38 protein-coding genes (1 of these 38 running past the window's edge) are annotated in these 57671 nt (G+C 53.1%); 21 read left to right on the top strand and 17 right to left on the bottom strand.

Annotation, left to right across the window (positions count from 1 at the left end; genetic code table 11):
* On the top strand, positions 1-434 hold the 3' end of the coding sequence (locus AC5DDB_RS22115) for a hypothetical protein (protein ID WP_491741950.1). 1078 nt of this gene lie to the left of the window's left edge; the window shows 434 of its 1512 coding nt (coding positions 1079-1512); the start codon falls outside the window, past its left edge; its stop codon occupies positions 432-434.
* 710 nt (positions 435-1144) lie between these two features.
* Here the strand turns inward: AC5DDB_RS22115 and AC5DDB_RS22110 are convergent.
* Positions 1145-1846 (bottom strand): tyrosine-type recombinase/integrase, encoded by a 702-nt coding sequence (locus AC5DDB_RS22110; RefSeq protein WP_491741949.1) that lies wholly within the window; start codon positions 1844-1846, stop codon positions 1145-1147.
* 874 nt (positions 1847-2720) lie between these two features.
* Here AC5DDB_RS22110 and AC5DDB_RS22105 point away from each other — a divergent pair.
* The 3 genes from AC5DDB_RS22105 to AC5DDB_RS22095 all read left to right on the top strand — a co-directional run bounded on the left by AC5DDB_RS22105 (position 2721) and on the right by AC5DDB_RS22095 (position 8753).
* Complete coding sequence (locus AC5DDB_RS22105; RefSeq protein WP_491741948.1) at positions 2721-4277, top strand: TolC family protein; 1557 nt, start codon at positions 2721-2723, stop codon at positions 4275-4277.
* Positions 4278-4365: 88 nt separating this feature from the next.
* Positions 4366-5664 carry an efflux RND transporter periplasmic adaptor subunit gene (locus AC5DDB_RS22100; RefSeq protein WP_491741947.1) on the top strand — a complete coding sequence of 433 codons (1299 nt, stop codon included), beginning with the start codon at positions 4366-4368 and terminating at the stop codon, positions 5662-5664.
* The gene (locus AC5DDB_RS22095; RefSeq protein WP_491741946.1) at positions 5661-8753 is read left to right on the top strand and encodes an efflux RND transporter permease subunit; all 3093 of its coding nucleotides are present in this window, start codon (positions 5661-5663) and stop codon (positions 8751-8753) included. Before AC5DDB_RS22100 ends, AC5DDB_RS22095 begins: the two co-directional genes overlap by 4 nt.
* Before the next feature lie 617 nt (positions 8754-9370).
* Here AC5DDB_RS22095 and yciA read toward each other — a convergent pair.
* The 5 genes from yciA to AC5DDB_RS22070 form a co-directional block, all read right to left on the bottom strand.
* Positions 9371-9802 (bottom strand): acyl-CoA thioester hydrolase YciA, encoded by a 432-nt coding sequence (gene yciA / locus AC5DDB_RS22090; protein WP_491741945.1) that lies wholly within the window; start codon positions 9800-9802, stop codon positions 9371-9373.
* A 241-nt stretch (positions 9803-10043) separates the two neighbouring features.
* Entirely contained in the window at positions 10044-11537 is a 1494-nt protein-coding gene (locus tag AC5DDB_RS22085) for a sulfatase family protein (RefSeq protein WP_491741944.1), read from the bottom strand.
* A gap of 307 nt (positions 11538-11844) precedes the next feature.
* On the bottom strand, positions 11845-12543 hold the full coding sequence (locus AC5DDB_RS22080) for an iron-containing redox enzyme family protein (RefSeq protein ID WP_491741943.1): 699 nt from the start codon (positions 12541-12543) through the stop codon (positions 11845-11847).
* Positions 12544-12546: 3 nt separating this feature from the next.
* Positions 12547-13509, bottom strand: a complete 963-nt coding sequence (locus AC5DDB_RS22075) for a GNAT family N-acetyltransferase (RefSeq protein WP_491741942.1) — start codon at positions 13507-13509, stop codon at positions 12547-12549.
* A complete protein-coding gene (locus AC5DDB_RS22070) occupies positions 13506-14684 on the bottom strand; it encodes a DUF3419 family protein (RefSeq protein WP_491741941.1) in 1179 nt (392 codons plus the stop codon). The genes AC5DDB_RS22075 and AC5DDB_RS22070 overlap by 4 nt, the downstream gene beginning before the upstream one ends.
* Before the next feature lie 210 nt (positions 14685-14894).
* Between AC5DDB_RS22070 and AC5DDB_RS22065 the strand changes: the two genes are divergently transcribed.
* Both AC5DDB_RS22065 and AC5DDB_RS22060 read left to right on the top strand, forming a co-directional pair.
* Positions 14895-16466: a sigma 54-interacting transcriptional regulator gene (locus AC5DDB_RS22065; RefSeq protein WP_491741940.1), complete on the top strand. Its 1572-nt coding sequence runs from the start codon at positions 14895-14897 to the stop codon at positions 16464-16466.
* A 793-nt stretch (positions 16467-17259) separates the two neighbouring features.
* Positions 17260-22635 carry a DUF1583 domain-containing protein gene (locus tag AC5DDB_RS22060; RefSeq protein WP_491741939.1) on the top strand — a complete coding sequence of 1792 codons (5376 nt, stop codon included), beginning with the start codon at positions 17260-17262 and terminating at the stop codon, positions 22633-22635.
* 93 nt (positions 22636-22728) lie between these two features.
* Here the strand turns inward: AC5DDB_RS22060 and AC5DDB_RS22055 are convergent, their stop codons facing one another.
* From AC5DDB_RS22055 to AC5DDB_RS22035, 5 genes are all read right to left on the bottom strand, one after another.
* On the bottom strand, positions 22729-23196 hold the full coding sequence (locus AC5DDB_RS22055; protein ID WP_491741938.1) for a hypothetical protein: 468 nt from the start codon (positions 23194-23196) through the stop codon (positions 22729-22731).
* A 35-nt stretch (positions 23197-23231) separates the two neighbouring features.
* The gene (locus tag AC5DDB_RS22050) at positions 23232-23678 is read right to left on the bottom strand and encodes a hypothetical protein (protein WP_491741937.1); all 447 of its coding nucleotides are present in this window, start codon (positions 23676-23678) and stop codon (positions 23232-23234) included.
* A gap of 142 nt (positions 23679-23820) precedes the next feature.
* Positions 23821-24288, bottom strand: a complete 468-nt coding sequence (locus tag AC5DDB_RS22045) for a hypothetical protein (protein ID WP_491741936.1) — start codon at positions 24286-24288, stop codon at positions 23821-23823.
* A 127-nt stretch (positions 24289-24415) separates the two neighbouring features.
* On the bottom strand, positions 24416-27949 hold the full coding sequence (locus AC5DDB_RS22040; RefSeq protein ID WP_491741935.1) for a protein kinase domain-containing protein: 3534 nt from the start codon (positions 27947-27949) through the stop codon (positions 24416-24418).
* A 154-nt stretch (positions 27950-28103) separates the two neighbouring features.
* Complete coding sequence (locus tag AC5DDB_RS22035; RefSeq protein WP_491741934.1) at positions 28104-28706, bottom strand: RNA polymerase sigma factor; 603 nt, start codon at positions 28704-28706, stop codon at positions 28104-28106.
* 462 nt (positions 28707-29168) lie between these two features.
* Between AC5DDB_RS22035 and AC5DDB_RS22030 the strand changes: the two genes are divergently transcribed.
* A complete protein-coding gene (locus tag AC5DDB_RS22030) occupies positions 29169-30209 on the top strand; it encodes a DUF1559 domain-containing protein (protein WP_491741933.1) in 1041 nt (346 codons plus the stop codon).
* Between the two features lie 58 nt (positions 30210-30267).
* Positions 30268-34374 (top strand): protein kinase domain-containing protein, encoded by a 4107-nt coding sequence (locus tag AC5DDB_RS22025; protein WP_491741932.1) that lies wholly within the window; start codon positions 30268-30270, stop codon positions 34372-34374.
* A 106-nt stretch (positions 34375-34480) separates the two neighbouring features.
* On the opposite strand, the gene AC5DDB_RS22020 is transcribed toward AC5DDB_RS22025, so the two are convergent.
* Positions 34481-35890 (bottom strand): sulfatase family protein, encoded by a 1410-nt coding sequence (locus AC5DDB_RS22020; RefSeq protein ID WP_491741931.1) that lies wholly within the window; start codon positions 35888-35890, stop codon positions 34481-34483.
* 108 nt (positions 35891-35998) lie between these two features.
* Here AC5DDB_RS22020 and AC5DDB_RS22015 point away from each other — a divergent pair, with 108 nt between their 5' ends.
* Together AC5DDB_RS22015 and AC5DDB_RS22010 are read left to right on the top strand one after the other, a co-directional pair.
* Positions 35999-38611, top strand: coding sequence for a PSD1 and planctomycete cytochrome C domain-containing protein (locus tag AC5DDB_RS22015; RefSeq protein WP_491741930.1), 2613 nt, complete (start codon positions 35999-36001; stop codon positions 38609-38611).
* 249 nt (positions 38612-38860) lie between these two features.
* The gene (locus AC5DDB_RS22010) at positions 38861-39922 is read left to right on the top strand and encodes a potassium channel family protein (protein WP_491741929.1); all 1062 of its coding nucleotides are present in this window, start codon (positions 38861-38863) and stop codon (positions 39920-39922) included.
* 8 nt (positions 39923-39930) lie between these two features.
* Here AC5DDB_RS22010 and AC5DDB_RS22005 read toward each other — a convergent pair whose 3' ends face one another.
* Positions 39931-41781 carry a hypothetical protein gene (locus AC5DDB_RS22005; RefSeq protein ID WP_491741928.1) on the bottom strand — a complete coding sequence of 617 codons (1851 nt, stop codon included), beginning with the start codon at positions 41779-41781 and terminating at the stop codon, positions 39931-39933.
* 236 nt (positions 41782-42017) lie between these two features.
* Between AC5DDB_RS22005 and AC5DDB_RS22000 the strand changes: the two genes are divergently transcribed.
* From AC5DDB_RS22000 to mch, 6 genes are all read left to right on the top strand, one after another.
* Positions 42018-43334: an MFS transporter gene (locus tag AC5DDB_RS22000; RefSeq protein WP_491741927.1), complete on the top strand. Its 1317-nt coding sequence runs from the start codon at positions 42018-42020 to the stop codon at positions 43332-43334.
* A gap of 112 nt (positions 43335-43446) precedes the next feature.
* Positions 43447-44829: an MFS transporter gene (locus tag AC5DDB_RS21995; protein ID WP_491741926.1), complete on the top strand. Its 1383-nt coding sequence runs from the start codon at positions 43447-43449 to the stop codon at positions 44827-44829.
* Positions 44830-45027: 198 nt separating this feature from the next.
* Complete coding sequence (locus tag AC5DDB_RS21990; protein ID WP_491741925.1) at positions 45028-45711, top strand: hypothetical protein; 684 nt, start codon at positions 45028-45030, stop codon at positions 45709-45711.
* A gap of 22 nt (positions 45712-45733) precedes the next feature.
* Positions 45734-46261 carry a DUF7691 family protein gene (locus tag AC5DDB_RS21985; protein WP_491741924.1) on the top strand — a complete coding sequence of 176 codons (528 nt, stop codon included), beginning with the start codon at positions 45734-45736 and terminating at the stop codon, positions 46259-46261.
* A 24-nt stretch (positions 46262-46285) separates the two neighbouring features.
* Positions 46286-46792: a hypothetical protein gene (locus tag AC5DDB_RS21980; protein WP_491741923.1), complete on the top strand. Its 507-nt coding sequence runs from the start codon at positions 46286-46288 to the stop codon at positions 46790-46792.
* Positions 46793-46900: 108 nt separating this feature from the next.
* Complete coding sequence (gene mch / locus AC5DDB_RS21975) at positions 46901-47851, top strand: methenyltetrahydromethanopterin cyclohydrolase (protein WP_491741922.1); 951 nt, start codon at positions 46901-46903, stop codon at positions 47849-47851.
* A 110-nt stretch (positions 47852-47961) separates the two neighbouring features.
* On the opposite strand, the gene AC5DDB_RS21970 is transcribed toward mch, so the two are convergent.
* Entirely contained in the window at positions 47962-48930 is a 969-nt protein-coding gene (locus tag AC5DDB_RS21970; RefSeq protein ID WP_491741921.1) for a hypothetical protein, read from the bottom strand.
* A gap of 380 nt (positions 48931-49310) precedes the next feature.
* On the opposite strand from AC5DDB_RS21970, the gene AC5DDB_RS21965 reads away from it, so the two are divergent.
* On the top strand, positions 49311-50057 hold the full coding sequence (locus AC5DDB_RS21965; protein WP_491741920.1) for an endonuclease/exonuclease/phosphatase family protein: 747 nt from the start codon (positions 49311-49313) through the stop codon (positions 50055-50057).
* A 125-nt stretch (positions 50058-50182) separates the two neighbouring features.
* Positions 50183-50671, top strand: a complete 489-nt coding sequence (locus AC5DDB_RS21960) for a hypothetical protein (RefSeq protein WP_491741919.1) — start codon at positions 50183-50185, stop codon at positions 50669-50671.
* A gap of 111 nt (positions 50672-50782) precedes the next feature.
* Here the strand turns inward: AC5DDB_RS21960 and AC5DDB_RS21955 are convergent, their stop codons facing one another.
* Together AC5DDB_RS21955 and guaB are read right to left on the bottom strand one after the other, a co-directional pair.
* A complete protein-coding gene (locus tag AC5DDB_RS21955) occupies positions 50783-51544 on the bottom strand; it encodes a hypothetical protein (protein ID WP_491741918.1) in 762 nt (253 codons plus the stop codon).
* On the bottom strand, positions 51477-52961 hold the full coding sequence (gene guaB / locus AC5DDB_RS21950; protein WP_491741917.1) for an IMP dehydrogenase: 1485 nt from the start codon (positions 52959-52961) through the stop codon (positions 51477-51479). Before guaB ends, AC5DDB_RS21955 begins: the two co-directional genes overlap by 68 nt.
* Positions 52962-53243: 282 nt before the next feature.
* Here guaB and ypfJ point away from each other — a divergent pair, with 282 nt between their 5' ends.
* The 3 genes from ypfJ (at position 53244) to AC5DDB_RS21935 (ending at position 56430) form a co-directional block, all read left to right on the top strand.
* Positions 53244-54098: a KPN_02809 family neutral zinc metallopeptidase gene (gene ypfJ / locus AC5DDB_RS21945; RefSeq protein WP_491741916.1), complete on the top strand. Its 855-nt coding sequence runs from the start codon at positions 53244-53246 to the stop codon at positions 54096-54098.
* A gap of 104 nt (positions 54099-54202) precedes the next feature.
* Complete coding sequence (locus AC5DDB_RS21940; protein WP_491741915.1) at positions 54203-54457, top strand: hypothetical protein; 255 nt, start codon at positions 54203-54205, stop codon at positions 54455-54457.
* 83 nt (positions 54458-54540) lie between these two features.
* Positions 54541-56430, top strand: a complete 1890-nt coding sequence (locus AC5DDB_RS21935; protein ID WP_491741914.1) for a sulfatase-like hydrolase/transferase — start codon at positions 54541-54543, stop codon at positions 56428-56430.
* Between the two features lie 20 nt (positions 56431-56450).
* Here AC5DDB_RS21935 and AC5DDB_RS21930 read toward each other — a convergent pair.
* A partial coding sequence (locus tag AC5DDB_RS21930) for a hypothetical protein (protein ID WP_491741913.1) occupies positions 56451-57671 on the bottom strand: 1221 nt, incomplete at its 5' end.

Below are 57671 nucleotides of genomic sequence, written 5' to 3'. Positions count from 1 at the left end.
TCAACTTGGGTCGGTTGGTCCTACTCTGCACCCAAGCCCTTGGATACAGCCCTGCCGCGAGCAGCGACCAGTCCCACCGAAAGGTGGGTGAGTTCGAGAAGCTCGTGACCGCGATCGCGGCTCTCCGGAACCCGCAGGTCCAACCCTCGGTCGACCCTCGGTACATCAACCATCTGAGTTTCAGCGTGGTCGTCATTGCCGGTGACCTCGATCTCCAAGACATCTGCGAACTCTGCTCGGAGATGACCATCACGACGCCAGACACGGTCGCCCGTGGCATTCGTCTGGCGTTCATCACCGGGACCGTGGGTAAGTGGCGAGATGCCATTGTCGGTGGATGCCAACCGGGAACCGAACTGTCGGTGGCGTCACGTTCTCATCCCGGTTCTAAACCCAAATTTTTGGAGGTCTGCTCGTTCCCAGACACCCTTTGAGAGCAACGCTTCAACTATAGGGCAAATAGAAAATCTAATGAATCGAAAAACAGGTGAGCAACATTGGGAATGGCTGTACTCAAATCCAACATCGTCTAGAGAAATCTTAGAAAGGTTCTGGTCTAAGGTGAAAGTTGGATCGGAAGATGAGTGTTGGATGTGGACTGTAGGGAAAAGCACGTACGTGAACTTCTCGGTTGGACCAAGGAAAACTTGTAAGCAGTTTTCTGCACACGTATTCTCGTACAAGGTGGCCCAAGGTTTGAGAGCGTCGCCTTGCTGCAAAGACGGTAGTCGGGTGATCGGGCATCTTTGTGACACGCCAAGGTGTGCGAATCCAGGTCATCTAGTACTTCAGACTTAGGCGGAGAAAATTAAGCGAAGGGACATGCATTGGAAATGCGTGTCGAGGTTCTCGAAACGCGAGTGCTAAGCTAAATGAGGAGGATGTCGATAAGATTCTCAAGTCATTCAATCAGGGGCAACGTCCTGTTGAAATGGCAAAAGCGTTTGGCGTGCGTCGAACAGCAATCGATAGTATAGTCAAAGGTCGAACGTGGAAGCACCTTAATCTTCAGACGCTTTCTATATGATTGGCAAAGTGCTGACGAATGCGTAGCATGAATAGGCAGCGTTAGTGTGATCGCGCCAACAAGTTAGTTGAACCAAGAAACGCCCCGGCCAGGATTCCTTGGCCGGGGCGTTTTCGTTTACGACGTGGCTTGTTCCAGCGCTGCCCGCATTTCGGGTGATTCCAATTTCACTTGCTTGTAGACCTTCATCACCATTTGCAGGTCTTTGTGTCCCATCAGGTCTGCCACTTTTACGGGGTCCAATCCTTTACGAAGTGCGTCGGTGCAAAACGTGAAACGGATCGTGTAGGCTGAGAAATCAAGGCCTGTTTTCCTCTGCAAACGGCTAAAGCGATTGCAAATCGAATACGTCTTCCAGGGTTTTTTTTGCGAGTTCCGAAGCAGAGGGCCAGTCGGATACTGATCAATCAACCGCTCAACGATTTCTTTTGCGGTACTATTGAGAAGGATTCGACGATTCTTGAACTTTCCCTTCTCGCGATTTCCCCAGAATATCAAGCCGTTGACCCGGTCGTAATTCTTTGCGGTCATCCAACGAGCTTCTACCGGTCGGCAGCCGGTATTCTTCATAAACACCACGAAGTCCAGAAAAGTATCGTCTTTGGCTATATGCCTGAAGATAACTTCCCAATTCTCCGGTTCAATATATGTCTGTCGCGGTTCGTAGGTCGGCCGCTCTACTCCCTTGCATGGGTTAGTAATTTGGATACGGCCGCCCTTTATTCCCCAGTTGAACATTCGGGAGATGGCTCGGATCGCCCCATTCTTCGTGTTGGGTGAAGCTTTCGGGAAATCTCTACGAATCCAATCGGTAATCATATGCGGTTTGACTTCGGCTACTCGCAGCGTTCGTTTGTCGGCAATAAACTTCTCAACGTATCGCTCGTAGAACTCATGGGTTCGAATCTCAGCATGCTCATATGATTCGAGAAATATTCTTGCAAGGTATCCAACCGTGATTTCACAGTCGGGAGTGGACGATGCCTCTGCCTCTGCCATTAGTAGGTGGTATGTGCGATTTGCCTCAGATTCTTCCTGTCCAAGGTTATGCCGCTTTCCGTGAATTGTGACCATGAACGCGTTCTTGCTGGGATACCATTTTACTTGTGGTGGTCGCCCCATTGCCATTTCGTGCTTCTCCCGTCTACAAAAAGTCGTTTGTTCTGAGCTTCTATTTAAAGTGCGAATCGATAAGTGGAAATCTCGACGTCAGTGTCTGTGAATTCTGTACCCGATTCTGTACTTCTTAAAAGAGCACTGTCCGGTCACCTCGGCACAAGTTGTTACCAGGGAATGATTTGCGAAGTGTCCAAAGTTGTCCAAGAAACGTGCTCATAATCCGTTGGTTGCCAGTTCGAGTCTGGCCGGCCCTATTTTCATTTTCACTGGGGACTTGCGGTCCAAACCCTTGTTGTTCTTGGGTTTGGGCCGTTTTTCGTGTGATTGTTCAGACGGCGGATTCTTGGCTGTTTCAGACGCGGGAGGACGTGGCCGGGGCTTGGCACCTTCTTGTTGTGATTGTTTGGGCGTTGAGTTTGGTGTGTCTTTTTGCTTGCATGGCAATCGGCATGCTTTTCCTAAACTTCTCGCAACTAGGGTTCGATAGAGGTATTGGAGGATTGCGCCGGTCGTGAGGGCTGTAGCGATTTCAACCCTTCCTGTCGGGGAGTCGCCCTGGTTTTGAGGTCCATTTATGTCCAAGAGCTACGGCCAAGCGACCCGGCAGACTGCTGAAGCTGCCCGTTTCGGCGTGTCGTGGGGAAGGACGAGCATCCTCTGCAGTGTGATCGTGGCTGCGATTGTCGCATCATTGGGCTGCCAAATGCCGGAAGTCTGTTCACGACGGCATGTTGTGGATGCGGAATTAGCGATGCGGAATGGTACTGGGCTTGGTCCGGTGACGGCTCCCGGCACATCGGTGATTCCCGAAACGGTCACCATTTCCGATGGCGTGACTGCGGATGAAGCTGTAACGGTGGCTTTGTGGAATAACGCTGCATTTCAGGAGTCGCTAGCAGCACTCGGAGTTTCGCGCGCTCAATTGCTGGCGGCGGGATTGCTACCCGATCCCCAAGTTCAGATCTTCTTCCCGGTCGGGCCGAAACAGTTTGAGTTGACGGGATATCAGGCGATCGACGCTCTTTGGCTGCGTCCGATACGCGAGCGAGCCGCCGAACTCGATCTCATGCGAGTTGCAGATCAGATGGTGCAAAACGGGTTAAACGTGATTCGCGATGTGCGTGTGGCTCATGCCAATCTCCTGATGGCCCAGCAACAACTGGTTTTTGCGGAAGAGACGTTGGAACTGCGTCGAGAAATCGACCGTTTGGCTGGGAAGCGTTCTGATGCGGGGGCGATCAGTGAATTGGAAGCTGCCGCCCCGCATATTGATGCACTGCAAGCCGAAGCCGATCGGACTCGGGCCGTCGGGGAAGTCGCGATTGCTCAGGCGCAGTTGTTGGTGCTGATGGGGATTCAAGGCTCGGCCAGCGAAATCGTTGCCGTCGGGCTACCTCTTGGGTCACTGCAAGTACCGGCTGCCGAGGAAATGTTAGCCGAAGCATTTGCCGTTCGACCGGATCTTCGAGCGGCGGAACTGAATGTTCAAGCGGCCCAGGAACGTTTGGAATTGGCGAAATGTCAGTGGTTCACGTTCGACGGCATCCTCGACATGAATAGTCAGGGATTCGAAGGCTACGAGGCAGGACCCGGGACGCGGTTCACGATTCCGATCTTCAATCGCAACCGAGGAAACATTGCGATCGCCGAGGCGGATCTGAACACCGCTCAACGACAATACGTGACCGTGCGAGACCAAATCCGTAACGACGTTCTGACGTCACACGCCAGATTAATGCAAGCCGCCCGCAATCTGTCGGACGTGCAAACAAAGATCCTACCGGCTACGCAGGATGCATCGGACTTAGCGCGTAAGAACTATGAGCGCGGAGGGACGTCCTACCTGTTGACGCTGCAGACGTTGGGACAGTATCTGACCGCACGTGGGCAAGAAATCGTGTTGGCTGGCGATGTTCGCCGGGCTCTTGCGGAGTTGGAACGAAGCGTGGGCCACCAAGTGGAATGCGTCGGCAGCGTGGAACTCGATCTCCCTTACTTGCCGTCTCCCGAAGAGTTGGCTCCGCTTCCCGCGCAAGATAGTATTAGCCCGCAGACCACTCTCCGCAAACTACCCGCGTGTCGACCGGTTTCGTGTCAAGCTCCTGTCCCATCCGGCGATTGCAAACCTTGACTGGCTGACTTCGACACGTTTTCATGCGGACCGACACTGACGACCTGCTTCCGCTCAACTCTTGCCACACGATGGAGGTCCGATTCTGATGTCCAATTGCATTTTTCAATGGATCGGTGGACTGACTCTCATCGGGTGTATTTGTGGTTGCGGCGGGAATCCGTCGGGCTCGTCGACGAAGTCAAAGTCGCCTGCGAAGATCGAAGCGCACCCTGATGAGCGGGATATCTATCGCATCACGCTGACCGAACAAGCGGAGTCGCGACTGGGGATCAAAACGGTTCCCGTTGCTCGCAAAACAATCGGTCGGCAACGGACAATCGGTGGCGAAGTGATGCTTCCCGACGGAGCCGCTTTGATTGTGACAGCACCAGTCGCGGGCACTGTGGAATTGAGATCACGTGACTCGGAACACAACGCCCCTCGACCTGGCACGTGGATTGAAACCGGCGAGTCCGTTGTAAGCATCAAGCCGCTGCTTTCTCCCGAACGTGACGTTCTTACACCGGCTGAACGAGTGCAAGTGGCGAATGCCCAAGTTGCGTTGATCTCGGCCAAGGTCGCGGCTCAGGGGGATATGAAGACGGCCGAAGCTGAGGTCGAGGCCGCCAAAATCGCGTTGCGACGGGCCCAACAACTCCTGCAAGACCGCGCTGGCAGCGCTAAGGAAGTCGATGATGCCTTGGCACGCGTTGCGGTGGCGGAGGAATCGTTGAAAGCGGCCAAGCAGCGGGTGGATTCACTCAGCGGCATCAGCTTGCAAAATGGAACGAGTCCAAAAAACTCAGCGGCCGACAGAAACGCCCAGCCAATTCCTATTCGAGTTCCGCATGCTGGTGTCTTGCGGAACTTAGCAGTTGCGGACGGTCAATATGTAACCGCGGGCACGACGCTTTTCGAAATCATCGACTTGGAAACACTGTGGGTTCGCGTGCCGGTTTATGTCGGGCTGTTGGATCAGATTTCCCCTGATACGTCGATTCGAATTCGTTCGGTCGATCAATCTGCCTCTAAGGAATCGGTGTCTGCCAAGTCTGTGATGGCTCCGCCCTCTGCCGACCCGATTGCCGCCACTGCCGACTTGTACTTTTCTGTGAACAACGCCGGTCAGCGGTTTCGTCCCGGCGAACGCGTGCTTGCAAGTTTGCCGTTGGGGACTGAGGAGTCTCGGTTGGTTGTGCCTCGAACCGCGGTGCTGCGTGATATCCAGGGAACGACTTGGGTCTACGTCCGCTCGGGGCCACAACAATTTCGCCGCGAGCGGATTTTGGTTGACTTCACAACCGAGACCGAAGCGGTCTTGGAGTACGGTCCGGCTGTTGGCACGGAAGTTGTCACAGACGGAACGGCCGAACTGTTCGGTACTGAATTCGGAGCGAAAAAATGACATGGTTGGTCTCGACTTCGCTCAGACTTCGTGTACTGGTGCTCGCGGCGGCCGTTGTGCTGATTGTCGTCGGCATTCGGACCGCCGATGAAATCCCGCTCGACGTGTTCCCTGAGTTCGCTCCACCATTGGTGGAAATTCAAACGGAAGCGCCGGGTCTCTCCACGACGGAAGTCGAAAGCCTCGTCACTGTGCCGATCGAGAACTCCCTGAACGGGATTCCGTACGTGCAAACGGTGCGTTCGAATTCGGTGTTGGGGTTGTCGTCGGTTCGGTTGATCTTCGCTCAAGGCACTGATCTTCTGACGGCTCGTCAATTGGTTCAGGAACGGTTGGCCCTTAGCGCTCCGCGTCTGCCATCGGTCGTCAAACCCCCCGTCATTCTGCCGCCGCTCTCTTCGTTGAGTCGGGCGATGAAGATCGGGTTGTCATCGGAGACCGTCCCCCAGATGGATTTGACGGTCCTTTCGAAATGGACGATTCGCCCACGATTGATGTCAATTGAAGGCGTGGCGAATGTCGCAATCTGGGGCGACTACGATCGGCAGTTCCAAGTGCTGGTCGATCCCGATCGGCTGAGGTCGAACAATCTCACGCTGGATACCGTCGTGCAATCGGTGCAGCGATCGACGGCGGTGGGTTCCGGTGGTTTTGTCGATACACCCAACCAACGGCTGGCGATTCGACACGTCGCTCCGATTACGGACACCGATGATCTCTCGGACACAGTTGTCGCCCATCGCAACAATGCCCCGGTGTTACTTGGTGAGGTGGCGGATGTTCGCATCGGCTCGCCGCCGCCGATTGGGGACGCGATTATCAACGACGGTCCCGGCATCATGCTGATCGTCGAAAAGCAACCATGGGCGAACACGTTAGACGTCACGCGGAACGTCGAAGCGGCGATGAAGGCTCTCGGACCGGCGCTGACCGATGTGGAAGTCGACACCACGATCTTCCGACCGGCCACGTTTATCGAACGGGCATTGGAGAATCTCTCCCAGTCGCTGCTAATCGGCTGCGTCTTGGTGATTGTCGTTCTCACACTGTTCCTGTTTGATTGGCGAGCTGCATTGATTAGCAGCTTGGCGATTCCGCTTTCACTCACTGCTGCTGCGTTGATTCTGTATTACCGTGGCCAAACGATTAACACGATGGTGTTAGCCGGATTGATTATCGCACTCGGTGAGGTGGTGGATGATGCCATCATCGATGTAGAAAACATCCTGCGTCGGTTGCGATTGAACGCCGAGTTGCCTCAACCGAAATCTGCATTTCGCGTAGTGTTCGATGCCTCCCTCGAAGTCCGCAGCGCAGTCGTGTACGCCACCATGATTGTGGTGCTCACGTTATTGCCGGTGTTTTTTCTGGAGGGTTTGGCTGGTTCGTTCTTCCGCCCGCTCGCCGGAGCGTATGTCTTGGCGATTCTAGCGTCGCTGGGCGTTGCGTTGACGGTTACGCCGGCCCTTTCACTGATGTTGCTGCCCAAGGCCGCTCGTCGCGATCGTGAATCGCCACTAACCAGACTGCTCAAAGGTGGCTACCGACGTATCCTCCCATTGTTGATCGGCCAACCGTGGTTGGTGCTAGGTGCGTCGACGGTATTGTTTGTCGCAGCCGGATTCGGAGTCACGCAGTTGGGCGAAGAGTTGATGCCCAAGTTCAAAGAGACCGACTTCCTAATGCACTGGGTCGAAAAACCCGGAATCGGCATTGATGCCATGAATCGGATCACAATCCGAGCCAGCGAAGAATTGCGATCCATCAAAGGAGTTCGCAACTTCGGTGCACACATCGGTCGGGCGGAAGTTGCGGATGAGGTGGTCGGTCCTAACTTCACCGAACTTTGGATCAGCATCGACGAAGACGTGCCTTACGAGGAAACCGTTGCGGAGGTGCAGGAAGTCGTCGATGGATATCCCGGTTTATACCGTGACCTGTTGACCTACCTGACCGAGCGGATCAAAGAAGTACTGACCGGTGCCAGCGGTGCGATTGTCGTGCGGATCTACGGTCCGGATTTGGAGACGCTCCGCGAGAAAGCCGACGAAGTGGAAGCAGTGATGAAGACGGTCGAAGGCGTGACGAACCTCAAAGTCGAGCAGCAAGTGCTGGTCCCGCAAGTTCAAGTGAGATTCCGCCCGGAAGCCGCCGCTGTGTTCGGGCTGACCCCTGGCGATGTCATCAGTGCCACGTCCACCCTAGTCAACGGCACTCGCGTGGGCGAAGTCTACGAGGAACAAAAAATCTACGGTGTGGTTGTGTGGGGGACCGAGTCGGTCCGACGGGACATTGACGCGCTCAGGGAATTGCTCATTGATACACCTTCGGGAGCACAAGTTCCTTTAAGCGATGTCGCCGACATCTCGATACGGCCGGCACCCAACTCGATCAAACGCGAAGGTGCATCCCGGCGGATTGATGTGATCTGCAATGTCGACGGTCGCGATTTGGGCAGCGTAGCGGAAGACGTCGAAAAGACGGTCGTCAGCCAAGTCCAATTCGGCCAGGGCTACCATCCGGAGTTCCTCGGCGAATACGCGGAAGCCCAGGCGTCTCGACAACGATTGCTCATTCTTTCGATCGGCTCACTAATTGGAATTCTGTTGTTGCTCTATGTGGATTTCCAAAGCGTGCGGTTGGTCATGCTAATTTTTATGGCGCTCCCGTTTGCGCTCATTGGTGGCGTCGGAGGGGCGTTCATCGCGGGTGGAGTAATCTCGCTGGGTTCGCTGATCGGCTTCGTGACCGTATTGGGAGTGGCAGCTCGCAACGGCATTATGCTCATCGAACACTATCGACACTTGCGTTGGCAAGAAGGTATGCCGTTCGGTCGGGAGTTGGTGCTACGAGGGGCCGAAGAACGGCTCCCGCCGATTCTGATGACCGCTCTCACCACCGGCTTGGCACTCATACCGTTGATCATCAGTGGCAATCTGCCTGGTCATGAAATTGAGTACCCGATGGCCTTCGTGATTCTCGGCGGCCTGACGACGTCGACGCTGCTCAATCTGCTCGTCATCCCGCCCTTGTTCCTACGCTTCGCCGGTCCCGCCATGCAAAAACCGCCGGAATCGATCGACGTTTAAGACAAATCGCTAACAACGAATCATCGCAGCCATCAATCGCAACATGGCGTGCTACTCAAGGGTTCGAAGCGCCGTGCAAATGACTCGCGATGCGAAGATCCACCCGCTAGATCGGCACAAGTGATTGTCATCTCACGAAATGCGAGATAGAGGTCATGGATCTCGTTTGACAACACGGACGAGTCCCAGTGCAAGATGTCGTTGGTGGACTCTAACGCCCATCGACTTACACGACTGCGATGACGACTCTCCGGATACTGAAGTCCAACAGGCCAGCTAGTCTTCGAACTTTGAGCAATCAGGAAGACTCCACTACTCGTTCGAATTCTGATCCATAGGTTCAAAGTGTAATGGTTCTCAAGAAGCTATGAAACACTTTGAGATGATGGAGATCAAGAGTGGTTGCATATCGATTTGAGTCAACAATCTTAGTCGATACCGTCGCCTCAATTTCTGATGAGCCGACGACTACTAAGTCCATCCTGTCGGCGACGATCCCCTAGTGATTAGAACTCACGGCTAGTATGTTAGCAAGGCGTTTGGCCACGACTTGGGAGAGTTTCGTTGGGGCTTCGAACGTTCTAAACTTGTGTGTCAACGATGATCGCTCGATTCATTTAGGCAGTTGATGGATCGACCCTGCGAATCTTCGTTTTGTTTCCGAAAGCGTCGATGGCGACATAGGTAAAGTCGGCTTCGGTGACCATGAACCGTGGGCAAACGAACTCTTCCTGTCTGAGGACGGGCTTTACCCAGACTTCCAAATGAATTGTGATTGAGGTATTGCCGACCCGTTGGACAGCACCGTAACAACAAACGACATCGCCAATTTTGACGGGTTTGTGAAAACGCATCGCCTCGACTGCCACTGTCACCATTCGTGGATGGTTGGCAGCTTCCTTGGAAAGAATGCCTCCCGCAATATCCATCTGCGACATGATCCAGCCGCCGAAGATGTCGCCGTTGGGATTGGTATCAGCAGGCATGGCAAGCGTTCTCAGTACGAGTTCCCCACTCGGAACGAGACAGTCTTCAACATTGTCGGTCATGATACGACTCTACTCTCCGATGACAGGTAATGTCGGTGGCGACTCACGACCGATCGTAAGACAATCAGAACGCCTTATCAATGGTCCAGCCGATGTCAATTCCTCATCGTGTTGCTCGGACCCGCTGTCATTCAATCCATTTTGAAATCTGTCTGTATCAGAATGGATTCTAAACTAGGCAGATCAGCGACTAAATGCATACGAGAGCTTAGCCATTAACGTCGAATCACAAGCCGGTGTTTTACTTCGTTGATCTGTTCAAAATTTCGTCGAGCGAAGCGGCAATCTTCGGATGTTTTAAGTAAGGATCTTGATTAACCTTTCCGTATTTGAGCAAAGCTTGTGCAAGACGTTTTGAGATGGGTTTAGATGCCGGCTTGCTATAAAAGTTCTGTAGTTCGTCGGGGTCTTGCTGGGCATCAAATAGCCAGGGGGAATCGTTGACGGAGATGATCAGCTTATACTGTGCGTCCACGGCGGCTACCCACTGAGCACTTTGCCCGGCATTACGCAGAATTGTCACTCGTGGTCCTTCGCTATTGTTGCGCACTTCTGTTGAATGACTTAGCTCGACCGACAGATTCCGGCCTTGATCTTTAGGGTCGCTAGGCAAGTTCAACAGTCCTATGACTGTTGGAGTCAAATCGACAGTGCCAACTGGTTGTGTATAGACTTGCCCTTTCTCGATTCGTTCGGGGTACCGCAGAATCATTGGCACCCGGGCTGATCCCTCATAGGGGTTTCCTTTGTTTTGCCGATCGTGTTCATAACATAGGTCCCCATGATCACTCGTCATGATGACGAGTGTTTCGTCGAGTTGGTCCGTTTCTTCCAGCTGACTAAGCAACCGACCGATATTGTCGTCAAGACACTTCACCATGCCGAAGTATCTTGACATGTCATCGCCCCGAAACTTCGGGTGGTTCTTCGGGCCGCCTAGCCACTTGGGTTTAGGACTGCCGCTGAGGTAGGTTCTCGGGGGCATGAAAGGAAGCTCGTCAAATTGATGATCGTAAGGCGGGCGTACTGTGTTCGGGCCATGTGGGTCTGGATAGCTGATCACCGCGAAAAATGGACTCTTCTCATCCTGATTCGTGATGTAGTCAATCGCTCGATCAGTCAGCCAGTCCGTTGCGAACGATTTGCTGTCGGCCCCATCCAACGCATATGTCGGATTGCCATTCTTTCTTGCTCCTACCATCGGTTGCCCATCTTCCATGATGAACTTCTTCCAATGCCCACGGTTAAACATGAATTTCGTGAACTGAAATCCGCCGTCAACTTTAGGTTGCCATTCGGGTTTACCATTCCCGCCGAGATGCCATTTCCCGAAGAAGGCTGTTCGATAACCTGCATCGTTTAAACGATCTGCCAGTGTTGGCACTGAGCGATCGAGGACTCGGTTGTTCGTCGGAACGCCGACGGTATGAGGATATCTCCCGGTAATCATGGCAGCCCGGCAGGGAGAACAAACTGGCGAGGTGGCATAGGCTCGCGTGCACAAGACACCTTCCTTGGCGAGTCGGTCGAGATGAGGTGTCGAGACGACGGCTCCTAGTCCCCACATTTCCGCTTGCTCGCGTGGCATCCACTCACGATAGCATCCCAACGTCCGAAAATTATGCTCGTCCGTAATAATTAGAAGGACATTCGGGGTATCAGCTGTCACTGTGGGAGGTGATAGATTGACTAGCAAAGTGAGGAAAACAATAAGAATGAGCTTGCGGAAAAGCATGCGATGCTCCGGAATCGGGTGATATGCCTTCGAGATCTTGATTGAGAACGACGGTCAGTTCGCAGTGAGGAGAAACAGTCGCGATCTCGTCGCAGACTATCATAGGCTACTCGGTATTGCCAGTATGTTTGATGCCGCGAAGGTTGCCAAAGTACCTCCCTAGCGTTTTGGGAAGGATACAAAACCTCAATTGCCCTGTTAGCGACTGTGTTTGAAAAGCTAGTCAAATTCGATTGCGGAATCCTATGTTCTTGATGTGCGAGACAACTTGAGTCAAACCTAGTAAGAGTTGCATGGGGCATCGAACTTAATACTCATCGATTCCAGCTTTCAGCAGGTCGCGATAGAGGCGGTCAAAAATATAGGCTCCAAGTTCCAGGCCTTGTTCGATGTACCGGCGTCGCTTCTGGTCATACCATGTTGTCTCGATGACTGCAAAGAACTCTTCCGCGTGTCTGGCATCAATCTCTGCATGGAGTTTGTAGTGAACGAGGTCGTTCTCAGAAACCCAATCGCGTTGTACGACTACAGAACCGATGGTGGCAGAAACATCTGAGAATGAGTACTCGATGATTCCCATGCAGGCAATTCCGACTTCCAATTCGTCGAGCATACAAGCGGCGTTCAAAGTGTTGTTGAATGCATGCACGGCCGGCTCGATCGTGGAGTGACCGACGAGTTCGACGTCGCTGCCAATCGTACTGAGAAACTCACGAAAGGTTGTTTGGTGGAACGCGCTTTCATTAAAGTCGCCATGCTCTTCAACTAAGTTGTGAAGAATCTCGAGTCGCTGTTGTGGTTCAGGAATTCGGGCGACTAACGCCGCCATTGGCCGCGGAAAGAATTGCACTGCAAACTGAAACTGTTCCTGCGTCCTTCGGAAGAGGTCGAGCGACATGTCTTCATTCAAGAGTGTTTCGAAGTAAGGGTTTTCGAGCAATCGAGTGTTACGTAGAACGGCGTCTGCACGAGCGGTGACTTGTGGAGCACGAGTTGTTGTCATCATGGTTTAGATCTCCGAAGTGTTAAGGTACCAACGTTTATCGGGTTCTAAAGCCACGCCAAAGACGGTGGCTGAGGTGATAGTCGCTTCGTTTTTCTCTAGCATCTGTTGAAAGTACGTAGCATCTTCGTACGGAATAGCTGCGAATAATCCCGTTGCGTGGTCGTCGGTTGAGTAGGTGGCGGCTTGTCGGAATAGCTCGACGCCCTCACGAGGCGATTGATAGGCGAAGTAAGAGAGATGTGCGCTTCGGAGTTCGAGTCCGTCGCTAGTTATTAATCGTTTGGCTCTTCGGGTGTCTTCTAAGCATCCGCATGCTAGGCCGTTAGGCTTCATTAGCCAGGTTGGCGGTGTTTCTGATCGTTCTTCGATACGACCGTCAGAACAAAAGTACCCGTCAGCGCTCAGGTTTTTATAACAGCTAATTGCTTGTTCTGGCGTTGCTATCCATTCGCAATTGGGGGAATTGTTTTGTTGCGAGGCAAGTCGTCGCAGGATTGCGATACTTCCAAATTTTGAGAATCGAGGAATACCCAGCCGGCCGGTATAAGACGCGGGTGTGTATGCAGTTCCGTCCATGACCACTGCGTATGCCGCCGTTACAGGCGAATGAGCACGATAGTGATCAGTCCAGCAACGAACGGCATCTGCTAGACGTAGCAAGATCTTGCCTCGTCTCATAGCCGGGTCGATCTTCAAGTCACCGAAGTATACGGCCGTGTGTTGATCTCCTGTGGGCGTTGTTAGTTGGCGAATGCTTGCAGCTAGTACGCCAGCGATTCGACCGTTCGACTCTGCGACGAAACAGACTCCGTTGCCCATCGCCCGGAAGAATCGTGGATAGTCCTCGCCGTGTGAGATGCGAAAGGTCTGTCCTTCCCCGAGCGAGTAGGTGAATTGTTCTTCGAATCGTGTCAATGCATCTGATATAGGTTCTGAAGGCGGATCACAAAGCTGGTGGACGATCATCGTTTCGTCCCCCAGTGGAGTTGGCGATAAAAGAAACTCCGGTCAGTTGCGTGCAGCTTACTCGCCTTTGATGTGTGCCATTCAAAGGGGCTATCGAGATCGCGAATTCTCAGTGCGGAATTCAACTGGCGAATGAGCACCGAACCACCTGGTCGTAACGCGTGCCAGGCTGCCTCCAGTGTCAGCTTGGCCTCGGTCGCCGGTAGCCAATCGAGAATGTTCGAAAGATGGACGAAGTCGTATTCATTTGCCGTTCTAAACAATGCTTGGGTCATTGAACTATTGCACCATGTAACTTCTGGCAAGGCAGTCGGAATAGTTTTTTGGTGCCAAGGAACTTCATGGCCAACAGGATAAAGTCCGGCTAACATTTGCCAGAGATAGGGATTGCTGGCGGCCGGTAATTTGGACAGCACATGTCGAAGTCGTTTCAAGAAATGCTGTGAGAACGGTACAAGAGTGTTTTGAGTGGCTTCTAAACCAAATAGTTTGACCAGATTTTCTCGAGCGAAGACCGTGTGGAAAGCCATTTCAATCCGTTGCCAAAGAGGTGACGATCTCACGATTCGATCGGCTTGGTCGGCTGGGTTGTTCAGTCGAAGTATCGTCTCAATCTCGTGGCTGTCGTCGCTTAGTTCGTCGCGCAAAGCTGCGAAGACGCATTCGTATCGACCGGCATAGTCTGGTCCGATACGGGCAACTAGTGACAACGGACCGAGCGTGTCGGTTGGTAGTTCGAGATCCGATAATGTCCGTTCCAGCCATGTTCGCCGATCTTTCGGTGTCATCGGCTTGTGGCCGAGTATCTCTAGTCGTGTAGTCGGATCGACCGTTGCTAAGAGCTGAAGTTTGAGTCGTGATAAAGCCAGTTGCGACGGATTCGGGTCGACCAAATGGATTCGCCTGACGTTCGGTGTTGCAGCCAAGTGAGCCGCGGTGCAGCCCCCGGAAGCGACCATCACCACATCGACCGGTCGCTTGGTTTGTTCGACAACCCATGAATCGATTCGAGAATCTTCACGAACCTGAGCGAACGTGACAGGGAGCGTCGCGGCTTCGATCGCCCATGGTGCAACTGGGACTTTCTCTTTGTGAGCGGAAATCGGCCAAGCATTCATTTGTATGTTCCCCGTGGTCGTCAGGATTGGCGATGGTTTGAAACGAGTAGCGGTCATGGTGCGAATTCGGAGGCTCCAATACGGTTTCCGGACAGGCAGCCCTTAGGCGATTTGCGTGCCAAAATTTGTGTCGATTTGCAAAGTATGTGACTGCAAAGGGTTAGATTGCGTTGCATTGGTGAGAGCGAAGTTTGCTTGGTGTTGGGGCGACATTTTTTGTAGGGTGTCCTCCAATAAAAGTCGCATGAGTTGTATCTTGGGGCGATGATGAACGGTTTGTCGCACAAAGAACGCCGCCAGGCAGAAGCCATTGCGGGGATCGGTTACTGCAATCCGTTTCTGCCGGAACGCATCGAGTTAGAACGGATCGCGCTTGGCGACGAGCATGCGGCTGGCAGAGTAGTTTTGAGTCAGCAGCCGGGTGTCTCACTCGAAGAGATATTCCCCAATCAGAGACGGCTTCGCTCGCTGGCGAAGCAGTTGACCGATCAGTTCCGCAATGCAATCGTGTCTCAAGACTCGGTCAACGAACGGGAACTACTGCTCTATCAGGACTTGGCTCTTTATCATCTCTATTCCGAATACCTGAACCCAATCGATCAGCTAACGCATCGACGCGATTTTGCGGGACCACAACCATTTCCCTTGTGGGAACAGTTTCGGCAGGATTTCGCGTATTACCTGCGTTTGCCGGATGTGAGTCTTCCGGATTCGTTTGAGCCTCAGCATGCCCTTGCCTGTTTCTTCCAGATCGAGCGAGCCTTTCATCTGATTTTCGATTTCCTGATCGGCACGTCGGTCCCGATGACTCGTCTTCGAGCGGCAGTCTGGCAGTCGATTTTTACGCACGATATGCGGCGTTACACCCGCGGTCTTTATCAGCAGATGCATACCGTTTCTACGCTGATCACCGGCCCCTCCGGCACAGGCAAGGAACTCGTCGCCCGGGCAATCGGTCTGGCGAGGTACATTGATTTCGATCCGAAATCGAAATCGTTTTCGGCTTCGAACGAATGGAATTTTCGGGCAGTCAATTTGGCAGCACTTGCGCCGACCCTCATCGAGTCCGAACTTTTCGGGCATGTCAAAGGAGCTTTTAGCGGCGCTGTCAAAGATCGATCCGGGCGACTGGAAAGTAACGATCATCGAACCACCGTGTTCCTTGATGAAGTTGGGGAACTGACCACGGAAATCCAGGTCAAGTTGCTTCGCGTTTTGCAGACGCGAGAATTCCATCGCGTCGGCGATTTTGGTAATCCGCGACAATTCCGAGGGCGACTGGTCGCTGCCACGAATCGAGACCTTGTCGCCGAGATGCAAGCAGGCAGGTTTCGAGAAGACTTCTATTTTCGAATGTGTGCCGACACCATCCACACGCCAAGTCTACGAGAGCAACTCGCCGGTCAACCGAGTGATTTAGCCCGTATCGTCCGTCATATTGTGGACGAAGTGGTTGGCGACCTGTCGGCTGAGATCGATCAACTGACGACGGAAGTCGTCGAGTGGGTGGAGTCGCACCTTGGGGCAGACTACCCCTGGCCTGGCAACATTCGTGAGTTGGAACAATGCGTTCGAAGTGTAATGATTCGAAAACACTATCAACCGCCAATTAATCGCCGGCCGACTCAGTCCACAGTTTACGAACGGTTTCTTGAAGCTTTGATGACAGGGCAATTGACCGATGAGGAACTTCAGCGTCACTACCATTCGCTAGTTTATGCCCGAACGGGAACATATCAGGCTGCCGGAAGACGACTCGGCGTCGACTGGAAGACGGTGCGAAAAAAGGTCGATCCGCAATTGGTCGCACTTTTTCAGGAAATGGATGATTCTCTCTGATCAGCCCGCCTTTGTCGAGGCAATGGTCGTAGTCCCTGAGAAACTCTTGATTGGATTAGCAGACTCATTGTGTCCACGAATAAGCTAAAAGACGATGGCTTTCATCCCCTCGGAATGGTTTTGTCTTCGCATTGAACCACGAACGCAAGGGAGTGGCGAAATTCATAGGGTATTCAATTCGTGTTCATGTTGTGATCGGTTCCTCAGCTGAAATCCAATGACCGGTGCCAATCGTTTCGCTAAAACCGATCCGCGAGAACAGACATCGCCCTCCTTCGCGGACAATGCAATCACTCCCACCTTGGCCAAAGGCAATAGCTTCGATCAATTCAGCCGCCTTATAAAAGTCGCATTGACCTCGGGAGAAAGTGAAGACCTTGGCTTCTGGGATCCCAGCACAGGTATTAACTGCCGAGGGACGTTTGAGAGCAAACTATAACAATGGGTGAACGATCCGCAGGTCTTCGCACTTCGAGTCTCCAACTGCGATGCGGGTATCCGATCCGATTTGCAGGTTTAGGACGTGAGTGCACTATCAAATCCGACGAGTATCTTGTCGCTTCCTCAAACTAACGGCAAAACTTTTATCGTGGTCTTCGCCGGGCCAATTCGGTTGTCAATGCGAAAGCCAGAGGGTTACTGTCCGAATCGACTTCTAAATTTCGCAACGGATTTTCTTAGGTCGCTTGATTTTCCTATTGAGGCCGTGGAACCTAGGAGTATCCGTCCGAAAAGCCCGTGTGACACAAGTTCTGTGTTCGCCTAGTACCTGCCAGCTTGGAAGGCAATTCCGATGCTTCATATGTCAAAGTCCCGCTTGTTCGCGATGCTGATCGCGAGCTCCGCATTTTTGCAATCGTCGATGGTTGAGAGTGCCAGCCCACAGCATCCTGTCGGCACGCGTGTTTTAGCCGAGCTTTCTACCAACGGAGTGAGCGAAGCCTTGGAGCTGATTGGCCAGGAGGTCGATCTTGATGAGAACTGGCTCGACAAAGTCGACAGCGGATTTCCCGCAGCGGCCGGTGGTTTGGCACGACTGCTAAGAAAAATGGACGTTGCCGAACGGTATGACTTGCTTCACCAGTGGACCATGCCAACGGAGTCTCGCAAAACGATCCGCATCTTCGCATCGCCTGTGCCACGTAGTTCCCCACCGGAAGTTTTCGCCCGAGCGTTGCGTGAACGTCCGCGAGAAGATGTTTTTGCAATTGCGAGAATCGGGAGTGTTCGTGGGGTGTATTGCACCGGTTGGCAACTTGTGCAAGCCGCCTATGAACTCGGTCGTCTTTCAAACCTAATGAGCGAACTTGAGTCTCTGAACTCACAGAATATTCGAAACGCCGATGTCTTGTTGATGTTCGCGAAACTAGCCGACGAACAAGGGCAACACCAGGAACTAATACAACCTCTGCGACAGCTTGTCACTAAGCTTAACAGGCGTGTGCCGAAAGCGAAATCGTCGTATTCGGGAGTCCATGCATTAAGCATTGCACTCGGGGCGGCCGCTTTGAATCGTAAAGACTTGCAGACGACTAGCTCGTCCATCTTCCAAGACTTGTCCGAACTAGCGATGGATTCGACGAACTATTCCTTGCGGTCAATTCTGAGATCGCTGCATGGCGAGGCTGTACAGCAGACATACGCGAAGACGGTAGCCGCAAATTTGCATGCGAATTATCTCAAATATTGGGTGCCGGTCACCGAAGGGTACTACCGTCAAAACGCAGCAGGAGCACCAGAACCGGTTTGGTTGTCGCACGAAGAACATCTGCTTCACCTCGCAGGCGATCACAATGACATCTTGTTTTTTCGGTACCCGCTAGCAGGCGAGTTTGAGTTTTCATGTGAGGCGCAAGAGGGCGGGCGTGTGGTGACGGATGGCGGACTCGTTTACGGAGGCTTGCAGTTTTTTGCAAACTCGCGAAACCATACTTTGACGATCTGGGATGCGAACTTTACACATCGGATCGAAAAAGCGTGTCCGTACTTGTATCCACCAGGACAACCGGAATTTAATACTTGTGTCATCCGGTCGGAGAACGGCGAAGTCTCTTATCAAGTCAATCGTCACCTCATGTGGTCCGATCAATCGGATGCATCTGCCAGTCCTTGGATTGGCCTGCGAGCCTATGGCAACCATCGCCCCCTCTTTCGAAACATTCGCTTATCGGGATCGCCGGTGATACCCCGATCAGTCAACCTGATCGGCAGCGAGAATATTCGGGGATGGACTGCCAGGCTGTTTGCGGAGCGAATCACACGCTTTCACGATTCCCTACCTGAAGAAGATGCCATCTGGAAGTTTCACAATGGTGAAATTCAAAGCTCTAAACTGGAATCATCACCGGATCGAGTCGTCCAAAGTTTGTTGCGATATCAACGACCTATCCTGGCGAACGAGACTGTTCAATTCGATTTCTATTATCAGCCCGGCGAGATGCTAGTTCATCCTGCCTTTGATCGACTAGCATTTTTGATGGAACCTGAGGGCGTTCGGATCCATTGGATTACTGATAACGAAGCCGAGTGGACAACGCTTCCAACCGACAATGCGATTACCGAACCGTTCAATCGAAGAGGGCCCCGGCCACTGCCTCTGAATGCGAACGACTGGAACGCTGTGCGGTTGATAAGGTCGGGAACTCAAATCAGCTTGGAGCTAAATGGGGAAACTATCTATGTCCACCCGCTCGACAAAGACGCGATTGGTCAATTCGGTTTTTATCGAGATCGGGCGAAGTCGAGTGTTCGCGTTCGTAATGTCGTTTTAACTGGCGATTGGCCAGAAACGGTTCCTCGAGAATTCTTACAAGATCCAACAACGACTTTCGAAGACCATCTAGCAAGCTCAAACGTGCGAGCGAAAGCAACACTTTGCGGTGAAGAGTTTCTTGCTGAAAATGTTCGTCGGATTCGACGGCATGCAGCTAGCCTGCCAGACAATCAAGCGTACCAGTTCTTAGCCGATTGGGTCTGTCCAAGTGCAAGCCATACAGCCATTCGATTGACGGGTGAATTCACACCGACCGATCCCTCGCCATTAGCTTTCCACTTAGAACCGCAACGTTATCGCTCAAAATCCGGAGGTGAATTTGTCAGTCCCGTTGCAGATCTGTTGGTCTTGGCTCGCAAGCTCAATAAACTGAATCAACTGATTGAACGTGTTAAAGCGGTCTCTGACAAACAGGGTGAGAATCAACGCCGGGCAAGACTAGCATTGCTAAGCATGCTCGCCTTAGAGTCGAACGACTCCGCCCAAGCAGAGGATTACATGTTTCGCTTGCTGGCTTTTGTGAACGAAGCTTTCGAGACGCGGTCAAAGAACTTTACGTCGGAACTCCAGCTTGTCGACTTCGCGGTTCGGAATGGTTGTCAATCGAACATACTCGGAGATTTGATTAGCCGACTTTACCAACATCGACATCAAGCAGGACTTTCCGACGTTTGGAACGTTCATCTCAATTCGTTACTGCATACATATCTCGACGGCAAAACAGCGACAGAAAATAGTGCAGCGACGGATCGATTGCGTGATTGGATTCCCGTTTCGAGGACGACTTCCGCGAGGCGTGGTCAGGGCATTCCGCATGGTCAGTGGGATGTCGATAGCAATCGTGAAGTTTCACTCCGGCAAGGCGATGCAAACGATTTTCTGCTCTATCGATGGCCGCTTTCTGGGCAATACCAAGTCACTGCGGAGATCCATCGCTCTGAAGCCAACCAGATTCTCGCTGGCGGTCGGTTCTGTGGAAGCCGATTGAATGCTGATGAGATCATCGTGGGGAACTTTCGTGATGGTCATTCGATTCAAAAGCGACCGCACCTTTGGCAAAAGAATGACAAATGGCATCGGTTCCGAGCGGTTATCGACGGACCACATCGCCAGATTTACCTCAACGGTGGTTTAGTCCTCGACGATCAACTGGCTGCGACACCCTCTCCCTGGGCGGGGTTCCATAGTAGCGATTATGCCAGCGGCAGGTTCCGCAACTTTCTTATCTCGGGGAGTCCAAAAGTCCCGAGCGAAATCGAAATCTCCGAGTCAATGCATTGGTCGAGTTGGCTACCCTATTTTCAATGGACGACAGAAGACGATTCGCAGGCCACAAGTTGGGAGTTGAACGACGATGCTATCGGTTCGACCGAAATTATTGGTCGGCAACGTAAAGAGCTTGCCGGTTCGAACTGTGAAAACTTGTTACGCTATCAGCGACCTCTAGCTGAGAATGGAACGATTGAGTACGAGTTCTATTATTCGCCGAAGTCGTATGCAGCACATCCAGCATTCGATCGAATGGTGTTTCTACTCGATCCCGCAGGAGTTCGAATGCATTGGGTGACGGATGGTCGTCACGATCGGACTTCAGTCGACCCAGCAAACGAGACCACGGAACTGGAGAATCGTCGGGGGCCAGAGACACTTCCGCTCAACGTCGACAGTTGGAACCGAGTGAAGTTGTCGATTAACGGGAATATCGTATCCGCCGAGTTAAATGGCCAACTCGTCTACGAGCGGCCAATGGAAACCACCAACCGCCGCACTTTCGGGTTGTTTCATTTTGCCGATCAGACTGAATTGAAAGTCCGCAAGGTGGTTATGCGTGGCGACTGGCCAACGGTCATACCGCCTCCCTCACAGCAAGGTATAGCCGATCCGGAACTTGCCGCCCTCGAACAGTCGACTAGTAATCTCAAGGCTATGTTTTCTCATGACTTTGCTCAAGATGGAATGCCTCCACAGTACTTCAACTATTCGGGGCGAGATGCTGAGCAGACTCTAACTCATGATTCTAATGGTTTGCATTCCAATGTCGTTGGCAACCGAGCTTGGGTGATGGCCGGTTTCGCTTCTCGGTTCTCTGTGGGTGGGAATTTTGACATTCGGGTTGAGATTGCCGGTCTCCAGGTCAACGACTCCGAGCAAGCCTTCGCGATTTTAGACCTCTTGCTAGCCGATCCACTCGCTCAGCAAATTCGCGTGATGCGGGGGGAAACCACCGCTGAGAAACATGCGATTGTCGCCCAGTTTGTCACTGCTGACGCAACGGGCCAGAAACGCTATCTCGGTCTGCAATCGCAAGAGGGATCGCTCAGTGGAACTCTACGAGTTGTCCGCATCGACAAGACCATCTATTGGCTTTTCGCGGAGGGGAATTCACAAGCGTTTCGAATCCTGCGATCCGAGACCGTTCACGACGCCGACATCAAAATGGAAGGCGTGCAACTGAAAGTCGGGGTTTTTGGCGGAGGTGAAGCGAAAGTGGTTTGGAAGAACCTCACGATGCGAGCCGAAAGCCTCAAGTACCTTCGACCCCGCGCTGACGAGAAGCATCAAGTTCTCGCGATCATGAAAAAGGACGGTCGCGACGTGCGTCAGATTGCCAGTCCCAAACCCGGTTATCAATTCGTCGGTTCGCCGGAGTTCTCGACCGATGGGAAAAAGATTGTCTTTGACACCTCGACCGGTCCTGTGTCGACATCGCGGATTATGATCATGGATTCCGATGGCAAAAACTTGAAGGATGTCGGGCCTGGGTGTATGCCGAGCCTTTCGCCTGATGGAAAACAAATCGTTCAGTCTGAATCGGGACGCGGGGTGGTTCTGATGGATGTCGATGGGCAGAATCGACGCACGATCGATCGGCTAGGGTGGGGAGCCCAATTCTCACCGGATGGACGATCGATTGCCTATGGAAGGTCAGGAAACATCTTCCTGACGGATCTAAAGACCGAAGAAAGCCAACCACTGTTATTGGGAAAGGATGCGTCGCGTTATCGTTCGACGTACTGGAATCTAGGTTGGTCACATGATAGTCGAGCAATCGCCTTCCTAGGTGCGAGACGTGATGGTTCCGGCGACGAAGTCGTTGTGATTGACATTGAACCAACGCCTCAAACACAAATTCTGTACACTCCCAAGTTGAATTTGTATCATGATTTCACGTTTAGTGCCGACAATCAGCAAGTGCTATTTGCCATGCAAAACCCAGAATTCGGGGGTCCTCAGATCTACTCGGTGAGTCGTAAACAGCCGAATATCGCCACTCTTTGGGAGGGACAGCCCGAGAACTATCACATTCGCAATTGCGAATTCTCGCCAACCGATGGCAAGATTGCTTTCTCCGGTACAGAAATTCTGCAACCCGTCGAATGGGTCAACCCAGACTAAAACGCAGGTCGCTGGAATCCGACTTGCGAATATGCGGACAACACAAATGCCTGCCAGTGTGCTCAAAGAAGACGCGTACCGAACTGGATGTCGTTACCGGCTTTCGAGAAGCAGTTTGAATTTCGTCGCCGCGAATTTAATCGTGCTACTCCCTTGGGGCTGGGCTCTGTCATAGGTTCCGTCAATTCGTTTGACTTTGCCCGCTTTCAGCAGTGTTAGGTATTCATCAGCAAAACTGACTGGCGCACTCAGAATATAGAATCCCATGTCGACTCCACTACCAAGTTTTTCGACATATGTCACTGTGGCTTGGTTAGTCTCGTCGAACTCGGGATAGAAGTGCATGGCTAGCCGAAGTTTCCCCAAGTCGTCGTAGATTGAAATTCTGGTCGTCGGTAGAAGCCTCAGTTTTTCGGGCCGTTGTTCAGGATCGTAACGACGATCGACGGTGTATCTCGCGAGGTCATAACCGACCGAGCGAAGTTCTTCACCGATTAACTCGTCATTAAGCCCGGCTAGAGAAAGCACTGTTATGCAAAATCGAAAAGCATGATTGACCATGTTTGTAACTCCGACGTCAAGCTGCATGATAGAACTCAGTTTTTATCCTCTGGCGTTTCTTGTTCGCTGTCGAATTGTATCTGAAATCTAGTAGCTGCGAAGTTGGCGGGGTTGCTGCCTCGTGGCTGAGTCCTGTCGTATGTCGCATCCACTCGCTTAATCTTGCCTGTACTAAGAAGTGTCAGATACTGGCCTGCAAACTCGGTTGGTGCATTGAAAAAGAAAAGACCTGTATCAACTCCGTTACTTGTTGTTCTCTCGAGATAGGTGATACCCGGAAGTTTGTAGTCTTTGAAGGCAGGATTGAAGTCCATCGTAATGCGACAGATATCATCACTTGAGTAGACTTGAATCTTCGTAACTGGGGCAAGGTTTGATTCACCCGGCTGATCTGATGTCGCGAACCTGCGTTCGATCTTGTAATAAGCTAGATCGTAGCCTGCTGTTTGAAGTTCCTCGCCAAACGAACTGCTGATACTCATTAGCAGAAATACGATAAAGAAAAGCCATCTTGCAATACATCTCATAGTTGTTGGGCTGTTTATAGGTAGGCAAGTAGGGATTGTTGAACGATGCAATGAAAATGATCTTACGGAAGGTTGCCTGAAGACCACACGTGGCGTCTTAGTGACTCTCCAGCGTCAATCGCGACTCGATCGTTGCAAATGTAATTGTGCTGCTACCCTGTGGTTTTGACCTGTCGTAAACCCCTTCGAATCGTTTCACATCGTCAGTACTTAACAGGGTTAGATATTGGCTGGCAAATGCCGCAGGGGCGCTGAGGACGAAAAAACTGGAAACGGGATGTGGCTTTTCGACGAAAGTGATGCGTGCTTCGCGGTACTCATCGAAGGCTGGGTGGAAACTCATGACGAGTCGCATTCTCTTTCGGCCGATGTCCTCGTAGAGGACTACTCTGGTCACAGGGAGTAGATGAGAAGTCTCTTGCTGTTGGTGAGGGATGAAGTATCGCTCGACGGTATAGTTAGTCAACTCGTAATTCATCTTGCGGAGTTCTTCAGCGACCGTGTCACTGCTACAAATTACCGATATGATCGTCACGAGTGCGAGAACTAACTTGGCATCCAACATGCTTAAGGGGGTCCTGTGGTTCAGAGAGAATGGTCTGTGTGGATTGACTTCATTCTGAGGTGCTTGATCGAGACGAACCGATCGTTGTTGGTGATATCAGTCGGGGATGTCGTCTAACCAGAAGTCGTTAGCGATCGGTTGCACGTTCTCGTAACGAATCTTGCACCGGTTCGGTAAAGACGACATAGTTATTTTCGTCCCGAAGGGTGAGTCTCCCGTCTGGTGAGCAAGTAATGCCGAGGATTCCTCTGTTCCGCCGTAGCAGGACTCCAAGTTGGTGCCCCAGTTCGACATGCCAAGCTCGCAGAGTACCGTCGAGGGAAACCGAAAACAATGTTTTCTCATCGGGCGAAAACGCGAGTTCCTGAATCGCTCCTCGATGACCACGACATGTTGCATGTCGTTCAAACCCCGCCTCGACATTCCAGAGATGGATCTCGCGTTGGTCGTCGGCGGTTGCGATCCAGTGACCTGTTGCGCTAATAGCAATTCTACCGACAGACGCTGCCTGAGATAGTTCTTGAGTTGTCTCAGTGAGCGTGTCTAGGTCTAGGAAACGTAACTGGTGCTCGACACCAAATATCACCGATTGCTCGTCAGTCGAGAATATCACGTTCGTGCAGTGACTGGCATCGGCCGTATAGATCAGTTGACCATCATCGACCCGAAACAGTAGAAGCCGAGTTTTTTCAGTCGTGACTTCGTTCTCAAGAAAAACTTGCACTGCTGCGAGGTATCGTCCATGCGGCGAAAGCCGGATGGCATTGAAATGACTGACCTCATGAGACCGAAATAGTACGGTCTCTTTCGGTATCGAGTGGTCCCAAAGCCGCAACTTGCACATACCGTCACCGTCATAACTAGCTGCAGCGATCATACGACCGTTCGAAGTAACGTCGACGGCTTGCCAGTTTTCTGGACCCGAACTGTGTGTTTCGATAGGCAGGGTGGAATTGATTTCCTCGATCAGAACATGACTCTCGAGAGAGTCTGAACCGGCCACGACCAATGTTCCATCCGTCGTCGATGCGAAGTCATTGATCTTAGCGGTCGTTGTTCGGGAAGCGGACGGGCGGTAATGGATCTCGCGGTCGAATCGCCCGATTCTCCATCGATGGAGTTGTCCGCGACGGTTAGCGGTATAAACGAACTGCCCGTTTTCGGTAAATGTTCCTCGTGCTCTCGAAGTGCCGATATGCCAAACGTACTCCAATCGATTGGCGGCCGGTTCCTGATCCGTTGACATGAATCTCCGAATCCGCGCGGTGCCAAAACTATCGAGTAGCAAGATCCGAGTGCCTTGAGGATTGAAGCACAGTTCACAGAATCCCGATTGACTACTCTGCTCGAGTACCCAGACTCGTTTTGATAAGTTCCAAACGCGAAAACCAATCGGTCCGTCCAGGTAAGCGATGGCCACGTTCAGGGAATCGCGTGAGAAGGTCACAGCCGAAATCTTGGCTGTGCCCTGATGTTGGAACCAAACGACACCAGAACCCAGATTGTAGATCCGCGTGATGCCGTCTTCACTCACTGCAGCTAACCAATGGCCGTCTGGAGAGATTGCAAGGTCTTCAACGGCTCTCGGGTATCCTCCGAATTCTATCTCCTTGACACCAGTCGTCGCATCCCAAATGCGAACGAATCCATCGGTCCCGCATGAAGCAATGCGACGACAGTCCGGCGTCACGACGACTCCAAATGCGAGTCCGTCGTGAGCGGCTATCAAACGTTCCATACTCTGGCTGTGTACATCCCAGATTCGAACCGTTCCATCGTCGCCAGTGGACACAATGCGTTGGCCATCGGGAAAGAATACAAGTCCGTTGACTTCACCTTGCTGTGAATCGATTTGAAATAAGAGCTTGCCGCTTTGCGTTTGATAGAACCGGATGATGCCGTCTGCTCCCGCTGTAGCGAGTTGGGACTCATCCGGCGAAAGTACGATGTGGTAGAGTGCCTGTTCCACATCGTCAATCAGCTCACCCCGCATTTTTGTTTTCTGGTCTAACATAAACCATTCAATCCCTCGAATATCGGTTTGCCCATGTCGAGGGATGTGACGTTCCAGTATCTGCCGGGCTTCTCCTGGCTCTTCTTCCTCAAGAGCCTGGGCAGCAAGTCGCATGTCGGAAACATAGAATAGTGATTGCGCTCGTTCGCCATTTGCGACGGCCATCTGTCTTGCAGATTCGGTCGCGTTTGAACTGTCAGTCAACTGACGGTTGAGCTTAGAAAGCTGGGCTGCATGAACACTCAGCCCGATGAGAATCGCAATAAACGCGAGAAACGCGATCGTGCAACTGATACCAAAGACGGGATTCCTTCGTGTCCAACGCGCAAATCTTGTGATGATAGGGAGAGGTCGAACTTGTGTCGGGCGTTCCTCGAGAAACCGGTGAAGGTCCTCCGCTAATTCCCCTGCCGACTGATAACGCATCTCCGGCGACTTTTCGAGGCAATGCAGGCAAACGGCTTCGAGGTCGCGTGGTATCGTGCGGTGAATGCGTCGCAAAGGGGTTGGCGTGACTGTTGTCAAACGACTAATGATTTCTGCAACAGTCGTGCCATCGATTGGTCGGCGTCCCGCTAGCAACTCGTATAGAATCACCCCCAGCGAGTACACGTCCGCTGGAGGTCCGATTGTTGTCGAGTCTTCTGTAGCCTGTTCCGGAGCCATGTAACTTGGGGTACCAGCCCACTGACTGCTTGCAGTTCGCGAGAGATCAGTGTTGACGATTCGCGCAAGACCGAAATCCGTCAACATCGGAGTCCAAGCCAACTCGCCGGAAGCATGTGCCAGGTCGAGAAGCACGTTCGCTGGCTTGATGTCACGATGCAAAATCCCCGACTCATGAGCGTGATTGACAGCTTCGGCCAATCGCCGCACGATACCGGCGGCCAAAGTCGGTTCAATAGCTTGAGATTGGCTGGCCATCCATTCTCGGAGTGTCGGGCCGGAACAATACGCGGATGCAATATATGGAAACCCCGAGCACTCGCCGGCTTCGAACACGGGAATGATGTAGGGGTGATGGAGAGCGGCCGTCGCGCGGGATTCGCTGATGAATCTCCGTTTCTGGTCGGGATCAAGTACGGACGGCAAGCGGGGGATTTTCAGTGCAACCACCCGATCGAGAAGTTCGTCTTTTGCAAGCCAAACAACTCCAAAACCGCCGGCACCCAACTGTCGAACGAGCTGGAAGCGACCCAGTTGACCAGACGATAAACCGTTCGCTGAGTTTTGCTCTGGTTTCACTGCATCCGGCTGACACTCTCGCGGAAATCGCGGAATCGCGATTTCTTGATTTGTGGGCAGGTTCACTGGACCAGGCAAATGCGAACTTGAATCGCTAATCTCTTTGCTAAGGCTTTTCAGGTATTGATCGATTGGCGGTTGTGAGATTTCACTGGGCGGACCGATTTGCTTCAACTGCTCCATCAAGATGGGAAGTAATCCCGATGTGGAAACATTGTTGACGCGGTGGGCCCGCGAGTTCCGCAGCTCCTGTTCCAACATCTCGTGACCGGCAGCAGCTTCAGTCAACGAACAACATGTTTCACATTCCGCCAGGTGTTTGGTGATCCGGTTTTCTTCTTCTTCCGTGACATCCCCGGCCAAAAACCGGTCGATCACTGTGACGGAAAGGCAGACGCTCATAGTCCAGTATCCAACTGCGCGTGTCCATCGCCAAAACGCGGTGAAACCAAAACGTCTCGGAAGTATCGTGATCTGTTGCCAACACTTGGGCCGGAAGATTTCACAGCTTCATCCCTACAGTAGCTTCGATCAAAATATCAAATCGCAGCGGCCGTCAGTTCCGCAAGTAGAATGCAAAGTCCGAGGCCAAAAACAACACTTCAACTCTTAGCCGTCGAAGCACTCGAAACTTGACCTTATACACCCAAGATATGGGCTGGTCAAAGGTCTCTGCGACGACCTTTGGCGGTTGGTCGTTCAGCCAAACCATTTCGAATGCTGACCAGATCTCGCTGGAAAACTCTCCGCGAATTCGCTGAACGGCACAATTGAAGATGTGGGCATTAAAGTCAGCCTCCCACTCCGCCATACTGCCCGGTGAGATCGGATCATGAAATGGGGGAGCATTGCCACCATGCCCAGGAATGCCGGTGCTAAGTCGATTGGAATGTCGTGTTATCAATCGGTGAGTCACGGTTCCCAACCAGGACCGAAACTGACCTCGTAGGGGGTTATACTCAAATGTGCGAATAGAAATACTGACAGTCATAAGGACCGTCTGTGTCACGTCGGCTCCACCAGCCTCTTGAAGTCCTCGGCGAATACAAACACGGAATATCGGTGGACTATAGAGTTCTACAAAGGTAGACCAAGCTTCGTCATCCGCGGGATTTCGTATTCGCAAAAGCAAGCTGTTTCGCGTCGACGGCCATTGCATGAAGATTTCTTCTCATTTGCAATTTTTCGCCTCTGATATCTCTGAACGCCGATGTGAATGCCAACCATAACCGATGTACGTTCGCAAAGTAATGAAAATCTGAGAAAAAATCGGACTGGTTCCGAGATTGCCAGGAAGAACTGATCGCTCGACGGCTAGTAAACAGTAGAAACGTTAGAACTCCCTGCCCTGTCCAAATCAGTCGACAAGCGAGCGTGACTTGTGATCGTCGGCTTGTGCCTAGTGATACTACGCCGACGAACTTGATTTCGATCGGTCGCACTCTGTCGGCATGGCCAATAGTTGCCCTGCGTTTGTCGCGACCCCCTGTCCGAAGTGTCTGTCAAAACTTGACTCGACGATTTGCGAATGGAATGGTGAAGAATGGCAATGAAATCAAGATCTCGGGTCAACGTGAAACAAAACGCAACCCGCGGGGAAGTTCGATGGAATCCGCTTCTCATGAAAAGAGAACTGCAGCGAGAGATTGACAAAGGAAATCCTAGAGAGCGATTTGGCTTTACTTTAATCGAGCTGCTAGTTGTGATTGCGATCATTGCGATTCTGATCGCGTTATTACTTCCTGCGGTTCAGCAAGCACGCGAAGCGGCACGTCGCACGCAATGTGAAAACAACCTGAAGCAAATTGGGATCGCGTTACATAATTATCACGATGTTCATCGGACGTTCCCACCTGGCTACCGATTTATGGCGAACTCGAGTACGGACACAATCGGTGGGCCGACGGTATCTCTCCTAGCATTTCTCGAGCAGGGCAACATCGATTCTCAACTCGATCCCACGACTCCCTGGTATATGCAGTCCAGTACAATTGCTCAAACGACACTCCCAGCGTTTGTATGTCCAAGCGATACAAGTCGTCCCAAGATTACCAGTGACGAGTTTGGCGTCTTGGGTTTGCCATTTGGAGATACCTATGCCATTTCATCGTACGCCTATTCGATCGGATATGACGACGCCGTGTGCTTTAGCCCAGGGTTTGGCCCAAAATCTACGAACAAAAACGTTGGCGTTTTCTACGTACATTCCAAAACTCGGATCGCCGACATAACCGACGGATCGAGCAACACGATTGCAGTCGGTGAGGCCGCCTCCGGGTACGACTTGTGTCACGGAATCGGTTGTAGCGTTCCGCTTAGCGGCTGGACCGCAGGACATTCCTGGTTAATCGATGGAACAAACAAAGAGCACTATTTAGGGCTTGGCCTACAGTACGCTGGGGGACTGGCAAGTACCGTTGAGAAGATGAACAAAGAAGTGGCAACCGATGCCTACTTCCATGCTGTGAGCGAACCATTCAATACTAATCCGAGTTGGAACGGCGGCCCACACTGGGCCAGTAACTTCCGCAGTTTCCATGCCGGCGGATGCCAGTTCCTATTCTCTGACGGATCGGTTCAGTTTCTCAGTGAGACAATCGACCTAGCGACTTACCGAGCCTTGTCGACAATCCAAGGCGGTGAAGTTATCGGCGAGTATTGATGTCACCTAGCGATGTCTCTATCGCATCTCGGGGCACAATCTTCGTAGGGCTTGCTGCATGAATGATGTCAATCTCTTCGAAGAGATTCAGTCTCTTTGTCGCGAGTTTCGAAAGCAACTCAAGAACGGTAAGGCCCCGTTGCTAGAGCATTTTCTGCTCCGGGTGGATCAATCCGCGCAAGAGAACCTATTTCAGAACTTACTGAACTTAGAGCTTCAGTTTCTCAACAGGCAAGGAACTCCCCCGTCTTCGACCGAGTATCATCGCAGGTTCCCTCAATATGCGAGATCGATTCGGCAGGCGTTCTTCGAGTCGACGATGATGTCTCAAGAGGACATCGACACGCCTTCAACACATCAGACGATTCTCGTCGGCTTGGCATTTGATCGACGGATCGGGGAATATGAACTCGTGCGGGAGTTAGGTCGGGGTGGCTTTGGTATCGTCTATGAGGCCAAACATCTCCGACGCGGAGACCGTCTAGCTCTGAAGACCTTGCCTCCGAACCTTGAGGATCAGTCCAATCCCATCCAGAACGCCGAGCGACTGCACAAGTTTCGTCGTGAGTTTCGTTCGTTAGCAGAGATCAATCATCCGAATCTCATTGGTATGCAGACGCTGGAAGTCGCTGACGGCCAGTGGTTCTTCACGATGGACCTTGTCGAAGGAGTCGACTTTCTAGAATACGTCCGTCCGAACGGCACATTAGACGAACCGAGACTGCGCAAAGCATTATCTCAAATGGTTCGGGGGATCGCGGCTTTGCACGACCGTGGCATTGTCCATCGTGATCTCAAGCCGAGCAATGTGCTTGTCAGCCGTGATGGCCGCGTCACCATCCTCGATTTCGGACTGGTCGCTGAACTCCAACGGACGGCGAATCAAACCGTCTCGATGAGGTCTCGGCAATTTGCTGGAACTCCGCGTTATGCAGCACCGGAACAAATCTCTGGAACGAGATCACCTGCGTCCGACTGGTACGCGTTGGGAGTCCTCATCTATGAGGCACTCACGGGAACGGCACCATTTGACGGCTCATATGTCGAAATGATGTTGAAAAAACAGTCGGAGCCCGCCCCTCGCTTGAGCGATACCACAGAACTGCCTCATGATCTAGCAACACTGGTAGATCAACTTCTGCGAACCGATCCAGATACACGTCCAGCGCTACAGCAGATCCGCGAAGCACTAGGTATCGAGAGTGAAACAACTCAAGAGGACTCGTCAGGAACTTCATCGGATCTGACTTTTGCGTCTTCGAATGAGATCTTAGTCGGTCGCGAGCTGCAGATATCACAACTTGAGGCAGCGTATGAAGAATTAGTCTCGAAACAACAGTCCGTGATCACCATGATCAGAGGGCGTAGCGGAGAAGGTAAGTCGACGCTCGCGAACAAGTTCTTAGAACCGCTTCGACTAAACAACAGAGCAATCGTACTTGCTGGTCGCTGTTATGATCGAGAATCGGTTCCGTTTAAAGCGATCGACACACTGATTGATGCGCTTGTCGCTTTCTTTCGGTCTCGCCCGAGTGACGAGATACAAAGTTGGTTGCCAGACGATATGGCAATGTTAGCCCATTTGTTCCCGGTATTGCGACGTGTCGGAGCGATTGCCGATCGTTCCCATCCGGAAATTCGTGGCATCGACAGCCGACAAATCCGTTATCGAGCGTTTAACGCATTTCGCGATTTGTTGATCACGATCAGTCGCACGTCGCCCATCATCCTGTTTATCGACGACTTACAATGGGGGGATGCCGATAGTGCAGCGGCAATGTTTGAAGTCCTTACTCCTCCTGACTCACCGACAGTCATGTTACTAGGGAGTTATCGCAGCGACGAGGCAGACGATAGCCCGTTTCTTACCGAGTGGAGACAAAAGAATTCCAACGAATTGGGCCCGCTTAAAGAAACGCTTGTGGAAGTTTCACCATTTACCGAGCAAGAGTGTATACAACTCATCATGCATCGGCTCAGTGGCACTGGCGAAATGCCCATTGAACAGACACAGAAGCTCTACGAAGAATCACGGGGCAACCCATACTTTATCGATCAACTTCTTGAAGGATTCGATGAGCAAACAGGTGAGTTTCAAGCGGTGCCACTCGATCAGATCATTGCACAACGGTTGCATCGGCTTCCACCTGAGGCGGTTGAACTACTAGAGGTAATCTCCATTGCCGGGCAAGCCACCGCTATTGACGAAATCGTTGCAGTTGCCGACTCCACGAGTCAAGCCTATTCAACTTTGACTCACATGCGGAGCGAACGACTGATCCGACTCATCGGTTCTTTCGGACTGCAACAAGTCGATACCTACCACGACAAAATTCGAGAGACGGTACTCGATCACATGGAGAAGGATCGGCGTCAACATCTTCATCAATGCTACGGTGAGTACCTCGAAAACATCGAAAACCTCTCGGCTGATCGAATTCTTGAATCGCTTGATCACGACCCAGTTATGGGTGATAGCGGAGTATCCATTAGTAGCCGGATCTTCGATTTAGCTTATCACTTCCTTGAAGCAGACGACCCCAAAGCCTTCGGCTATCAGCTCTTGGCAGGTGAGCTTTCATATCAGGCCTATGCATCTGAGGATGCAGTTGAATTCTTAATCCGTGCTGAGGAAATTGCCAGTGATTTAACTAAGTGGATCCGATTTCGTTTGAACGAGCGGCTTGCTAGCTCATATGCGAGGCTTACGCAATTCTCTGCAGCGATCGAACGCTATGAGCAGGCGATCTGTGAAGCCCCATCTAACTATGCGAAAGCCTTCGCTTTCATTGGAAAGGCACAGTGTTATCAAAGCCGCACTCAGTATGAACTGTCCGTGGCTGAATTTGATCGAGCACTTGATTTGTTGGGTTCCTCTCGGCCGTCAAACCTGTCTGCATTGCTCGCCATTCCATTGTTATGCGCGCGAATTCTAATTGTTCCATGGCAGTGGCAGGTCGAGCGTCGAACTGAAAAAGTCGCCTCGCTCGAACTTCAGCGAACATCCTATACCTCACTCTCGAGCTTTTTGTTCGACTACGGTATATCGCCAGTGCAGTATCTCTATGCGGTGATCAGTCAGGCATGCATAGGCATTCGGGTGGGTAAGGCAGATGCGATAGCATTGGGGGTCAATTGTTTAGCCGGACATGTCGGGCAGGCTGGGCTACCTGAAGTGGGGAAACTCTTAGTGCGAAAATGTTGTCGTCTAGCTGAAGCTGCCAGCAATAGAGAGGCCAAAGGAATCTATTTCCTAGGGGACGCTGTCGCGAATGCGAATTCACGCTTACTGACTCTTGCAGACGACCAGTTTACCAAAGCGCTTCCGCTCCTTGAGAACTCTGGATCACACACGCATGCGAGTGTCGCCTCTCATTTGCATCGGCATATGCACGCAGTTATAGGCACTGTGTCTTCTGAACGGGAACTCGGGGAAAAGGTTCTTACCCTGGGTGAGCGTGTAGGCGAACCCCGGGCTCAATTCTGGGGACATTATGACATCGCAAGTGCTCTGGCGAGAGGTGGAAACATCGATCAGGCGAAACATGGAATCGAAATGGCCAGGAGGTCTATCGAAGGACAATACATGCATGTCTCCGAAGCGATCTTTACTGCCACCCAGGGCTACGTTTTCTTACAGGCTTCTCAGTACGAAGAAGCTCGATGTGTTCTGGAAGAATCTTGGCAGGCCACCAAGCGACGCAAGCTCTTTCTAGAATACATGGTCCATGCAATACCTTGGTTATGTGAAGCAATTACAGGTCCTCGATGGATGGACGTGTCGGGTGAAGTTGATTTGAACCGTCTCAAGCAGGTGTTGAGGTTAAACTGGATTCTGTACTGGTTTTATCCGAACTTGCAGTCTCCGATCCAACGATCTCGCGGAAGAGGCTTTTGGGCCCTTGGCAGAAGGAAGAAGGCAATACGTTGTTTTAGAAATGCGGTACGACTTGCGAGTCAACTTGGAGCGAACTACGACCAGGCTAGATGCCTACTTGACTTGGCTGCTGTGCAGGAGGAAGGGCGGGATGAGAATCGTCGGGAAGCGGTGGAGTTGTTGAGGAAAATGGAATCGGTCATTCCGTACGCTGAGCGATGGCTTCTGGGTGATCGACCAGAGATGGACTGTGTCGCCCCGCCGTCTGACGATGTTGAGTCCGTATGAGGTGTGTGTCACCGTCTGCCCTAGAACTCATTCTGTGTTGTGTCGGGGGCGTCGATGGCTTGAGCTGGCAAATGGCGTACAACGATACTTAGAGTGTCTTTGGTTCTCATGGTTGGTCGCCGACGGACTTTTGCCATCTTTGGAGTTGCTGTCGAAGTCTATCAGCTACGGCTTTGTGTTTCGGTTCATCGATGAGGTTTTCTAATTCGTTCGGGTCGGTTGTTAGATGAAACAGTTGTTCCTGGCTGATTTGTGGATAACGAATGAGCTTCCATTCTTGGGTGCGGATCATACGTTGGGACGAACGGAAGTAGCCGAAGACGGCCGGGTAGATTTCGCTTTGGTGACCCAACAAAACGGGTTTTAGACTTCGGCCACTAACAGACGCGGGAATCGTTACGTCGGCAAGGTCACAGACTGTGGGGAAGATGTCCCGCAAGTAACACTGAGCGGAACGTCGCGCGTTGGCGGGTATGTTCGGTCCGGCGATCACAAGTGGCACGCCGATCGTGTGCTCGTACATGTTCTGTTTGCCCCGCAAGCCGTGACTGCCAATTGCTAGGCCGTGATCGCTCGTAAAGACGACGATCGTGTTTTTAGCCTGATCGGACTTTTCTAGGGCCGTCAAGATTCGACCGACTTGGGCGTCCATATGTGAGATGACAGCGTAGTAGACCGCCAGCTCATCGCGAACCATTTTCTCCGTGCGAGGCCATTCGAACAGTTGTTCGTCGCGGCCGTCGTAGTTGCCATGATCGAAGGGGTGACGCGGAAGAAAGTTCTTCGGTAAAGGGACTTGATCGGGGTGATAGTGGAATTGTTTGTCCGTTGGCAGCAACAACGGGTCATGGGGAGCGGTGAAATTGACGTGCACGAAGAACGGGGCATCGTCTGAGGTTTTCGAGTCCGTTTCGATCAATGAGATTGCAGCGTCGGCGAAAGACGCACTGATATCACCGGTCAGACCGACGCCACGTTCCGGTTGTCTCTGACCATTCTCATCATAAAAAATCCAGCCACGATATCCGGTCACGGGGCGGTTGTTGGCATCGGTTTGAGGTTTCCACCATTTCCCGCCTCCGCCGCGATACAACCCCGCGGTGCGTTCGTATCCATGGTCGGTTGGCAACCCTTTGTTATGCCATTTGCCCACGTAGCCGGTCCGGTAGCCAACGTTTTTTAAGGTCTTGGCGAGTGTGGTGACGTCTGGTCCGAAGCCCTGACCGAAATCGAGCGAACCGTTCTCGAACCCACTGGACCCGGTCAGAATTTCTGCTCGGCTTGGCGTGCAAATGGGATTCGCGCAGGTGGCACGAGTCAAGGTTGTGCCGCGACGCACCAATTGATCGAGGTTTGGTGTGCGAATAACGGGGTTTCCGAGTGCGGCGATGGTATCCGGGCGTTGGTCGTCGCTCACGATCAGCAGCACATTCGGTCGCGACGAATTCGCCGAAACGATCGGCGAACTGACATAACTCGCGAGCAGGAAAATTCCGTACAGTTTCCAGAATTTCATCTTGGAAGACCTTGAAAGAGACAACAGTGGCTCGTCAGGCAATTCGTTATCCCGTAGAATAAAGTGAGTATGCCCGCCTGTCATCCTTCCTTATCTGTCGGACTTGTTATGAAACATTTCCTCCCGACAACTCTGTTGGTTCTGATTTCTTCCAGCTTCGTTGCGAGTGCTGCAGATACGACCGAGCAGGAACAACTCTTCGAACGCAGTATCCGTCCTGTGTTGGTGGAACGTTGTTTCGAGTGTCATTCGGGGAAGAAGCAAGAAGGTGGATTACGGTTGGATTCGCCGGAATTCCTTTTGAAGGGTAGTCTCAGCGGGGCTGCTGTCACACCGGGGAAGCTGCATTTGAGTCGGTTGTGGGACGTGATCCAATACGACGAAGGCGACATTCAAATGCCGCCAAAGGAGAAACTGTCGGATACCCAGATCGCGGCTTTTCGGACTTGGATCGAACAGGGGGCGTTTTGGCCGGAGTCGTATCAGCCGCATCTTGATAAAGATAACCAACCGGCGTGGTTGACCCATTGGGCGTATCAGCCGATTCAAAAGCCGGAACTTCCGCAGGTGCAGAACGTGGATTGGGTGAGAACTCCGATCGATCGTTTTGTGCTGGCGAAATTGGAACAAGCGGGCTTGGAGCCGTCGTCTTCGGCGGATCGGCGGACTTGGTTGCGGCGGGTGACCATTAACTTGACCGGATTGTCACCGACCTTCGAAGAGTATGCGGCGTTTGAGGCGGATCAGTCAGCGGATGCCGAACAAAAAGTGGTGGATCGTTTGTTGGAATCACCCCGCTATGGAGAGCGTTGGGCACGTCACTGGTTGGATGTCGCTCGGTATGCCGACACGAAGGGGTATGTCTTTCAAGAAGATCGGAACTATCCCGATTCTTGGACGTACCGGGATTGGGTGATCCGCGCGTTTAACGAGGATATGCCGTTCGATCGGTTCGTGAAATTCCAACTTGCTGCCGACAAATTGACGACTGCGGAAAACGCGTCCGAGCAATGTGCGATGGGTTTTCTCACATTGGGACGGCGGTTCCTGAACAACCGGCACGATATTATCGATGACCGCATCGACGTAACGACACGCGGATTAATGGGACTGACCGTTTCTTGTGCGCGGTGTCACGATCACAAATACGATCCGATTCCGGCGGCGGATTATTACTCACTGTATGGCGTGTTTAATTCGTCTGACGAACCGAAAAGCGAACCTTCTACGCTTCGGTTGACGGACAAAGAAAAGCCCCAGGAACCGTACGTGTTTTTGCGTGGGCAACCGCACAATCATGGCCCGCGTGTTCCGCGTCAGTTTTTGAAGGTCATCGAGGGCGACGATCGCAAACCGTTCGAGAATGGCAGCGGACGGTTAGAAATGGCCGAAGCGATTGTGAACCCCGACAATCCATTGACGGCCCGCGTGTTCGTCAATCGGGTTTGGGGGAAGCACTTCGGTAGTTATCTTGTGGACACTCCAAGCGACTTCGGCGTGCGAGCCGATACTCCCACGCATCCGCTGTTGCTGGATTGGCTCGCGCAGGAGTTCATCGATAGTGGCTGGTCGGTCAAGCATCTGCAACGGTTGATTACGTTGTCGGCGACCTATCGACAGGCGAGTTCACATCGGGAACACGCGGCGGCAGTCGATCCAGAGAATCGGTTGTTGTGGCGGATGAATCGGCAACGACTGGATTTCGAATCACACCGAGACAATTTGCTCGCCGCGGCCGGAACTCTTGATCTGACCATGGGCGGAAAATCGGTCGAGATGACGACCAAGCCATTTACAACTCGGCGGACCATTTACGGTTTCATCGACCGTTCGAATTTGCCCGGGTTGTTTCGCACTTTCGACTTTGCAAGCCCGGACATTCACGCGCCGCGTCGCTACGTGACGACCGTGCCACAGCAGGCGCTGTTCCAAATGAACTCGCCGTTTCTATTGCAGCAAACGGCTGAATTAGCCGAACGCACCGCCGCACCAGATGGAAGTGAAGTCACCACGGAGGAGCGGATTCATTCGTTATATCGAATCGTGTTCGGTCGGGAGCCGTCGGACGAAGAGGTGAGTCTTGGTCGTGAGTTTCTAAAAGGTACCGACGAGCAACCAGAAAGCGTTGTGCAGCATACCTGGCAGTACGGTTATGGTCACTTTGACGAGAACTCTGGGCGAGTCGTTGAATGGACGAAGTTGCCGTACTTCACGGGGTCGACTTGGCAAGGCGGACCGCAATTGCCGGACCCCAAACTGGGGTGGGTCAGTCTCAGTCAAACTGGCGGGCATCCGGGAGATAGCCCAAACTTTATGGCGATTCGACGCTGGACAGCACCGGCTTCGGGAACGGTTTCGATTTCCGGGACTTTGAACCATGCCGCGAAACCGGATCAAGGCGATGGCGTACGCGGGCGGATTGTCTCCAACCGTACGGGACAACACGGCGATTGGACCGCAGCACACGGTTCGGTGCCGACGTCTGTGCAGTCGATCGAGGTGAAAGCGGGAGACGTCATCGACTTTGTGGTCGATCGTCGCGCGTCACTCAGTCACGATTCGTTTACTTGGACTGTCCGCATCAATGGTGTTCTCGATGGGAACCGACGCGGGTTTCACTCTGCGGATGATTTCCAAGGTGCGATTCCATCGCCGCTGTCTCGTTGGGCACGCTATGCACAAGTTCTGATGCTCTCTAACGAGTTCGTGTTTGTCGATTAATCACACGTTGCGTTTCTGGTCGACGGGCTGCGTCTTCGCCTACACTAGTCGCACAAAAGGCACGCACATGCGCGGTGAATAAGCACCGGTATGTCTCTCATCCGGTCGGCTGGTTCGGTCTTCAGCCGTAAGCCGTTTGGTTGCAGAGCCTTGCGACAAGGTCGAGAACTAAGTCGCTGTGGCATTGCAATTGCTACTGTACGGAATCTGTTCCATCTTGTTCGCTTCCCGCAGTCGGTGATTCTGCCGATGCATTCGTCCCTACGTAAGATTCTCGTCGGAGCGATTTTCTTCGTTTGCTCCTGCCTGATCGCGATTTGCGCGTACTGCATGGCAGGGTGGAGTTTTCTCGAAGCCGTTTACATGGTGACGATCACCATTTTCGGAGTGGGTTATGGCGAGGTGCGTCCGATTGAGCAAACCGGACTCAAGATATTCACCATCGGATTCATCATTTCCGGGTGCACGTCGGCCATTTATTTCCTCGGTGGCTGCGTACAAATGTTGGCGGAAGGCGAGATCAACAAAGCACTGGGAGCCAGACGCATGACACGCGGGATCGACCGATTGAGTGACCATGTCATCGTGTGTGGCTACGGACGTGTCGGTCAGATCCTCGCTCGGGATTTGAAGGAAAGTCATCAACCGCATGTCATTATTGATGTCGAGAAAGACCGACTTCAAACCGCAGAGAGCGAGGGGCACCTCGTCATTTGCGGCGATGCGACCGACGAAACCATTTTGCAAGCCGCCGGTGTCGAGCGGGCACGCGTGCTGGCAAGTGTTCTATCTGATGACACGGCCAATGTGTTTATTACGTTGACAGCTCGCGGTTTGAACGAGCAGATGGAAATTATCGCGCGAGGGGAAAAACCAACCACCGAAAGCAAACTACTTAGGTCCGGAGCGAACCGCGTCGTACTCCCGGCCGCCATTGGAGCCAGTCTCATTTCTCATCTCATCACTCGGCCGTCGACGGAATCTCTTCTATCCGAGGCCCAGAATACCCAGGCTCTCAATGACGATTTGAACCGCATCGGGCTGCGAATGACCGATGTGCCAATTACCGCTCAATCCGGATTGGTGGGGTCACTTGTCGGTGATCTCAACGTGACGGGTATGCCGGGCGTTGTAGTGGTGGCACTGCGTCGTCAAGACGGCTCGGTGGAACGCAAACCCAAAGCTTCGGTCAAACTTGGAGTCGGTGACACGCTGATTCTACTAAGCCATCGCGAAACCACGATTCAATTGACACTGCGGACGTCCAGCTCCGCACCACGTCAGTATCGTGGAGTCAAAATGAGTTCGTGACACGGCTGCTATTCCACCAGAAGCAATGGATGGACATCACCATCGCTATCAAATCGTCCCATGACGGTTTCATGACCGGTGTGATATCCGAGGACCGATCGCAATTGCTTTTCTTGTAAGCTGCGATACAGCAGGAGTTGGTAGCTGCCGACCCGCAAGCGATATCCGCCGGCTTCATGCGGATCAACTCGGCGACCCTCATCGGTGACTGTCAGAGTACGCCAGTCAGCCGGGGAATTCTGACGATCTGGATGCCAGTCGAAAACAATCGGCAAGAACGCGCCGCCTGTGATTGGCATGTCGAACGTTAGTGAATTGGCGTCGCAAGCGAGTTTTCCAACGCAGCCTTCCACGAAATCATCCGGCAAGGGCAAAGGAAAGACACGCAGGCTTTGGTCGTCCGATTCCAACCGCCAGGCCCGAGTCGTTTTTTCTGGCGTCGGGACAACTCCACGGTCGAGGGGAAACCGGCTGCGAAACTGTTTTGTCGTGTCATCCAATCCGCGGACACAATCGGCAAAGATGGCGAAGCGATCCTGATGCGCGAGCAGAATCTGACGTTCGACGAACACGTTTTGTGATACCAACCACTGCAGTTCGACGAAGGTAACTTCTTCGTCACTGAACCAGCACGAACACCGCCAATCCGCGGACTCGCGGGGATCGTCATTGAGTTGCCAATTCCAATCTCCCGAAAGCCAAGAAACGCCGTTGGCAGACAGAAAGAGTTGCGGAGTCGGCTTGTGATGCGTGACGACAATCCGTCCCGACGGTCGACTCCAGTCCGACCGTAGACAGGCCAGTGACGAAAAATCGGATTGAAACGAGAGTTGTTCAACCGGCCCGGGTTCGATCGTTTGTTTGCTGGACGGTGGTTCGAGCAGCAAGTTGGGGTCATGCGAAAGGAGCGAACGAAACGCTGGGTCTTTTTTCTTCCAGCCTGCCAGAATCGCCCCCGTTGCTAGCATCGAAACGGCCTGGGGGTGGTTCTGACTTTGGGAGAACCGGCCGTTTGGGCCGAGCAGCGTTATTGCGCATTCGACCAAACAGGCGAATCGCTCGAATTGGTCGTCGTCCCTCCAGACGGGAACTTTCGCTGCGTGTCCCCATTCCGTGGCTCGTATCCACGCTGCTAACCATCCGCCAAGGTTTTCCAGCAGTTCCGCGTGCGGAGTCCCGTCTCCGTCGGACGACTCTTCCAGGCGATCCCAAAGCACGGCCCGTCCACGTTCGCGGAGAGCTTCCAATCCCGCAACATGGGAAAACAGTAAGCCAGTCGACCAAGCCAATTCGCCATTGCGGATAAATGCGGCGGTCGGGTCGCTTTCTTCCGGCGGGTGAGAAAGTGTCGTTGTGAGTGCCAGCCGCCATAGCGTCCAAAGGAGTTCATCGGGTAACGAACCATGATCCCAACGGAGTAACTCACAGACAACGAGCAGTTCACCCGTCGAAAGGAGTTCGTGTTCGTCACGATGAACGACCCACTTGCCGAGTTGTTGCACCGCTTGTTGACGGTGCTTTTTCTTGCCGGAGTGGAACCCTTTGCCAAGCCAAATGTCGAAAAGGACACCAGCCTGGTCCGTAGTGTTCAACACGTCTGCCGACCATGCAACTGGCGTGGAATCGAATCGCATGCCAAAGACCGACTTGCGTGTCGCTTTGGTCCCCAATCCAAAATTTTGCTTCCGTAAGCAAGCAATGACCGTTTCGACATCACCGGCGCGAGCGGCCTTTGTCAACTGGCGGTTGGCTTCATCGGACCATACGAGATGCCGGAGAAAATCCTCATCGGTCAACGCCGAGGCGGCCGCTGGAGAAATCGGAATCACGCCGGATTCATCAGGGAGTGTGAGAGTCATATCGCATTACCGAGAGGAAACGGGCCGTCATTCCAAGAAGTCAGGCGGTAGGTGTCGTGAGACCGAAGGAGTGTCTGGAATTATCGATCGCAGTGACCGAATTCCAGCCTTTGAGTTCTTTGTAAGGTAGCCGATGGCTGAGCGTTTGCAATCGGGAAGTCGACACGACATGATCGGTGCACACAGAAAGTTTACTCGCTGCTCTTTTGAATTGACATCATTGCAGGACTTGAAATATGCACACCCTGATTGGCCCTCGGCTCTCCATCATGATGTTTTTAGAGTTCTTTATCTGGGGAGCGTGGTACACGACCGTCGGCAACTACATGAATTCGCTGGGGTTGGGCGATTCGATCGGTTGGGCGTACACGGTCGGACCAATCGCGGCAATTCTGTCGCCATTGTTTCTGGGACTCGTCGCTGACCGATACTTCGCCACCGAACGCGTGTTGGCGATGATGCACTTACTCGGGGGGGCTGCTCTATTGGTGGCCCCGCAATTGGCGGAAATGTCTGCGGCTGCGGAGGGTGGCACGATCATTCCCGTGCTGAATTTGGATTCGGCTCACTTGCCTTTCATTGGCATTTTGTTGGTTCACATGTTGTTCTTCATGCCGACGTTGGGGCTGACGAACACTCTGGCGTTCCACAACATCACCGATTCGGAAAAGCAATTCCCGATGATTCGCGTGTTCGGGACCATCGGCTGGATTGTCGCGGGAATTCTGGTTAGCAAGATTCTCAAAGCCGATGCCACAAGCACACCGTTGATGGTGGCCGGTGGCGGGGGCATTGCGCTCGGATTGTACAGTTTTACGCTCCCGCATACGCCACCGCCGTCCGCCGGTCAGAAGATTACGATCGGCGAAGCCCTTGGCTTGGACTCCCTCCGCCTGATGAAGAGTTTTTCGTTTTCGACATTCATGATCGGTTCGATGCTGATTTGTATTCCGTTAGCGGCCTATTACGGGTTCGCTCCGGTTTACGTTGGTCAAGCGGGTTTTGAAGACCCCGCGTACATCATGACGTTTGGCCAAATGAGTGAAATCTTCTTTATGCTCGTGATGCCATTGTGTTTCGCGGCATTGGGGGTGAAATGGATGTTGCTTGCCGGCATGTTCGCCTGGGTGCTGCGATATGGTTTGTTCGGCTATGCAGCTCCGCATGGGACCGAATGGATGATTTTCATCGGCGTGTTGCTGCACGGAATTTGTTACGACTTCTTCTTCGTGACCGGTCAGATTTATGTCGACAAGAAGGCACCGAAAGCAATTCGCGGTCAGGCACAGGGGTTCTTGGTGCTTGTGACACAGGGGATCGGGCTGGGCGTGGGGGCTCAAATTGTGCAGCAAAAATTGATCAATCCCAGCCTGGACCCGACAACTGGCAATCCTGATTGGCAAAAGGTGTGGTACACCTGTGCTGCAATGGCGGGGATCATTATGGTTTTATTCCTGTTACTCTTCCGTGATACCGTCGCGAAAACCGACGAATCCGAAGTCGCCGAGGCTGCGCTCGATTCCACATCTCCAAGTACAACCGACGGGGAATGATCAGCTTGAAGATTCACTGCTGAGGTCTGATTGAAAGGGGCGGAGGATGTCTACCTCGCCCCTTTCGTCCATGAAAAATGACCACTGGCAAACCACAACGGACTTTGTCTCCATGTCTTCGCCCATCTCTGGATCTCTTCGCTGGCGATTGTCGGTGCTATGGGCGTTGCAATGGGGAATTACGGGGTCGACGCTCACTTATTTGCCGTTGTACTTCACGGAACATCGTGTCGATGCCCAACAACTCGGGCAACTGATGGCGGTGGCGGCATTGGGGTTGTTAGTGGCTCCATTGGTGGTCGGGCAGGTTTGCGATCGCTGGATGCACAGCGAAAAATACCTAGCGATCGCTCATTTCCTCGGTGGCTTCACTCTGACTCACATTCCCGAAGCGGCTCGGGTCTATGCGGAAACGCAGGACAACTTCCCAGTGCTGCTCGGTTTGATCGCCGTCTATGCCGCCGCGTATTTTCCCACGATTCCACTCGCGAGTTCGCTGACGTTTCGACACCTCAACGATCCGGATTCCCAATTCGGTTCGATACGGATTTGGGGCACTGTCGGTTGGGTATTGGCGGGCCTGGGTTTGTCGCTATGGTTAGGGCAACGTGAATTCTCCGTCTGGCTGTTTCAGACGTTTCCCGGTGGCGGAGTGTTGTTTCACGAAGCGGGAACGGTGTTCGACTTCCTCGGCTCACCGTCGAGCGACGACGCCTTCAACATCGCCGCGATTCTTTCGTTCGCCCTGTCGGCGTTTTGTGTCTTCCTACCGAAAACGCCGCCGCTGCACGTACGAACCGAGAAACCGTCCCGAGCCGAACGCAAAGCGAATCGTATGAAGATGCGTGAGCGGTTCGCGTTGGTGTCTGTCATGCGGCTGTTCTTCGATCCGCAATTCACATTGTTGATCGCGATTAGTTTCGCGATGGCCCTCGTCGTGCCGACATACAGTCTTGCAGTACCGATCTTGTTAGAACATCTCGGCATCTCCGGTCACTGGGTGCCGGCGGTCATGACGGTCGGGCAGGTTTCTGAGTTTCCGTGTCTGGCGTTGCTTCACTGGTGTTTGAAACGATGGGGGGCGAAAACAACGTTCGCGCTTGGAATGTTGGCATGGCTCGTCCGGTACGTCCTGTTCGCCGCCAATACGCCGATCGCCGTTGTGATGTTCGGCGTGAGTTTGCATGGAGTTTGCCACGTGTTTCTCGTCATCGTGGTGCAACTGTATTTGGACCGTCGGTGTCCGCCCGACACTAAAGCGACCGCCCAAAATATTTTCGCATTTCTGACACTTGGAATCGCATTGCCGTTGGGTTTTCTTCTCGCCGGTTGGCTGGGACGAATCTGCCAACTCACGACGCCAGATTTGGCGAACTTCTCACTCTTCTTTGCCATGCCAGCCGGGATCGTCGCCGTGCTTCTTGTGATCTTCTGGCAATTCGCCAAAGTCGATACCCGGCAAGACACCAACGAAGAACCAGAGCCTAGTGCTTAGGGACTAAAGCCGTATAAACCGTTGCATGGACGAAGGCGCGTCTTCTTGCCCATGCCTCTCGCCCGATCAACGGATTGGTGGTGCTTTGGCAACGTGGTCTCGGATGGTTTTTCTGGGGTAGGGGTGTGATGTGCTAATTGGCCGGTTAAAATGGAACGTAACAATTTCACGAAATCCGCCGAGCCGAGAGGACAATCCATGCCGACTCGTTCCGTTCTGCTGACGATTTTTGCGTGCTGCTTAGTCTGCGTGGCTGCTTTCGCTGCCGATTCCAAACCGTCGGTGAAGTCCGTCAACACCACTCCGGAAGGACTTTCTGAAAAAGTTGCTGCCGTCCTCGACAAGGCCGGGCACAACATCCAAACCGGTGAAGGTGATTTGGTCACGGTCTGGTTCGCGAAACTCACCGGGATTCCGGCTGATTTCGAACCGGGTTTCTACGTAAAGTATCCGTTCGAAGATGGCCAACTCATCGGGGCGATCCATGTGCCGAAGGGGTCGAAGTTTACCGACTTTCGTGGTCAAGAACTCCAGCCGGGCACGTACACGCTGCGTTACGGTCAACAGCCGATGGACGGCAATCACATCGGCACCAGCGAGACCGCCGACTTCTTGTTGGCATTGCCCGCGAAAGTCGACCAGGACCCGGCCAAGATCAAAATGAAAGACTCGCTCAACCAAAAGAGTGCGGACGCCGCCGGGTCCACGCATCCGGCGATTCTCTCACTGTTGCCAGAGGCGGAATCCAAAGACGCTAAACTCACCCACGATGAAGACAACGATTTCTGGATTTTCGAAGCCGGCGTTCCTGCGGAAATCGGTGGTAAGAAAAACCAAAAGGTGCCCGTGAAAATCGTCGTGGTCGGCCAATCCGCAGTGTAGTTTTGATGGAGAAAGGCGAGACATGGGCTATTCGACCATGATGTTCGGAGTGGACTTGGATCAGGTCCACAAGATCATCACCGAACGCGACACCGACATCTTGGCTACGGCCAAGCAAGCCGATCCCGAATCGTTCGAGCACAACCTTGACGATTCCGAACCAACGGCCGGCGAAGCGCTTGCTGCGATTATCAACGGCGGGCCGTTCGACCCGAATGCCGACCATCAATATGGCTACGCGTTTAAGCTGATGTGTGCAACAATCGGCGAATGGCTTCCCGACGACGACATGATTGGCGATTTGGAACCATTGGAATTGCAATCGCCGCTGGAGACTTTTCGCTGTCCGATCGACATACCAGCCAACCAGGGATTTCCGTTCATTGCTTTTCTGACGGCAGATGAAGTGAAACAGGAAGCCAATCGGTTGAGGTCCATCGATTTGTCATTCCCGATGGATGAAGACATCGAAGAAGCTCGCGAAGCTTACGCAAATTGCGTGAACGAAGCGGCGGAGAAAAACCTGGCCATTGTGACATTCTATTACTGATCGTCATGGACGGAAGTTAGCCCCATGAAGTGCCAACTATTCTTAATACTCGCGGCAACGCTGCCGTTGAGCCATTTCCACGTCATGGCGGAAACCGACACCAAACCCACGCCGAAAAAGGAACTGTTCCGTGGGCAGGTTGTGATTGTCAAAGACGCCTTGGAGAAACGAGGCATCACGGCATTCGCGGAAATGAAAGAGCAAGTCGCTTTGGAAACGCCGAATGGCGAGTTGCTGCCCATCGTCGCAGACTGGCGGGGGCGTGCGTTCTACCAGGACAAGCGGTTACGCGATCGCAAGGTGGAACTTGTCGGTTACAAACGCGATGGGCTGCCGTACTTACAGGTGCTGATGGTATTCACCTTCGACAAAGACGGCCAGCGAATGTATACCGACTACTGGTGCGACATCTGTTCGATTCCCATGTACGAAATCAAACCCTGCGATTGTTGTCAGCAAGATATTCGGCTGCGTTTCCAACCTCAGGATCTGCCCGACTATCTCGGCAAAGACGACGTCTCCGAAAAATAGGTCAGACTGTGCCTGACAACGACGATCTTGACAACACCGATTCGAATCCTAGAAGTAGTCAAGCACAGCTTGACCGACGCTGATGTCTCTGACGCAGGAAGCTGAAGAATGAGCCTTGCCCTCAATGCCCGATCCGCAAATTTGCTTCGCTCGACAGCCGAACGTTGTGACGAATTGCGGATTGCGAACCATCCCGTGACAGATCGGTACACCGTTTGGGACTTCGGTGTCGAAACGATCGGGGGTTTAGAAGCGGGATTGCTGCTGAGCCGGATTTGCATGGCCGACTTGTCGGACGTTTCGCTGACAACCAGTGAACTCGCGGGGATGGATTGGCCAACGATTGCCGTACGAACCGATCAACCAGTGCCCGCGTGTTTGTTTAGTCAATACGCGGGTTGGAGTGTTGCGGTCGAGAAGTTCTTCGGGATGGGCTCCGGACCCATGCGGGCGGCAGCCTCGCAAGAACCATTGTTCGACGAATTCGAATTTCGGGAGTCGAGTGAGCATCTTGTCGGCGTGTTAGAAACGGATGCGTTGCCCACGACGGAAGTCTTTGATTATCTCGCCGAGAAACACGGCGGTTCGCCGCGAATTACGCTGGCGGTGGCCCCGACCGCCAGCCAAGCTGGCAATGTGCAAATCGTGGCCCGTTCTGTGGAAACGGCACTCCATAAGTTGCACGAAGTCGGGTTCGACGTGAAACGGATCCGCAGCGGAATCGGAACGGCTCCGTTGCCGCCGGTGGCGACCGATTTTCTCAGTGGTCTGGGACGCACGAACGATGCAATTTTGTATGGCGGGCGTGTTACGCTGTGGGTGACGGGCGACGACGAATCACTGCAAGAGATTGGACCGAAGGTACCGGCCTCCGCATCTGACGATTATGGCCAACCTTTCGCCAAAATCTTCAAAGCCGCCGGTCACGATTTCTACAAGATCGACCCGTTGCTATTCAGTCCAGCGGAAATCGTGTTCCAAAATCTCGATACCGGTCATGTCTTCCGCTTCGGGCAGACGAACGAAGACGTGCTAAAGACGTCGTTCGGTTTGTCTTAATGGACTTCCGAAATTAGGTTTGACCGACACTCATGGTAACGATGAAGGACGGCAAAGAATGGTCCAGTAGCAAACTGTGATCGTCTACCTGCCAACTTCCATCCACGTTCTCAACCAGCCCCGTCGCCTTTGGCACGGTTGATAAATCGCATCCAACGGCGGTCTCGGGTATCGGATTCGCTGCCGTTGCCCTTACCTTGATCGCGTTGTTTCAAAATCCTCTGGATTTCCGACTCTCGTTGTCGAATCCGTGATTCCAATCGGCCCACGCGAGCCCGTTCCATCGAAAGTTCGACTTCGCCTTGACGCAATTTTTGGTTGAGGGTGTTTTCGAGATCGGTCATTCGTTCGCGTTGCTCGTCGGAAAATCGCTCCGACGGGAGTTCATCGATCGGACCGCGACCCCGGGTTTTGAAAATGCGAAGCGTGCGGATGAGTGACACAATATAGCGTTCGCGCTCCTCGACAGCCGTCTGTAGCACCATGCGGTCTGCGTGAGCGGCATCGACAGGGCCAGGGCGTCGTTCGAGTATTTCCAATTCTTCTTGAAGATTGATTTGCTCGTCGGCCGGGGATGGTTCGTCTGTTTCTTCAAGAGGCGGCGGGTCTTCCCCGAGCATCTCTGCCTTCAATGCCGCCCAACTGATCGAACTGGCGCTTTCGGTCGGAGTTTCGTTCCTGGGAACTGGGGAACCTAAGAAGCTAGACGGCATCTCATTGACTGACGGACGTCGCCCCAATTCCTCATCGAACCAGCGAGCCGCCACCTCACGGACCGCGGAGATCTCCTCGCTGAGTCGCGCAATCTTGGCGGGCGTGTCAGCTTCACGCCATTGATCGACCACTTCCGCGAAGCGTTGAGTGAGTTGCCATTGGCTTTCCACCATGTCCGCGGGAAACGCAATCTGTTCAGCCGGTTCCGCTGGTGGCGGAATGTCCGCTTCTTCCAGTCGACTCGCTGCCCATTCAAGGAATTCGGTCAACGTCTCGATCGTCGCTTCGTGTTCACGCACTTGCTGCGTCAACTCGGCGATCTGATCGGGCTGAGCCGATTCGGCTGAGGGGAAGCTGGGGTCCATCAGATTTCGCTTTGGTTCCATTCGCGAAGATAAACAATGTGCCTAACGCCTCGGGTTGGTTCGAAACGTTCTCTCTCGAACTTTATCTAAGATTAGGGTTTTTCGAAGAAGGACATGTTCCACGCTACGACGTTTCCCATGTTCATGGCACAATAGCACCCCCCAAGTGAAACTGAGAATTGGCCCGTTCTCAGACGTCAATTTTGGAGAATGCTACGATTAAAAATTGATATTCAAACCGTTGCGGTAGCCTAGCTCATAAATTGGGGATCGTCGGCTCAAGTCGGGATGGTTCGCGAGAGAGACACGGGACTTCTCCTTCCGTGTTGACGGTCGTAAGGGTTGCAATAACACATCATGCTTCGAAAACGAGACAACGGATGCGGGTACTGAGTTACAACATTCACAAGGGAATCGGCGGACGCGACCGGTTGTATCGGTTGGAACGTATTATCGAAGTGATCGAGGAAGAAAACCCGGACTTGATCTGCCTGCAAGAAGTTGACACCAACGTGCGACGGTCGAAGTACCACGACCAACCCAAATTGTTAGCCGACTACTTCAAGTTAGAAGAGTCGATGTACCAGTTAAACGTCAACTTGAAAACGGGTGGGTACGGCAACTTGATCTTGTCGCGTTGGCCTATCGAAACCCGACACCAGATTTCCCTTCGTCTGAACAAACGTAAGCCCCGCGGTGCACAGGCGGCAGTGATTCAATCTCCCGAGGGACCGTTTCAGTTGGTCAATTGGCATCTCGGATTGCTGGAGAAAGAACGTCGTTGGCAGGTCGATTACTTTCTAAAACACTACGCGTGTCAGGAGTGTTGTGAGCTGCCCGCGATGATCATTGGCGACTTCAACGACTGGCGGAACACGCTCGCGAATTCCGTGTTCGCTAGCGGGGATTTCTCGCAAGTGACCACGCCCATTTCCCGCTTCCGTTCGTTCCCGGCGTACATGGCGGTGGGATCGCTCGACAAGGCATTCATTCGTGGCGATGTCCACGTCCGACATGCCCGCATCGTCCGAACACGGCTGTCGAAAGTCGCATCAGATCATTTGCCGCTGGTTATCGACTTCCACATCGGTGAAACGGCATTAGAAAAGATTGTCGCCGGAGCGTGAAGGCCAGTCGCAATCATCGCCAGTTCTTGGTCAGAGACCTCGATTGATGGAGACAGATTACTGTCGGGGCGTTACGCTAGAACTTTTGGGGATCCAATCGGAAAGCTGAGGCGGAGGGCACGGCGATGGAATGGATTATCGGAATACTGATCGGGATAATTGTCCTAAGCCTCGTTGCTTTTCTGCTTATGCGTGGCCCGTTGGGACAACGGTTGGCAAAAATGGAATTGAACGAAGCCGTTCGTCGGTTTCGGCTGAAACGCGAGTCCCTCGAACACCGATTCTTTCAACTCGCTCAAGCCAATGGCAAACCACGCGGGTTGCGGTGGGTCGAGTGTGATTGGCAAGACGGTGTGAGTTTCGCTCGGGATGTGCAAACCGGTTTACTGACCGCGTTCGTGGCCATCAACGTGCACTTTGAAGCGGTCGAAGGCGGTGGAATGGAAGAGGTGGAAGCCGTCAGTACGGTTCGCGATGCCGCCGCCGTCTTTCACTATCAGAAAGGCCAGTGGGGCACCGGCGGACGTTGTCTCTTCAACATGAACCCCGCGGACGCCGTGTCACGACTGCAAGGACAGTATGAACCTGTCGTCGAGAGTGAATGGCGAGGGTGAGAAGATGATAATGTGATGAGGTCTGATGTGATGATGTGAGAAGACGAGTCGTTTCTCATGTTTTTCATCACATCATCACGCTAAGCCTCATCACATCATCAGGCGTTCGCGTTACGGAAATGCGAAGAACATCCCGGTGGTCACGGCGGCTTGATTGATCGCAGCTTGACCGTTTAGCGGGATTTGGTGGATCAACTTGGGTGCACAGTCACCCGGTCGGTAGTAGCCGAGCGGATAGATTTTCTTGCACACCGGATCGATCGTCGCTTGGTAAGGCAGACCGACAAGTTGCAGGCCAAACTTCCCGGCTGAGAAGAACGGCTGGAAGATGTCGTGATGACTGTGACCATACCGTTCGAGTTGTACGTCTTCGAAGTACAACGGGTTGTAATGAATGTTCGACGCTTCCCAGTGGAACACGCTCGGTGCAATGTTCCGGGCTTGGTAGGGACCGTCGGCGAGTTGAACTTCATCGGGGCAGCGGATGGTTTCATCGTCGCTGCATTTCTCACCATCCGGTCGCGGACATTGGAATTTCGTGCGGTCTTCCAATCGCGTCGCTGGATCGGGTTCGTAATCTGCGAAGGGCAGAATTTCCGTGATCTGCTTGAGTTTGTTCGGATCGCTGGGCAGCAAATCGCGACGTTCTTCGGTGGTTTGGTATTGAGCCGACTGCACGCCGCCGGGGCGAATCGCTTCGATTTTGTAGCTCGGCAAATCGCTGAGATCCGACTGAGCGAACGCCGATTGCCCACTCGCCGCCACTAGCACAACCGCTAACGGCAGCCAAGCGGAGCATCGTGTTTTAGAGAATATCCGCTGGTGAATGTTCAGCGGTGTAGTTTGGCGACTCTTGCGTGATCGCAATGTCATGTGGATGGTTCTCCCTCACCGAGGCCGGTGAAATCTGAATGAAGCGGGCTTTCGTCCGCAGTTCATCGACCGTCCGTACCCCCAGATATCCCATCCCGGCTCGCAACCCCCCTGTGAGTTGATAGAGCAGAGCATTGAGTGGGCCTTTGTACGGAACCCGTCCTTCAACTCCTTCGGGAACGAGTTTTTGAGTGCCCCCCGTCCCATCGTCCTGTGCTTGCCGATATCGTTCGCTGCTGCCTTTTGCCATCGCGCCGAGCGAACCCATGCCACGATAGCGTTTGAAACTCCGTCCTTGATACAAGATGCGTTCGCCAGGGCTTTCGTCGGTCCCGGCAAGCAAGCCACCGAGCATCACCGCGTTGGCACCCGCTGCGAGTGCTTTGACCAAATCACCGCTATACCGAATTCCACCATCGGCAATCAAAGGCACATCGGTTCCTTTGACGGCTTCGGCGGCGTGAGAAATTGCCGACAATTGCGGCACACCCACTCCGGAAATAATCCGCGTGGTACAGATCGAACCCGGTCCAATACCGACCTTGATTGCATCCGCCCCCGCTTTGAGGAGATCAGTCGCCCCTTCTTTCGTCGCGATGTTACCCGCGATGACTTCGATATCGTGCTGTTTTTTGATTTCCTTAACGGTTTCGATCACGTTCTTCGTATGGCCATGAGCGCTGTCGACGATGAGCACGTCCACGCCCTTCTCGATCAGAGCGTGCACCCGTTCATAATCTCGCACCCCGACCGCCGCACCGACCCGCAGCCGACCGCGAGCATCTTTCGACGCGCGAGGGTACTGCATATTCTTGTCGATGTCTTTGATCGTGATTAACCCCTTCAGATGGTATGATTCGTCAACCAGCAGAAGTTTCTCGACTTTATTTTCTAAGAGAATTCGTTGCGCTGAAGCCAAATCGGTGTCTGCGGCGGCGGTGACAAGGTTGTCTTTCGTCATCACGTCGGCGATTCGCGTGTCCTTGGATTCGAGGAATCGAAGATCGCGACGTGTCAGAATCCCTTTGAGGACACCGTTTTGCGTAATCGGCACACCGCCGATGTTGCGTTCGTCCATAATGCGAGCCGCTTCCCCGACCGACGCATCCGGCGGCAATGTGACCGGATCGACAATCACCCCGTGCTCGCTGCGTTTGACGCGATCGACTTCGAGAGCTTGCTGCTCGATCGAGAGATTCTTGTGCACAATCCCGATGCCACCCTCCTGAGCCATCGCAACGGCCATGTCACTTTCTGTGACAGTGTCCATCGGGCTACTGATAATTGGCACATTGAGGGGGATGTGGCGTGAGAGGCGGCTTTGCGTGCTGACTTCGGCGGGCATCACTTCGCTGTAGGCCGGTTCCAACAGCACGTCGTCGAAAGTGACCCCTCGGTAGGCGATGCGGTCTTGCATGGCGAGAATTCCATCGGAAGGTGAAACGATTTCCCTCACCGGTTTCGACATCCATCCAGAAGTCTGGATAGACCGCGATCCCGAAGCGGAAAGGGTTTCAAGCAGATTGTGGCAACATTCGCCCCAAATTGCCAGCCATCACCGAATGCAATTTTCGCATGCGTCCAACTGCCGTGCGGAAATCAGGGACTGGAATTCGAAGCAGGCTTGCGAACGCTGGGAAACTCGCCAAACTGACAACGTGCAATTGTTTCATAATCAACGGGTCGCAAGGAATCGACGATGCGATGGCGTGGACGACGGCAAAGTGAAAATGTGGAAGATCGCCGCGGTTCTCCCGGTCGGCGAGTCGCACTTGGCGGAGGTGGACTGGGGACGATCATCATCATTGTCTTGGTATTGCTCGGCGTGATCGACCCGCGTGCCTTGCTGCAAATGGGCGGTGGTGGCGGTGCACCCGCTCCACCAAATCCGGCGGCTCAGCAAGAAAATCAAGAACTTAAGGACTTCGTCAGCGTGGTTCTTGCGGATACCGAAGACGTTTGGAACGAGGTGTTCCAAGACCAGTTCGGCCGACAATACCGTGAGCCCGAATTGGTGCTGTTTACGGGGTCCGTCAATTCCGGTTGCGGTTACGCCAGTTCGCAAGTCGGGCCGTTCTACTGCCCGGCGGATCAGAAAGTGTATATCGACCTCGGTTTCTTCGAGGAGTTGAGCCGACGGTTCGGAGCGTCCGGCGACTTCGCGGTGGCTTACGTGGTCGCGCACGAAGTTGGACATCATGTCCAGAACCTGACCGAGCAAATGGCACGGTCGAAACGAGGCGAGGCAACCGAAGGCAAGAACCAGATGTCTGTCCGGCTCGAACTGCAAGCCGATTTTCTCGCCGGGGTCTGGGCACACTACGGTCAGAAAACCAAGAAATTCTTGGAACCGGGCGACATCGAAGAAGCCATCAATGCAGCTCAACAGATCGGTGACGACACGCTCCAAAAAGAAGCCCAGGGACGCGTTGTGCCGGAGAACTTCACGCATGGTACATCGGCTCAACGTGCCCGCTGGTTCCGCAAAGGGTTCGAAACCGGCGAACTGTACCTGATGGATGAACTCTTCGAACTCCCCTACGACCAGTTGTAGATGGGATTCCGGTCTACGGCGAGACAGAAGCCGTTACGATCACAATTCCAATGGATCAGCACAACAGCTAGACAAGCACAACAGCTAGACAAAGGAGTGTGGCTGTGGAACGGAAAACAGTCATCGATTTCACGATTCTCATCGTGTCGTCTTTCATTGTCGGAATCGTCTACTGGGTGACCACCGACTGGAGCATTCCAATCAACTTTAAAAGTCCGGACGGCATCGCTCTCAAAGCCTATCAGCCGTTGTTCAAACAGGTTTCTTGGAGCATCGTGATGGGGCTGCTCGGCGGTATCGCGGTGACGACCGTTTGGGTTTTTATTTATTCCTTCTTTCAAAATATGAGTGATCGCTAGTCGGTCAGCGAGTTACATGGTCGAATCACTCATTTTGGAATTTGTTTGAGTTAGCTGCGTCGAACATAGACTGGAAATGCATCATGCACGCTCGACAGATCGTATTAACTTTCCTATTGGCGTTGGCGTTGCAAAACGCATATGCGGCGGAGCGACCGAACATCGTGTGGTTGTCGGCCGAAGACATCAGCCCGCATCTCGGATGCTACGGCGATCCCCATGCCATCACGCCGAACCTGGATCAACTCGCGAATGAGGGCGTCCGTTACAGTCATGCCTTTACTACAGCGGGTGTGTGTGCGCCGTGTCGCAGCGGGATCATCATGGGGATGTATCAAACCACGCTCGGCACGCAACACATGCGTGGCAATGCGAAACTGCCGAAGTCGATCAAACCGTTTCCGACCTACCTGCGGAAAGCGGGTTATTATTGCACGAACAACTCCAAGCAGGACTATCAATTTGTGACGCCGAAAGGCACATGGGATGAGTCCAGCGGCAAAGCCCATTGGCGGAATCGTCCGGACAAATCGCAACCGTTTTTCGCGGTGTTCAACTTCACCGGTTGTCATGAAAGTGGGATCGCGTCGAAATCCAAGTACGAAAGCGTCACTAAGAATCTCTCGGCCGATCAGCGACAAGATGCAAAGAAACTCACCACGCTGCCGCCGTACTACCCCGACACGCCCATCGTCCGCGAGGATTGGAAACGCAATTACGAACTGATCACCGCGATGGACGCCTGGGCGGGTGATTTGATTCAGCAACTGAAAGACGATGGACTTTACGAGAACACAATCGTCTGGTTCTGGTCGGACCATGGCATCGGTTTGCCTCGGGCGAAACGCTGGTTATACGACTCCGGCACACGCATTCCGTTGATTGTCCGCACGCCCGTTGCATTTCGAACCGATGACACCGCTACGCCGGGAACCGTCACCGATCGGCTCGTGAGTTCGATCGACTTCGGTCCGAGCGTCTTGAACTTGGCGAAGGTTGCCATTCCCGACCACGTTCAGGGACGTGCGTTTCTTGGTACGAATCAACCGGCAACGCGGGACTATGTCTTCGGTGCCCGCGATCGGATGGACGAACGCTACGACATCATTCGCATGGTTCGTGATCAGCGGTATCAGTACATTCGCAATTACGAACCGCTGAAGACGTACTATCAATACATGAATACCGCGGAGAAGGGGGCGACGATGCAGGAGTTGCGTCGCGTTCACGAGGCCGGTGAACTTCCGCCAGCCGCCGAACTCAACTTCGCCGCAACGAAACCCGTCGAAGAACTGTACGACACTGAAACCGATCCGCACGAAATACACAACTTGGCCAAAGATCCGAAATATGCGGATGTACTCAAACGCCTACGCCAGGCTCATTTCGATTGGGTCAGACGTACCAAAGATACTGGCTTGATCGCCGAACCGATTTTGGTCGAACGCGAAGAAGAACTGGGCGATCGGTATTCCATCCTTCGACAAGACGACGGTGATCAACTCTCGGCCGAGGTGGCTAAAGTGTCGGCGGCCGCGTCGGATGGTCCCAGTGCTCTACCGATTCTGAAGAATGCTCTCAATCACGATGACGCCGCCGTGCGTTACTGGGGAGCCGTTGGCATTGGCAACATCGGTTCGGAAGCGGCTTCCGCGAAAGACGCCGCCATTGCGAGCTTGGATGATGATTCGCTTGTCGTGAGGGTAGCGGCAGCGCGGGCGTTGTGTCGTCTTGGCGAGGAAAAGCAGGCCCTGCCGGTTCTCACCGACGTGCTGGAAAACGGTGCCCAATGGGAGCGATTGCATGCGGCGATCGTGCTCGACGAAATCGACGAGCAAGCCCGTCCGGTGCTCGATGCGATGCACCAAGCACTCAAACCACGCAAGAATCTCTACGCCAACGGCAAATACGTTGTTCGCGTGATCAACCGAGCCTTGAACGAACTCGAAGGCACGAACCGCACCGTTCCATAGCCTGCCGATGTTCTTGAAACTCAATAGATGAGTTGCAGTTGCGTCCGCACTAAAACGCCGTTGTCGCCGACTTTGATATCGCTACTCGGGTTTTCCAAGGGGACGTCGATGAGCCGACTCACGTCGATCGACAGTTTGATCCGCCGATCGTGAGTCGGAAAATAGTTCAGACCACAAGCGTATTCGGCCGCTGTGCCCAGTCGACCGTACAGCTTGGACATTCGGGCGTTGATGTCCACGCATTGCGGGATCAGAAACTTACCACCTTCGATGTAGAATCCATGTTGATCGATCGCTGCCGATGGAGTCAGTCCGGATTCTGTTCGAAGGTCGCCAATCGACCGGAAAATGTATTCCGCGTTGGCACTGAAGCCCTGATATTTGAAGGCGGCATCGAGGGAGTACACGGTCACATCGAAACCGGTCACGCGACCAAAGGTGTTGAAGAATTCTTCCACACGGATCCCGTTGAGTACACGAACGGTATCCACATCGGGCAACGGTGACTCTCCAAGTCGGCGATCCGATTGTGAGCCATAGGTCAGAGTTTGACCCAACGCGACGGCCAACTCGTCATGGTACTCGAAGTCGGTAATCCCATCGCCGAATTCAGCCAGCGGTGTCCACAGCACTTGGCCGGCAACAACGATCGCCTTCGGGAATTCACCCGATGCCAAGTTCGAAACCCGGTAGCCGTTGCCGACCATCGTTTCATAATGCAGGTCCTCCCCGATTTCCCCGAATGCCCAAATGCCGACGGTGCGATCGGGGCGGAAGAAATCGACAGGAACCGGACGATCAACCAGTCTCGTATCCATCGAACTGAGCATCCATTGCCGAACGCCAGGAATCTTGCGTCGCCCCGCGAGCAGCGTGAGATGTTCATTCACGCGACCGGAAAACCAGAAGTCCAGAAAATCGAGAACTTGGTTGCCGTCGGTGTCACCATCGATTTGGGTGTGGAATTTCAGGTCCGGATGGAATGCATGTCCGCTGAATAATAGGCGGGCTCGTTCGATGTCGAACGCACTGCGGTTCTCGTTGGCTGATTCCCGCTGAACGAGTGGCGGTGGCACGCTGTTATTCGATGCAAACCCAGAATAGCGAAACTGCCCGCGGACATTTGCCCTCAAGCGGAAGGACTGGCCATCTTCCTCACAGACTTCGAGGAACAAGCCGTCATCGTATCCAACTTCATACCATTCGGCCGTTGGTTCTGTATCTTCTGCACACCCAATGGC

Source organism: Thalassoroseus sp. (assembly GCF_984380535.1).
The sequence above is the reverse complement of the archived record's forward strand: the minus strand, read 5'-3'. Positions and strand labels throughout refer to the sequence as shown.

Bases quoted from the DNA above. Each gene is read 5' to 3' on its own strand.
- AC5DDB_RS22110 (WP_491741949.1), bottom strand. From the start codon at position 1,846: ATGATTACCGATTGGATTCGTAGAGATTTCCCGAAAGCTTCACCCAAC.
- AC5DDB_RS22105 (WP_491741948.1), top strand. From the start codon at position 2,721: ATGTCCAAGAGCTACGGCCAAGCGACCCGGCAGACTGCTGAAGCTGCC.
- AC5DDB_RS22100 (WP_491741947.1), top strand. From the start codon at position 4,366: ATGTCCAATTGCATTTTTCAATGGATCGGTGGACTGACTCTCATCGGG.
- AC5DDB_RS22095 (WP_491741946.1), top strand. From the start codon at position 5,661: ATGACATGGTTGGTCTCGACTTCGCTCAGACTTCGTGTACTGGTGCTC.
- yciA (WP_491741945.1), bottom strand. From the start codon at position 9,802: ATGACCGACAATGTTGAAGACTGTCTCGTTCCGAGTGGGGAACTCGTA.
- AC5DDB_RS22085 (WP_491741944.1), bottom strand. From the start codon at position 11,537: ATGCTTTTCCGCAAGCTCATTCTTATTGTTTTCCTCACTTTGCTAGTC.
- AC5DDB_RS22080 (WP_491741943.1), bottom strand. From the start codon at position 12,543: ATGATGACAACAACTCGTGCTCCACAAGTCACCGCTCGTGCAGACGCC.
- AC5DDB_RS22075 (WP_491741942.1), bottom strand. From the start codon at position 13,509: ATGATCGTCCACCAGCTTTGTGATCCGCCTTCAGAACCTATATCAGAT.
- AC5DDB_RS22070 (WP_491741941.1), bottom strand. From the start codon at position 14,684: ATGACCGCTACTCGTTTCAAACCATCGCCAATCCTGACGACCACGGGG.
- AC5DDB_RS22065 (WP_491741940.1), top strand. From the start codon at position 14,895: ATGAACGGTTTGTCGCACAAAGAACGCCGCCAGGCAGAAGCCATTGCG.
- AC5DDB_RS22060 (WP_491741939.1), top strand. From the start codon at position 17,260: ATGCTTCATATGTCAAAGTCCCGCTTGTTCGCGATGCTGATCGCGAGC.
- AC5DDB_RS22055 (WP_491741938.1), bottom strand. From the start codon at position 23,196: ATGGTCAATCATGCTTTTCGATTTTGCATAACAGTGCTTTCTCTAGCC.
- AC5DDB_RS22050 (WP_491741937.1), bottom strand. From the start codon at position 23,678: ATGAGTATCAGCAGTTCGTTTGGCGAGGAACTTCAAACAGCAGGCTAC.
- AC5DDB_RS22045 (WP_491741936.1), bottom strand. From the start codon at position 24,288: ATGTTGGATGCCAAGTTAGTTCTCGCACTCGTGACGATCATATCGGTA.
- AC5DDB_RS22040 (WP_491741935.1), bottom strand. From the start codon at position 27,949: ATGAGCGTCTGCCTTTCCGTCACAGTGATCGACCGGTTTTTGGCCGGG.
- AC5DDB_RS22035 (WP_491741934.1), bottom strand. From the start codon at position 28,706: ATGCAATGGCCGTCGACGCGAAACAGCTTGCTTTTGCGAATACGAAAT.
- AC5DDB_RS22030 (WP_491741933.1), top strand. From the start codon at position 29,169: ATGAAAAGAGAACTGCAGCGAGAGATTGACAAAGGAAATCCTAGAGAG.
- AC5DDB_RS22025 (WP_491741932.1), top strand. From the start codon at position 30,268: ATGAATGATGTCAATCTCTTCGAAGAGATTCAGTCTCTTTGTCGCGAG.
- AC5DDB_RS22020 (WP_491741931.1), bottom strand. From the start codon at position 35,890: ATGAAATTCTGGAAACTGTACGGAATTTTCCTGCTCGCGAGTTATGTC.
- AC5DDB_RS22015 (WP_491741930.1), top strand. From the start codon at position 35,999: ATGAAACATTTCCTCCCGACAACTCTGTTGGTTCTGATTTCTTCCAGC.
- AC5DDB_RS22010 (WP_491741929.1), top strand. From the start codon at position 38,861: ATGCATTCGTCCCTACGTAAGATTCTCGTCGGAGCGATTTTCTTCGTT.
- AC5DDB_RS22005 (WP_491741928.1), bottom strand. From the start codon at position 41,781: ATGACTCTCACACTCCCTGATGAATCCGGCGTGATTCCGATTTCTCCA.
- AC5DDB_RS22000 (WP_491741927.1), top strand. From the start codon at position 42,018: ATGCACACCCTGATTGGCCCTCGGCTCTCCATCATGATGTTTTTAGAG.
- AC5DDB_RS21995 (WP_491741926.1), top strand. From the start codon at position 43,447: ATGTCTTCGCCCATCTCTGGATCTCTTCGCTGGCGATTGTCGGTGCTA.
- AC5DDB_RS21990 (WP_491741925.1), top strand. From the start codon at position 45,028: ATGCCGACTCGTTCCGTTCTGCTGACGATTTTTGCGTGCTGCTTAGTC.
- AC5DDB_RS21985 (WP_491741924.1), top strand. From the start codon at position 45,734: ATGGGCTATTCGACCATGATGTTCGGAGTGGACTTGGATCAGGTCCAC.
- AC5DDB_RS21980 (WP_491741923.1), top strand. From the start codon at position 46,286: ATGAAGTGCCAACTATTCTTAATACTCGCGGCAACGCTGCCGTTGAGC.
- mch (WP_491741922.1), top strand. From the start codon at position 46,901: ATGAGCCTTGCCCTCAATGCCCGATCCGCAAATTTGCTTCGCTCGACA.
- AC5DDB_RS21970 (WP_491741921.1), bottom strand. From the start codon at position 48,930: ATGGACCCCAGCTTCCCCTCAGCCGAATCGGCTCAGCCCGATCAGATC.
- AC5DDB_RS21965 (WP_491741920.1), top strand. From the start codon at position 49,311: ATGCGGGTACTGAGTTACAACATTCACAAGGGAATCGGCGGACGCGAC.
- AC5DDB_RS21960 (WP_491741919.1), top strand. From the start codon at position 50,183: ATGGAATGGATTATCGGAATACTGATCGGGATAATTGTCCTAAGCCTC.
- AC5DDB_RS21955 (WP_491741918.1), bottom strand. From the start codon at position 51,544: ATGACATTGCGATCACGCAAGAGTCGCCAAACTACACCGCTGAACATT.
- guaB (WP_491741917.1), bottom strand. From the start codon at position 52,961: ATGCAAGACCGCATCGCCTACCGAGGGGTCACTTTCGACGACGTGCTG.
- ypfJ (WP_491741916.1), top strand. From the start codon at position 53,244: ATGCGATGGCGTGGACGACGGCAAAGTGAAAATGTGGAAGATCGCCGC.
- AC5DDB_RS21935 (WP_491741914.1), top strand. From the start codon at position 54,541: ATGCACGCTCGACAGATCGTATTAACTTTCCTATTGGCGTTGGCGTTG.